Below are 56,984 nucleotides of genomic sequence, written 5' to 3'. Positions count from 1 at the left end.
GAGCAAGTGCTTACGGATGTCAAAGCTCTGGCCCTCGACGCGGCGCTGGGCACCACGGATGGAGCGCGACACAATCGGGTGGGTAATCACTTCGTCTTCGCCCACGCCAAAACGGGTCATGAGGTTCTTGACGCTATCGCCACCAAAAATACGCATCAGGTTGTCGTCCAGGCTCAAAAAGTACTGGCTGGAACCCGGGTCGCCCTGACGGCCCGAACGACCACGTAACTGGTTGTCAATACGGCGGGACTCGTGGCGCTCGGTGCCGAGCACGTGGAGGCCGCCCAGTTCCGTAACTCCCGGTCCAAGGGCAATGTCGGTACCACGACCGGCCATGTTCGTCGCGATCGTCACGCGGTCCTTGTGACCGGCATACTGAATAATCTCGGCTTCGCGACCATGGTTCTTCGCGTTCAAAACATCGTGCGGGATGCCTTCCTTTTCGAGGAGGGCGTGCAGGTGTTCGGACTTTTCGATGGAGGCCGTACCCACGAGGAGCGGCTGGCCCTTGCTGTGGCGATCCTTGATCTCGGCGACAATCGCCTTCCACTTGGCGCCTTCGGACTTGTACACCATGTCTTGCAAATCTTTGCGGATGCACGGCTTGTTGGTCGGGATCACCCAAGTGTTCATGTTGTAAATCTTGATGAATTCCGTCGCCTCGGTCTCGGCAGTACCGGTCATACCCGAGAGCTTCTTGTACATGCGGAAGTAGTTCTGGAACGTGATGGTCGCGAGCGTCTGGTTCTCGCGGCGGATCTGCACCTTTTCTTTGGCCTCGATGGCCTGGTGCATGCCGTTACTGTAGCGGCGGCCTTCCATGAGGCGGCCCGTGTTCTCGTCGACGATGATAATTTCGCCGTCGCGAACAATGTAGTCGACATCCTTCTCGTAGAGGTACCAGGCGCGCAGGGCCTGATCAAAGAAGTGCACCCAGTCGGCGTGTTCGCCGTAGAGGTTCTGGATGCCCATCAGTTCCTGGATGTGGTTCACACCCTTCTCGGTGAGCTGGATGTTCTTGTCCTTCTCGTCGACGCCAAAGTCCCTGTTCTTCACCAGTTTTTGGGCAATTTCGTTCGCCTTGGCGTACTTGTCGGTGGCGTCCTCGGCAGGGCCGCTAATGATGAGCGGCGTACGGGCTTCGTCTATCAAGATGGAGTCCACTTCGTCCACAATGCAGAAGTTGAGTTCGCGCTGCACCAGCTGGTTGGGCTCCACAGCCATGTTGTCGCGCAGGTAGTCAAAGCCAAATTCGTTGTTGGTACCGTAGGTCACGTCGCTGTTGTAGCTAATGCGACGCTGCTCGGGGTTCAAGCCATTCACAATGAGACCCACCGTGAGGCCCAGGAACTTGTAAACCAGGCCCATCTGCTTGGCGTCACGGCCGGCAAGGTAGTCGTTCACGGTCACCACGTGCACGCCGTGACCGCTAAGGCCGTTCAAATACACCGGGAGGGCAGCGGCGAGGGTCTTACCTTCACCCGTAGCCATTTCGGCGATGGCACCTTCGTGAAGCACGAGGCCGCCAATCATCTGCACATCGAAGGGCATCATGCGGAAGGGCTTCACCGACTCGGGGTACAGCTCGCGGACCTTCGCGTAGACGGCGGCGGGCATGTAGACTTCCCATTCGTTTTTGCCGGCGTCGAGTTCCGCCTTGGCGGCATCGGTATATACCTGGAGCTCGGGGCCGAGCTTGCTAAAGTCAAAGTTGTTCTCGGGCTTGAAGATGTTGAAAATACCCAGACGGCGGTCGCACGCCTCCTGGCAAACGGCAAAGGCCTCGACCTTAATGTCTTCGAGCGTGGCGCCGTTCTTGAGCTTTTCGCGGAATTCCGCGCTCTTGGCGGCAAGGGCGGCATCGTCCAGGGCTTCCAAAGCCTTGCGGGCTTCGTGAATCTGGGCAATGACCGGGCGGAGTTTCTTCACCTTACGTTCGTGCGGTGTACCGAAAATCTTGTGGAGTACTGTATCTACAATGCTCATGGCTTTCCTTTTTTAATTTTTACGGGCTTTAATTTAGCAAATAAAGCCCACGCCAGTGGGCGCGGCTCACCGTAAAAACGACGAATTGCAGCAATCGCAAACGAATTCGGCAATTTCCCGAATGCAGCCGATGCGGCTCCCCAAAAGCCCGTGCTCCGCAGGGAACTCGCGCAAGCGATGGATTGCCGTGGTCTCGCCCGCCTTGAGCCTCCCCCACAGAGGGTCAATCATGACCCCCCTCTTTGTAATGGAGTCGCGGGTCCCCACGAGGAACAGCACATTCCTGTTTTTAATTTGTTCGTATGTCGTTGCAAACCGGAGGGCGTCCCTGTGGCTCGAGATATCTTCAAAAATAGCCTCCACGCCATCACTCCGCATAATTTTACCTTGGGTGAGCAGGTTTTTTAGCACCTCGGCTTGGCCACTGTCCAAATAGACAGTGGGGTCGAACGGCGTAATCATCACGATGCCCGCAAGCCACGGCAGGTTTTTGCCCGCGTGGAGCGCCGTGCAGCCGCCCATGCTGTGCCCCGCCAAGAACACCTTGGTCGGATCCACGTTATAGCGCCCGCAAAAGTCGGGAGTGCGCGCGTACTCAGCGAGGTTTTTCGCGTCTTCGATGCAGTTCGAGAGGAGGTACTTGCCCTCGCTGCCCCAGGCGCCGCGATGGTGCGGGACCATCACAACGCAACCTATGCGGCAAAGAGCGTGGGAAATGTCGTCGTTCCTTGCCGAACCCGGGAAGCCGTGGGACAAAATGACGCAGGGGCGCGGGTCCTTGAACTCGCTATCGGGCCACATGATTTCGCCGTAAATGTGGCTCCCGTCGCTGACAAAGTCCAGCGTATCGTAATCGGCGAGCGCCCCCAACGCGGGCACTTCCTTGTCTTCGAACAAATATTCCAACTTCAGCATGTTCCCTACTTTTTTGGCAAGAAATATAGATTTATTTCGCCCCATTTTTTTTATAGATTTCCCACCATGAAGCACATTGCCATTTCATCAGCTTTCGCGACCATCGCGGTCGCCACTTTTTGCGCCGCAGGGCTTGGCACCGCCCCCCTTGCCCAAACCAACGACAGCCTGATGCTAGCCCACCACGAATGGACCGCCAGTGGGTACAGCGTTTACCCGGAACCCGGGCGCAACGGGAGCAACACCAAGCTCACCAAGGCGCCTGCCGGCTACAAGCCTTTTTACATCAGCCACTACGCTCGCCACGGGAGCCGTTTCCACTACAGCGCCGACGATTACCACTACCTCTACAACACACTCGCCAAGGCCGACTCGGCGGGCAAATTGACGCCCCTCGGCAAGTCGGCGCTCGAACGCACGCGGTTCTTGAGCGAGCACGCGGCTCCGCGCACAGGCGACCTCACGCAGGTGGGCGTGGGGCAGCACCAAGGAATCGCCAAGCGCATGGCAAAGAACTTCCCCGAAGTGTTCCGCGGCAACAGTGGCAAAGGCAAAAGCGCGCCGCACGTGGACGCCTTCGCCAGCACCTCGGGGCGCTGCATCGTGAGCATGGCCGCGTTCGTCAGTGAACTGCGCGCCAATGTGCCGAATGTGGACGTACGCCTGGAATCGGGCAAGAGCCTAATGCAGGGAATCAACACATTCGACTTCAAGTACACCAAGGACTACGCCGAGACCGAAGCCTATCACAAGGAGAGCGACAAGCTGTGGAAAAACATCAGCTTTGCGCCGACCCTCGCCCGCATCTTTAGCGACAGCAACTACGTAAAAAAGAACGTGAACGCCTCGGATTTTTACAACAAACTGTACGAAATCCACGGCAGCATGCAGGGGATGGACGCGCAGTTCTTCGAGGGCACGCAACCATTCAATTTCAACGACCTTTTTACGCCCGCCGAGGAACTCGCCCGCTGGAAGGCGCAAAACGCCTGGTGGTACAGCGTGCTGGGTTCGTGCCCGCTCACCGGCGAACAGGGCGTCACCTACGGCAAATCCATTTTGACGAACATTTTGGACGAAGCCGACAAGGCCGTCACAGGCGCTTCGGGTACCGCAGTTTCGGGTACCGCCGCGAACACCCCTGTGGCGACGCTCCGCTTTGGGCACGACACCGGAATCCTCCCCCTCGCAGGCCTCATGCAGCTCCCCGTGGCAAACGCCCGCGTGACCGACCTCTCCAAGTTGCACGAGCAATGGACCGACTTTAAAATCATCCCGATGGCGGCGAACCTGCAAATTGTATTTTACAAGGCGGGCGCCGGCAAAAACGCAAAGCCCGTCCTGGTGAAAGTCCTCTACAACGAGGTGGAGCAGGAGCTCCCCGTACCCTGCGGGTACGCGCAAGCACAAGGCGCAGGCGCCAAGGCAAACTGCCCCGCCGCCCCCTATTACCGCTGGGACGACTTCAGCGCCTTCTACCGCAACATCGCCAAATAGTATCATTCATATACAAATGAGCGCTACTAAAAAAATTTTTGCAAAAACATTTGCCTGGGCGACCTGCAACCTGCTGCACACCCTCGGTTGGAAGCGCCGTACTGTACAAACTAACCTCCTGTATACAAACAACATAGCGCCATTGCAAAAGACCGCCCCCATTTACAAGGCTACCCTCAAGAACCTCACGCGCCACGTGGGGGAATTGCTCTTTTGCTTTGGTACGTACAAAAGATTGCCCAGCGATACAGCCGCCTACCCTTGCCAAGTTGACGGCTGGGACTTTAAATTCGCTCCCGGCGCCGCCGAAGTTTTGAACAAAATGCGCGAGGGCGGCATCTTTCTCACCGCGCACTACGGCAACTACGAGGCGATTGGCCCGTGGCTATGCCGCCTGGGAATCCCGCTCGTCGCAAGCTACGCCCCCATAAAGCCCCGCTGGCTCAACCGCATCCTCGAAAAACGCATTCGCGCCGTGGACGGACGAAACTATTCCATTGACGCCCAAACCCCGCGCGAGTTTTTGCGACTCATCGACGAGCACCAGCTTTTTTGCCTGATTGCCGACCAAGACAGCCGAATCCCGAGCGCCCTCGAGGGAGAATTCCTCGGGCAAAAAGTACACAACAACCCGGTACCCGATTTTTTGCTCAAGCACCGCCCGCAAACGCCCGTATTTATTTGCTGGCTCGACGACCAGGGCCCCGCGCGTGTACTGCACGCCCGGCAGGTCACACCGCAAGGCGGCAGCGCCCTCGGCATTTTCAACAACTGGCTCGAAGGGCAAATAAAAAAAAATCCAGCCCTTTGGTACGGCTGGACCCATCGTCGCTTTTACAGCGTCAATCCCGGTATTTACAAGTAACCGGCCCCCGCATTAGCGGAAGGTGTAGGTCTTGAACGCCCTGATGATGAGGCCGTTCTTCATGGTCACAATGACTTCCACGTTCGTGGCCTTGCCACGCGACAGGCGCACCGTGCTGCTGTAGCCGATGCCCGCTTCAACAGGCACATACTTGGTTTCGTAAATCTTCCCGTCGACACGGACCTTCACCGACTCGATTTGCGAAGGATCGTCGCCCGGCACGTTCTTCACAGCAAACACCACTTCGGGGTAGGCGGCGGAACCCTGCGAAACCCTCTTGCGGATGTCCACCTTGGTACCGCCCTTGAAATCGACCACCACCTGCGTTGGCGGGAAGCAGCCAAAGCGGTTCCAGATGACGCCCACGGCGGGGTCGTCGTTCTGCGCCACCAACTTGTAGTTGTGCGCACCCGGGAAAAGCTTCATGACATACGAGCCATCCCTATCCGGGGTGAGTGTCTGTACAAGGCTGTCGTCCATAAAGAACTTGAGCGTTCCCTTGTTGTCTTCGAAACCGCGGAGGGTGTAGTTCACCTTGCAAGCGTGGTTATCGACGTCGCCAAACGCCACCGTGCGGTTCACCTTGTAGGTCGTGTTCAGGCGGCCGCATTCAAAGCTGGAGCCCTCGGCAGAGCACATCGCCACGAACTTCTTTTCGCCAAGGGCGCCCGGAGTCCATTCGGGATGGAAGCGGATGGGGCTTCCCTCGGACTTGATGGTTTCGGCGCCAATCGTGACGCTCAAGCCGGCAGAGCATGCGGCCCTGATGGTGACGGTATTCGTGTCGACCACTTCGGGGAGCTTGTCGAACTTGCATTTGTACTTTGAACGCAAATCCTCTTTCTTTTGTTCCATCTTTGTATCCAAGATCTTTGCCGTAGCTACAATATCGGCATCGGACTTGGTGGTATCATCGACCGCTTCGCCGATCTGCTTCACAAATTCCGGGTCGCCAGCATTCTTGGCCTCGCCCACAATCGGGTCCTTGCCCTTGCGGAACGCCACGAACTGCTGCGGCTTGACGCTCACTTTCTTGCCGTCCTGCTCCATGTCCATGGAACCGCTGTTCAGGGAACCGATGGCCTGGCCGCCCTTGGTCACGCCCACCGTACCGTCGGTACCGCGGATCGAACATGTTGCCGTCCCCGTCTTGATCTTGAACGAGCTGTTTTCGCCCTTCTGCTTTTGCACGTCAAAGCGGATCTGACCTTCCCTGACCTCGATGGCAGAAACCTGTTCGCCGTCCACCATCAAGAGCTGTGAAAATTCCACCTCGGAGAGTTCGGCAATCGAAACGATGCTGCCATCGGGAAGCGCGATGGAAACCGTGGACTCCTCGTAAGTCTTGATCTTGTCCTTTTCCTGGACCTTGCCGTTCACGCGGAGGTGGTTCCAGCTGCCAGCGCCCTTTTTTTGGAACTGCACGTCGCCAATGACCAGGCGGACCTTGCCGCTCTTGGGGGCGTCGGCATAAACCGACACGACGGCAAACGAAAGCATAACCGCCAATACTTTGAACTGCTTTAAAAGAGGCATATACGCTCCTTCATTTTTAAAACACCAAAACCCGTGCCGCAAGGCACGGTATTATACACTTTAAAGCTATAAAAACCTTTGCAAAAATGCAATTGTTACAAATCACACCGAAGTGCGTAAATGTCAAAACTAGAGCTCTGCTGCGGCGGCCTTTTCGATTTCGCGCTCGCGCAGCACCTGGTCCACCTTTTTGCGGAATTCCTCGTCCTTATAGGCCTCAAACAGCCTGTGCTCACCCTCGATGTAAATGGCGAACGCCTTCATGTAGGCGATGTAGCTCGCAAAACCGCAAATGGCGCCACACAAAATGGCGGTCAAAATGCCCAGCACAAGGCACACTTTCATCCAAAAAAGGGTGCGCTTTCCGCGTAAAGTATTTTCTTCCATACAATTTCTGCTTTTTTAAATTTGTTGATAAACTGTTGATAGATTAATTCGTCGCCCCTGGAGTTATTACCATGTTGCACAACCTATCCACATATGTACATTGATTGTTTCACGTGAAACACACTATTTAACGGCTTTTGTTGAAATGGTTCCAAACTTTTCAACCATTCTATCAACTATGGCAATAGGTAGGCTCTATGGATTGGCGTTTTTGTGAATTAGAAGTGTATAAATTTATCAACATTAAATGAAGCCGCAGGCTAGAATTTTACGACCCTCGGCTCCTTGTTGTAATCGAAAGTGTAGTACGAGGCCACGGCGTCCTTGAAATAGAGGACCTCAGTCCGGTCGTCGTCAGGCTTGAAGTAAGCCGAAAGGGAGGGGAATTTTGAAAGCAGGTCGGCCTTCGCCTCGTAACGTTCATCGCGAACAAGCGTACCGCTAACGCGCACCCACTCGTCGCCGACGGGGGAGATGGCACAAATCTCGACCTTGGGGTTTTTCTCGATCTGCTTGGAGACGTTCTTGAACTTGCCCGTCATGATGTAGAGCTTGCCCTCGAAGATGTTGACCGCAGCAAAGGGACGTACACGGGGCTGGTCGCCATCTATTGTCGCTATGAAAAAATAGCCGCAACTGAGAATAAATTTTTTCAGTTCTTCCATAATAGCCTCTCCTTCTTCCATTGAAATATAATAAACAAAAAGGGCCAATCGCGGCCCCTGTCAAAAAAAATGATATAATGCATTTACTAGAACTTGATGACCTTCGGGGCGGCCGTAAAACTGTAGATGGTGGCCGTGGCGTCCTTGAAGTAAAGGACTTCGGTGTTGTCGTCGTCGGGGGAGTACATCGACTTGAGTTCCGGGTAGTGCTCGAGCATGTTGACCTTCGGTTCGCGGCGGTCGTCGCGAACAAGCGTGCCGGCGACGCGAATCCAGGAATCGCCCGTCGGGGCGGTCGCGCTGATTTCGACATTGCCGTTCTTCTGGATCTGCTTGGAGACGTCCTTGGACTTGCCTGTCTGGATGTAGAGCTTGCCTTCGAAAATCTCAATGGTGCCGAATGGGCGCACGCGGGGCTTGTCGCCATCCATGGTCGCCAGGTAATAGACGCCGCACTTCTTGATGAATTCCTTTACTTCTTCCATTTGAAACCTCTTGGATAAATTTGACATAAATAAGATACAAAAAATCAAGCCAGAGTTTATTCCATTTTTCCTATATTATTATAGTGTAGGGCTCACCACAAAGGCTCATACCCCAAAGTGGCGAAGCCACGACCTCAAACCCCATAACTCTTATGATTATCCGAAAGGCAACCGAATCCGACTTTCCGCAGATGCTCCCGATTTTCCGTCAGGTGATTGAGGGGGGAGACACATACGACTTCGAGGAAACCGCCAGCGACCAGGACGCGTTCGACTACTGGTTCGGCAAGGGGGTCACGAGCTTTGTCGCCGAAGACGACGACGGTTCCGTTTCTGGAACCAGCGGGAAGGTCCTCGGGTTCTACAAGATTATCCCGAACCACCGCGGCCGAGGCAGCCACGTCGCCAACGCCAGTTTTATGGTCAACAAGAGCTTCCGCCACCCCAATGTTTCACGTGAAACACAACCGAGGTTTCCAAGCAAAAATGGGCTTGCACATTTTTATTTGGAAACCGAAGGGTGTAGGCCTATGGCGAAGCCAAAGGCCCAACATGGCGAGGCGTTTGAGACCAAACAAATGGAACACTCATGTTCTGATTTGGTTGGTCGAAAATCAGCCCAAAGCCTTAGTCCCAACATCAGAGGAAAGGGTATCGGTCGCAAGATGGGCGAGGACTGCATCCGCCAGGCAAGGGCGATGGGGTTCCGCGCCATCCAATTCAATTTCGTGATTTCCACAAACGAACCTGCCATGCACCTCTGGAAGAGCCTCGGGTTCAAGGAACTCTGCAGACTTCCCGGTGCCTTCCACCACAAGACCCTCGGGTACGTGGATGCGGTCATCTTCTTTATGGAACTCTAGACCGTCTCGCGGTAAATCTTCAACATTTCATCCCCAAAGCAACAGAAGATCACCTTCTTGACGTTCTTCGCGGGGAATTCGCGAACAGTCTTCACGGCGATTTCGGTCGCCTCCTTCCAAGGGTATCCATAAACCCCGCAGGATATGGCAGGGAAGGCGACCGTCTCGCACTCGCTTTCTTCGGCCAGGTCGAGGCAACTCCTGTAGCATGATTCCAAAAGTTCCGGCTCCCCATGTTGGCCATCCCGATAGACTGGCCCTGGGGTGTGAATAACAAACTTGGCCGGAAGCTTGAAACCGGGAGTTATTTTCGCCTGGCCCGTCTCGCAACCGTTCAAGGGGATGCACGCCCGCAAAAGTTCCGGACCAGCTGCCCGGTGGATTGCACCGTCGACTCCGCCGCCACCCAGCAGCGAACAGTTCGCCGCATTCACGATGGCATCCACCGCAATTCTGGTGATGTCGCCCTGGATAATTTCTATCTCGACCATATCCTACCTCCACTATAATATATATATATTTAACACAACCCGGCAAAGCAATTTGTTTCACGTGGAACACAGCCAAGGTCCCAACATTCTTTACTATATTTCCTAACATGAAAAAGGCTCTCTTCACCATTCTTTTCCTCACCATATATTCCCTTGCACTGGATTGCATCAATCTTGCAACCTATGGACCCATATACACTCTCCCAAATGCAAGACCAGATAGCACATTCAATATGAGCATGCAAAGTACTATTGACGCAAATGGAGATACCATAAAACAGCCTTATTATTATACATCCAAGACTATCTGGAATGGAGATGTCGCTGAAAAAAGAATTACTTACGAAGGCAGCAATCTCGACTCGCTAGAAGTTAAAACGACAAATACACTCGGAATAAGCGTTCAGCAAGATGGTGACGAAATCTTTTATTTAGAAAGTAGCGATGAACTCAAGACAGAAGAAAGAACATCCACCATCAAGGATTCTTCCTGGATTTCCAATTCTAGGAAAGGGTATGAAGCTGGCGAATATTATACATCCGCAAATAGCGTACATAGATTTATTCAAGAAGACACCCTCTTTATCCGAAAGACATACACGACCAGCACTAGCGGCACCTTTTCGCGTCGAACCTATTACTATTTTATCATCCACGATCCCGACAACAAGGATCAGTGCATTGAGAAAAGCTATTCCATAAATGATGACGGAACTATATCTGTGGACGATGAAATCCAAAGAATGTTTACTATTGAAGAAACTGCCGATGGTTTTGCGATAGCGACAAAAACACCCAACACCACACCTACCCAATATTTCTACGTTTACAACGAAAAAAAGACCACATCAATTCACCGCAAGATCCGCCCGACATTCGTCCCCGAAAAGGCAAGACACTTCGACCTCCTCGGCCGCCCCGCCAAGGGAAGGTACACCGTGGAATTTTTGAGGTAAGTTCACAGCATTTCAACATTTATCAAAAACTTATCCACGGATATTTTTAAAAAGTGAAAGGGCGCCGTTGTCGGCGTTCTCTTTTTTTTGTGAGATATACTAAATTGTTTGGACACTTCGTGTCCTACATGCTCATGCTCGGTCATGCCGGTGTGCAAGCACCCCGTCGCGACACTCGCTATCGCATGTTTCACGTGGAACCTAAATGAGTTATAGAGAAAACAAAAATCAGCAGAATCTCTTGAACCAGTTCTTGCAGGAACATGGTGTTCAGTTGTCCGAAGATGTTTTGGGCAAGCTCTATGACTTTGCCGACCTGGTGGTGGAGACCAAGCAGTTCGGCAACCTGATTTCGGCGAAGGACTCCGAAAAATTCCTGAGCCGGCACATCGCCGACTCACTCGTTCCCTATATATATATAGTGAAGGATGCGGGTCTGGATCCTTCGACTTCGCCTAACGGCGGAGTTTACCCTGAGCCTGCCGAACGGGCTCAGGATGACAAGTCCCGCTGGGCCGATATGGGTGCGGGTGCTGGTTGCCCGGTTTTTCCATTGGCCATCGTAATGCCCGAAATCCAGTTTTATGCAGTCGAACCGCGCCACATGCGCGTGGAGTTCATGAACTACACGAAGGAAAAATTGCAGCTTTCGAACCTGACCGTGGTGGGCAAGCGCTTCGAGACTTCGGGCCTTGCCGACCTGGACTTTATCAGTTGCCGCGCCCTTTCGACCTTCGAAAACGACTGGGAACGCGCCCAGCCAGGCCTCAAGGAGGGCGGCACCTTCATCACCCTCAAAAGTTTCAACAATATTGTTCACCTGGAAAACGACCCGGCAATACACATATATAAATATGTGTTGCCGAACGAAGAACAGAATTACGCCTTAGTCACTCGAGGTAATAAATGAGTAAAGTGATAGCAGTATGCAACCAGAAGGGCGGCGTGGGAAAGACCACGACGGCCGTGAACCTGGCTGCAAGTTTTGCCGCCCTCGAAAAGAGGACGCTCCTCATCGACATGGATCCGCAGGGAAACGCCTCCCAGGGTCTCGGATTCCTGGAATCCCAGGACACCGACATCCACGAGATTCTCGACCTCGCCGAGAACCCCGACAATGTCACCTACGAAAACATCCAGCCCGCCATCCTCGACACCTCCCTTGACTTTTTGAAAGTCATCACCTCGGGACCGGACCTCGCCGTCATGGAAATTGAACTGGTGAACGCCATGAGCCGCGAACGCCGACTCGAACGCGTGATGAACGTATTGAAGCATAACTTCGAGTTCATCATCATCGACGCACCTCCGAGCCTGAACCTCCTCACGCTCAACGTGCTGACCGCCGCCACCAGCGTACTCATCCCGGTGCAGTGCGAATACTATGCCCTGCAGGGTATGACCGAACTTTTCAAGACAATCCGCGAAGTTCAAAAGAACCTGAACGCGAACCTCAAAATCGAGGGCGCACTCCTCACCATGTACGACGCCCGCCTGAGTCTTTGCAAGCAGGTCGCCGAAGAAGTCCGCGAAAACCTGAGTAACACGGTTTTCCAGGCAATGATCCCCCGTAACGTGAAACTCTCCGAAGCCCCTTCACACGGAAAACCCGTCATTCTGTACGACGTGCAGAGCACGGGTTCACAGGCATACATGAAGTTGGCAGAAGAAATCTTGAACAAGGAGAAGTAATTTTATGGGTAAGCAAGCATTGGGCCGCGGTCTCTCCGCCATTTTCGGAGCTCACGGAGTTTCCAACAATCCTATCAACAACCAGGTCGCTAATTCCGGCGAACAGGTCGACAAAAGCAAACAGATTGTGGATATCAACCTGGACTTGGTTGACCCGAACCCGTACCAGCCGCGCAAGACGTTTGACGACGACAAACTCCAGGAACTCGCCGAGACCATCAAGAAGCACGGCCTCATCCAGCCGATTGCCGTCCGCAAGGTGGGCGGCCGCTACCAGATCATTAGCGGTGAACGCCGTACCCGTGCCAGCCGCCTCGCCAAATGCGCGACCATCAAGGCACAGATCTACGATAGCCTCGATGACAAGGAAATGAACGAATGGGCACTTATCGAGAATATCCAGCGCGAGGACCTGAACCCCATCGAAGTAGCCCAATCTTATCAACAATTGATTGATAATCACAGCTATACGCACGAAGATTTAGCCAAAACTGTTGGTAAGTCACGCTCCGCCATTACGAACGCGCTCCGTTTGCTCAAACTTCCCGCCCAGGTGCAGGCCTGGATCCAGGAAGGCAAGCTGTCCGGTGGCGCCGCACGCGCCCTCTGCAGCGTCGAAAATCCCGAAGCCCTCGCAAAGCGGGTCATCGAGGAAGGCCTCAACGTCCGCCAGATCGAAGCCATCAGCCGCGGTGAAAATATAGATCAGACGGGAAACGAAAGACGAGAGACGAATGAAGGCGAGGACCAAACCAAGCCCGAAGTCGAATCGAAACCCAAACGCGAACTGAGCGCCGACATGAAGAACTTCGAGAGCCGTCTCGAGACCTTCTTTGGCACCAAGGTTTCGCTCAACCCGAACGGCGCCGACCAGAGCAAGGGTACCATTGTCATCAACTACTACAGTATGGACGACCTGACCCGTATCCAGGAACTCATGGAAAACCGCTAACGGTAGCATTGTGAAAGGCAAGTACTACACTGTCCAGATTATTCCCGAAGACTCGCACGAAATCAAAAGGTTCAAGGTTTCGACGAAGTGGTTCGTCATTGCCAAAATAGCACTGGTGGTCTTTATCCTTGTAGCAGGCGTGTTCATCTACAACCTGGCAAAAATCAACAAGATTATCGCCACCTACGAAAAGATGCGCGTCACCAACGCACAGCTCATCAAAAAAGACAACAACTACGAGGAGATGTTCTCGCGTCTGGATTCCTTGTGGATTCTGGAGAACCGCATCCAGAACATTTTCGAAACCTTCATCGAGAACGATTCGGCGAAAATCAACAGCATCATCGACAGGAACCGTTTTGCCCATATTCCTGCTGAAAAAATAGATGTTGATTACGAGGGTGTCCATTCTTGGCAACCCCAAGAAGAAAAAATCAAGCTCGAGCGCATTCCTAGCATTGTCCCCGTGGTCGGCCTCAAGAGTAAAAAGTTCAACCCCGACGAGGGCCACTCGGGTGTAGACTTCTCTGCGGCGGCCGGGACTCCTGTTTTTGCGACAGGCAGCGGCGTGGTCACCTTTGCCGGTCCCAACGGAGACCTAGGCAACAACATTGTCATTGATCACCAGAATGGTTACCAATCCAGTTATTCACACCTGAAGGACATCAAGGTCAGAAAAGGCAGGAATGTGAACAAAGGTAATATCATAGGTACGGTCGGAAGCACCGGTAATACGAGCGGCGCCCACCTGCATTACGAAATTATCAAGGACGGCGCCCAAATAGACCCGGACACCTTCATAGACTATTAATCACAAGAACAAGGAGTAAACCATGGCTGTAAAAGGCGAACAGGAAATCACCCAGATTGGCAACACCGTCACCATCAAGGGCGACATTTCCGGCAAGAGCGATGTGCGCATCGCCGGTAACGTGAACGGTAGTGTCAACATCGAAGGCGAGCTCATTATCGAAAAGTCCGGCTATGTTGAAGGCGAAGTCAAGACGATTAACGCCGTTGTCGCCGGAAGGGTCAAGGGAAACATCGACGTGGCCGAAAAACTCGTTCTCGAAAGCTCCTCGCAGTACGTAGGCAACATCAAGACCAAGCAGCTCATTATCCAGGAAGGAGCTGTTTTCCAGGGTAACTGCCAAATGGGTTTGCCTCAGACTGCCGTCAAGGAAGCGCCTAAGGCTTAATCCACCACTATACTATTATTTATAATTATTTATATATAAAGATATAAGTAATAGTGTTGTTGATAGTGGATTGTGTTTTTTTGGTAAAGGGCTTAACTGTTTGGTATTCAAAAAGTTGGCTTTTTTACCAGAAAAACTTGAAATGTCAAAGTTTTTGAGTTAATTCACAAACTTTGACGTTGATAAATGTCAAAGTTGGATTCTTGACAATTGACAACAAAGTGTTAACGACCTCATATAGAAGATTTAGTACAAATTTAGACTGAATTGTTGATAAACGTCACAAACCACTAAAATTTATCAAATTTTTCAATTTTTCGCATTTGATATATCTATATTTAAACGAAACTGATGGCATCGAAAGTAATAAAAATAGGACAGATATCAGATCTCCATATTGGTGAAGATGAAAATCTTGTGCAAGGAATAGATGTACGCGCCAATTTTATGAAGGCGCTCAACGATTCCTCTATGCAGGATTTGGACCTTCTTGTACTTTCGGGTGACCTTGCCAACGAAGACGCAGAACCGGGTGCTTACAAGTACGTTGCCGATTCAATTAAGGTGTGCAAAACCCCTGTGTGCATTATCCCCGGAAACCATGACCGAATCGAAGTGATGCAAAAGTTCTTTGATTTGGAAGTGCACAACGGAAAATGCTATTACCGTTACGATATCGCTGGCCGTTCGATTTTCTTTATTGACAGTGCATGCGGTGAAGTTTCGCGTGACCAGTTGGATTGGCTGGAAACCGAAGTTCCAAAGGTCAAGGGCGAGGTGCTTTTGTTTATGCACCATCCGCCTGCATTCTGCAACCACAGGTTCATGGATTTGCGATTCCACTTGCGCAACATGCTCGAGGTTCGCGAAACCTTGGAAAAATTCGACAATTTGCACCATGTATTTTGCGGGCATTACCACAGTGAATTCGAGGTGACCACGAATACGGGTCTCAATATTCACGTGGCGCCGGCGACGCAAATGCAGATTGACCCTAATACACCGTACTTTAACCTGAAGAGCTCTGCTCCTGGCTGGGTAACCATCAACTGGGGCGAAGATTTTGTTGAAACTGAGGTGCAATTCTAACTTTTTTGAGTTGATACCTTGAAAAAAGTGCCTTTCGTTGCTATATTTGCCCACAATGGCGGTTTAGCTCAGCGGTAGAGCACTGGAATCATAATCCATTGGTCCGGGGTTCAAATCCCTGAACCGCTATTAAAAAAAAGAGGCGCATATGCTAAAACGGATCTTAACAGTTTCACTTTTGGCTATCGTCTCTTTTTTTGTTTCCTGTTCTCAAGAAGAACAAGTGACGCCCGATATCGTCGCAAACCAGTCTGCAGTTCCCAAGTCGGTTCCCATTGTTCAGGTTGACGCATTCACTGCGCCGTCCAGCCCCGTGGTGACTGCCGACCAGGCGAAGCGCTATGCCAAGGCGAGCGCCGCCCTCATTGAGCTTGGCGTGCGTTGGACCGACCGTATTGACAAGGCGCAGGATGCCGAGAAGGTGCAAATTCTGAATGCCTACAATGTGGCACGCGATCAGCTTTGCGCCCGCGTGGGTCTTGCCGGCATTGCCGAATACAACTGGATTACTTCCGTGGCGCTTCCGAACCCGCAAAATAAGGCTACATTCGAAGCCGTCGGCGTCCAGGTTCCCTAATCTCGATTTAGAATGTTGATGATACGCTCGCATTGTTGCGGGCGTTTATTTTTTTAAAAAACGGTTTGACACTTTTTGACATTTGTTCGATACTATATTTGAGATGATGAAGTTTTTCCATTTAGCAGATTTACATATTGGCAAGCGTGTTTGCGAACACAGCATGCTCGAAGACCAAAAGCACATTTTGGGCGAGATCGTATCTATGGTGCGAGACGAACGCCCCGATGCCGTGCTCATTGCGGGCGACGTTTACGACAAGTCGGTACCGAGTGCCGAGGCCGTTGGCGTTTTAGATGACTTTTTGGTGCAGCTCTCGGCAACGGGCACCCAGGTGTTCGTGATCAGCGGGAACCATGACTCCGCAGAGCGCATCGCGTTTGGCGGGCGTCTTATGGCGAGTCATGGAGTGCACATGTCGCCCACGTACAATGCCCAGTTTTTGCCGGTCACGCTCAAGGACGAACTAGGCGAAGTGGACGTGTGGATGCTCCCGTTTGTGAGGCCTGCCGAAGTGCGCTCCTTTGAAACCGCCGAGGGCGATGGGGATTCTTGCGTAGAAGGTGGTGCTGCGTCTGTCATCGCGAATTTCACCGATGCCATCCGCGTTGCCGTATCGCACATGCAATTTACGCCGGGTCGACGCAACGTGCTCGTGGCTCACCAGTTTGTGACGGGAGCTAAGGTCGACCAGGGCGGTAGTGAAGAGAACGTGGGCGGCCTTGACAATGCTGACGCGAGCGCGTTCAAGGGTTTTGATTACGTGGCGTTGGGGCACATCCATAGACCGCAAAATATTACGGGCGACACAGGCCAGGTCATTCGTTATTCTGGAACGCCGCTCAAGTATTCGCTTTCTGAGGCGACCCACCAAAAGTCGGTGACGGTGGTGGAGTTGGGAGCCCAGGGCGCAAGCGTTCGCGAGATTCCGCTGAAGCCGCTGCACGATGTTCGCGAGATTCGCGGGACGTTTGCAGAACTTGTCTCGCCGGAATTCCGTACGGCGCAGGTGGCGGCAGGCAATAAGCTTGACGACTACGTGTACGTGAAACTCACCGACGAGAATGACGTTCTGGACGCGGCGCAGAAACTGCGCGGAGTCTACCCGAACTTGATGATGCTCGATTACGACAACGAGCGCACGCGCAGCCAGCAGATTGCGGTGGGCGTGGAAGCGGTCGAGAAAAAATCGCCGATGGAATTATTCGTGGAATTCTTCTGCGAGATGAACCGTCGCGAAATAAACGGCGAAGAAAGTGAATTTGTACAAAGTATCATCGAAGGAATCTGGGGAGACGAAAGATGAGACCGACCAAGCTGATTATTTCTGCATTCGGACCATACGCGGAACGCACCGTCATTGACTTGGATAAGCTCGGCAAGAGCGGGCTCTACCTGATTTCGGGCGATACGGGCGCCGGCAAGACGACGATTTTCGATGCGATTACATTTGCGCTGTTCGGGCGCGCGAGTGGCGACAACCGCGACGACGCGAATCTGTTCCGCTGTACGAACGTGGCTCCCGAGACAAAGACCGAAGTGGACTTGACGTTCGAATATGCGGGCAAGGAATACCGCGTGGTGCGCAGCCTCAAGTATAAACGCCCCAAGGAGAAGGGCGAAGGGGACATGACCGAAGCGGCTTCGGTCACCTTCTACCGTCCCGAAGCCAGCGGCAGGCAGGGCCCCACGAGCTTCCCGGTAACCAAGGAAAAAGACGTTGCGGCAGAAGTGAAGAAGATTATCGGCATTGACCGCGACCAGTTTACGAAAATCGCGATGATTGCGCAGGGCGACTTTATGAAGCTCCTGCTTTCGACGACGGACGAGCGCAAGAAAATTTTCCGCAAGATCTTCAAGACGGACAAGTTCGGCTCCTTGCAGGACGAACTCAAGAGGCGCGCCTCGGAAATAGAAAGGCAGTGCGGCGATAGCGAAAATGCGGCATGCACGATGGTGGCGCAGTTGCAGTGCGGTGAAGGTTCGGCGCAAGTAGAGAATCTGGAAAAGGCGAAGAACCTTGCCGCAGCAAGGCAGGTGCCCGACTGGCAGGGTGTTTGCAACTTGGTGCAGGCGATTATTGACGAAGATTTTGCCGCGCAAGCCGGCATGAAGGAAGAGCTTGACCGGACTGACAAAAAATTGGGCGTGCTGAATACGGAAATCGGTCGCGCCGAGGGCGTGGAAAAAGCGCGCAAGGGGCTTGACGACGCGAAGGGAAAACTCGAGAAGCTCATGCCGCAAATGGAGCCGTTGAAAAAGGCCGTCGATGTAGCAGAAGCGACAGTCCCTGAATGCGAAAAGTTACAAGAAGCCATTACGACCCTGAACAACTTTCTCCCTGAATATGCCAGGCTCGAAAAAGTTCGTGCCGAAATAAGTAACAAGGAAATGGAGCTTGCCCGAAACAAGGATACGCTCAATAGGCACAAGGTAATTTTCAAGAAGCAGAGCGATGATTTCCTGAAACTGGAGGAGGAATTCAACGGGCTTTCGGATGCCGGGGAGAACAGGGCGAAATTTGAGGCGCAGAGAGAAAATCTCAAAATGCGCAAGGAACAGCTCTTGCGCGCGGGCGAGTTGGTAAAGGAACTTGACGATGCCGAAAAAGCCTTCCGCGATGCACAGGACGAATACCTCGATGCAGACAAGAAGTATAGACAAAGCAACGACGCTTATGAAACAAAGAATCGCGCATTCTTGAACGAGCAGGCGGGAATCCTTGCGGAGACTCTCGAAGAAGGGTACGCTTGCCCGGTATGCGGTTCCGTGGACCATCCGCACAAGGCGTGCAAATCGGCAGAGGCTCCGACGCAGGCGGAAATCGAGGAACTCAAGAATATGCGTGATGGCTTGCTTGACGGTCGCAATAAAAAGGCGGACGGTGCGGCCCGCACGAAGGCCTCGCGCGATGCCAAGCAAGTCGAACTCGAGAAAAAGTTGGCGGAACTCTTTGGCGACTGCCCTATCGATAGCGCCAAGGAAAGAATCCGTACGGAATTCGATGCGGTGAAGGAATCGCTGCGCGATACCGACAACAAGCTCAGTGACGAAATCAGGAGGGAAGAACGCAAGAAGAAACTGGATACGGACATTCCGGAATTCAGGAAACTTCTGGACAAGAGTCGCGAAGAAAACGATTCCCTCTCGAGCAAGATTTCTGCAGCGGATGCGGAACTCCAGACGCAAAAGAAGACTCTTGTGGAATCGCTCGGCAAACTTCCGTTCATAAGTAAGGCGGATGCCGACAAGGATATCCGCGAAAAATCTGTTGCGCTTTCGGAATTGCAGGTTGCTCGCAAGAACGCTGCCGATGAATTTGACAAGTGCAAGACGGAGATGACTGATTTGGAAGGCCAAATCAAATCACTCTCATTGCAGCTCGAGGGAGCCAAGGAATATGACCTTGTGGCCCTGAAGGCGGAACGCGATGGTGTTTCGGACGCTCGCAATGCCTTGAACGAAAAAATGAACCGGGTTGTTTCGCGCCTGTCGCAGAACAACAGTGCGCTTTTGCAAATCCGCAAGATAGTGGATTCTTTGGGAGAACTTATCCGCAGGCGCGGCTGGATAAGGAACCTTTCGGATACGGCGAACGGTACGCTTACGGGCATAAGCAAGGTGATGCTTGAGACTTACGTGCAGACGTCGTATTTTGACCGCATTGTGAGCCGCGCGAATACGCGCTTCCGTATTCTCACCAACGGGCAGTACGAACTGGTGCGTCGCATGGACGCTTCCAATAACAAGAGCCAGAGCGGGCTCGACTTGAACGTACTCGACCATGCGAGCGGCAGGCAGCGCGATGTGAAGACGCTCAGCGGTGGCGAAAGCTTCTTGGCTTCACTTTCGCTGGCGCTTGGCCTCGCCGACGAGGTGCAGAGTTCGGCAGGCGGCATCCAGCTTGATACGATGTTCGTGGACGAGGGATTCGGTTCGCTTGACGACGAGAGCTTACGGCTTGCCATCAACACGTTGCAGACGCTCGCGGGCGATAACCGCCTGGTGGGCATTATCAGCCACGTGGCGGAGCTAGAAAAGAAGATCCAGAAAACCGTGAAGGTCAAAAAAGACGAAGCCCACGGCAGCACCGTGAGCATCGAGGTCTAAGGTGGGCAGGCCCTGTGGCCGCCGCTTTTACTGTTCTTCAAAGCCGAGGCAATCCATTACCTCGTTGTAGTTCGACACGTTGTATTGTCCCCACTCCAGAATCAGGCTGTCCAATTTGCTTTCGACGCATTCCGCCTTGCCAATGTCCTTGCCTTCGTAATGGTAGCTGCAGGTTTTATCACCCTTGGCAATTTCGGCGTCCACTACAAAGATATAATTGAACTGGTTGGTGTATATCTTGGCGTTCAGACTTTTGAGCGTGGCGCCGTTGGAGGGCGTAATCTTTTCTTCGGCTTCGCTCATAACGCTTTCTTTATCGAGGACCATGGGGACGCGCCCATGGTCCAGTGAGAATAGAATGGCGAAGGCGAGTTCCGTGTTCATCAAATTGTAATTGGGGTTGTTTGCAAAGCGGCGGGTCAAGGTTTTGCCGTCAATAATCAACTCTTCCGAGAAGAATCCCATGGACTGGGTTTCGTCGCAGCGAACGCCGTCGTCGTTTAGCCAGCAGTGGGTATCGTACCAGTGGCCTTCCAGTTTGCCACCCTTGGGGCCGGTGAAAATGATGGCATTGCGTTCGTATTCGCCGGCGTCGCCCTTGCCAAAGTAAAAGAAAAGGGAGTCGTTACGAATAAAGTATTTATGTTCCATGCTGTAGCCGCGGGATTCATCTTCCCAAATCAGCATGTTGTTTTCTTCGTCCATTTCGCAATCGCCATAGGTGACCCGGTATGTGGTCCGCAAGATGCCGTCTTTGTTGGAGGTGATGTTGTACACCACGTCTTCCTTGGTGCTGTTGGTGGTTGAAGAGGTTTGGCTGCCGTTGTCGTCGCCGGAGTTCTCGGCGGGTTCGCTGCTACTGTCATCGCCACAGGCGGCGAGAGTAAAAGCCACCGCGCAGGCAATCGCCGTAAAGCGGATACATTTTTTGGAACGAGCGGAATAGTTCATCTTTGCTCCTTTGTAGTGCCTAACACCCGGATTTTATATGCTATAAAGATATATATAAAAAACGCAAGGGATGTCAAAACCAAAAGAGAAATGCACTGGCTTGCGGTTGTTTGCCGCGCGGGCTAGCGCTTTAGTTTGTTGTAAACGGCAATTTGGCGCTCGATGATGCCATCCCAGGTGAAGCAGTCGGCAATGCGCTTGCGGGCGCCGTCCAGGAGGGCGTTCACGAGGGATGGGTCCGCTTCAAGGCGCTTGAAGGCGTCGGCAAGCGCCTGCGGGTCTTTTTCGGGCACGAGGATTCCCGACTCCCCGTTGACGATCACGTCGGGAATGCCGCCGACGTCGCTGGCGACAACCGGGAGGCCGAGTTCCATCGCCTCGATGAGCACGACGCCGAGGCCTTCCGTGTCGCCCTTGCTATCGACGATGGCGGGCAGCACGAACACGTTTGCGTTGCGGTACTCGTTCTCGAGGTCGGCGGGGCTCAGCTTGCCGGTGAAGACCACCGGGGCGGGAGGCGTAGCGGGTTGCGTGCCTGCCTGCGTGTCGGAACCGGACTGCGCGGAGGCTTGCGCCTTGAGCTGATCGGTGAGATCGCCCACGCCTACGATGCGGATTTCGAATTTGTTTGTGGGCAAATACTTTGCCGCCTCGATAAGGTAGGTGATGCCCTTGCGTTCGATGTGGCGGCCTACAAAGAGGATTTTGAACTTGCCGTTGACCGGGTGGGCGGCGTTCGCGGCCTTGCCGAGCGTTGTGCCGTAGGGGCTCCATTCCACGTTCACGTTGCGGAGAGCCTGGATTTTGCTTGCGGTAAAGCTCGAGTTGGCGAACACGGCCTGGGCCTGGCCAATGGCGAACTTGAGCAGCGGGCGCACCCACTTTTTTTTGCGGATGAGGAGCAGTTCGGCGCCGTGGAAGTTCAGCACCAGCGGGATGCGGAACAGCTTGGCGGCGCCCAGCGCGATGTAAGCGTGCGGGAAGGGCCAGTGGGCGTGGATTACATCGGGCCGCCACCGGCGGCAAATGGCTAGGCACCTGAGGAACCCGCTGATGATGTAGGGGATGGCGAGTAACTGCAGCCACGGCTTTTTGGCCATTTTGCTGGGCGCCCCCTCCTCGTGGGTGAGCATCTCCCAGCCGGCGGGTGCGTATCTGAAGCGGTTTACCGGGACCTCGTCAATCACATGGTCGCGCAATCCTTTGTACGAAGGCGCTAACACTTGCACCTCGACCTCTGCCTTTTTGAGGTGGGCGATGGAAGTGCGGAGCCAGGGGACTTCGGCGTCTTCGGGGAATCTCGGGTAAACGGAACCGATGACGAGGACTTTCATTTTAGCTGGCGGCTTCGTTGGGTTGGATGCAGGCCGGGTAAACAATGGGCTTCACGGAATCGTTCAAAATCGACGAAACGGCGATAAAGCCGGCTTCCTTGGCGGTCTGCTCGATACGGCCTTTTACGCGGTTCCAGCCTTCGATCTTCGAGTCCAAAAGCAAGAGCCCCAGGCCGGATTCCTTTTCAAGGAAGCCCAGGATGTCGCTCCCGCGGTTGTTCTTGGAGAGCGATTCCAAAAAAACGTTCCAAAAAACAAGTGTGTTGGCTTCGCTCAGGAGGGCGCCGTTTATGGTCTCAAAGTCAAATTCAAGATAAACAAAAGAGCTCTTTTCTTCATCGCTGCGGATGATTTCTTCTTGACAACGCCTTTCGAATATTTCTTCTGTATAGATAGAAATATTGTAGTGGTGTTTTCTAATCAAATTGAAGAGGGTTTCCTTCATCATCGGCTCTAATTTAGTCTATTTTTATAGCATGCAGAGATTGTTGAAATTAAAAAAGGTGCTCAAGAATAGCTTTTTGGTCTCTTTGGCCGAGGGTTTCAAGGCGGCCAAGGCGACCGGTGGCAAGTTCCGCTCGCTCACTGCCGACGAGGTTGTTGCCCTCGAGAAGAACGGCAACCGTTGCGAGGACTGGAGTCACGTGCTGGTTGAGCCGAACTTTACGCCTGAGCGCGTCCACAATTCTGTGTTTATGGGCGATGTCCGCCTTCCCGCTTTTTACGGGACGCTCCTTTTGCCGGGTGACGTCTCGTTCCCGACCGGCATTTACGACAGCCTGGTCCACAACTGTTTTATTGAGAATGCGCTCGTCTACAAGGTCGCGATGCTCAGCAACGTTTTGGTGCGCAGCAGTGCCGTGGTGCAAAACGTGGGTTCCTTGGTGAGCAGTGGCAAAATCAACTACATGATCGGCACCGCCATGACCGTAGGCAACGAGATGGGCGGCCGTTCGGTCCGCGTGTTCCCCGACATCACCACCGATCTCGTGGACCTGCAGCTCTTCCATAAGCCTGAACCCGAGGTGGCCAATTCGTTTGACGAAATGCTCAAGCAGTTCTGCGAAGACGTGGCTTTACCCTTTGGCGTGGTTGGGAAAGGCGCTGTGGTAAGTAATACCAATATTGTCAGGAACAGCTGGATTGGCTCGCATGCCCGCATCGAGGGAGCCGCCAAGATCCGCAATAGTGTCATTTTGAGTTCGCTCGAAGACTCAACCCACATTTACGATTCCGTGATTCTCGAGAACTCCAATGTGCAGATGGGTGTGAAGGTCCATACTGGCGCCGAGGTCCAGGGATCGGTTTTAATGAGCCGTGCAAAAATCGGCAGCAAGGCCATAGTGAAGTCCTCGATCATTGCCCCGTGCTGCCACATCGAGGAGGGCGAGGTCAACAGTTCTTACATGGGTCCCTTGACCCAAATGCACCATCACTCGCTTTTGATTGCCGCCTTGTGGCCCGAGGGCTGCGGCAACTTGGGTTATGGCGCCAACGTGGGCAGCAACCACACGGGACGCATGCCCGACCAAGAGGTGATGCCAGGCCAGGGGATGTTTTTTGGGCTTGGCGTGAACATCAAGTTCCCGGCGAACTACCGCGAGTCCCCGTTTACGCTTATCGCGAGTGGCGTGACCACGCTCCCGCAGCGCCTCAAGTTCCCGTTCTCGCTGATCCGCCCGGGTGACCCGCAACTCATGGGTGTGCCTGCGCGTTTGAACGAGATTGTGCCCGGCTGGAACTATGCCCGCAATGCCTACGCGCTCGACCGCAACGCTTACAAGTATTCTTTGCGCGGCAAGGGTCTTGTGCCGTCGACGTTCTACAGCTTTTTCAATTCCGATACCGTACGCCAGGTTTTTGACGCCTATAACCGCCTGCAGGTGACGCAGGTGAGGGACGTTTATACCAAGGAGCACGTCGACGGCCTCGGCGAAAACTTTATGCGTGAGCGCGTGCGTCAAGATGCTCTGCATGCCTACAACGAATACCTGCAGCGTTTTGTGTTCGACCAGATTATCGCGCTGGTCGAGAACGATTCTTCGCTCGCTTCACAAACGCCGCGTGAACTCCGCAAGCTGCTTACGGGCGACATGATGCGAGAAATCACACGTGTGGTGACGATTCCCGAAACACTCGACGAGGTGGTGAAACAGTATCGCCAGCTCGAAAAGGCTTGGTTCGAAAAAGTGACCCACGGCTTGGATCGCGACAATGCTCGCGGTTGTGCCATATTTGACGATTATGAGGCTGCCCACCCTGTAGACAAGGGCTTTGTGGATTGGGAAAAGGCGCGATTCGAGGAATCGGCTAAGCGCCTGAACGCCGTGCTCAAGAACATTGGGTAGTTTTTGGGCCGCTTGAAAACCTTGAGTCGCTAAAATGGAATCGGTTTCTTTGCTCATAACATTACTTTGTGCGGAATTTTTGGGCCGCGTGTGGCTTGAAATTCGCGAAGTGCGGCTCACCATGAGCCGTGGCGGTGTGTTCGCTCTGCTCCGCGTCATCCCCCTGGTCAACGACATTGTGCCGCTCCCCGAAAATCGCCGTGAGCCAAGCGAAACGGAGTTCGTCAAAAAGCACGAGGAAGCGCACAAGGTCATGCACCACGGTATTTTGAGGAACATCGCCAAGCTGATTCTCGCCCTGATCGCTATCTGGTTCTTGGCGGCGCAGCTCATCCGTGTGGGCATGCCGCTGTGGCAGGGCATTTTATGGCTGCATGTGGTCGCCATCCCCTTCCGCGTGCTGTTCCACTTGTATTGCTGGAACCAGGAATACGAAGCCGACGCCTACGCTCACAAGGAACTGGGCAAGCAAAAGACCAAGGTCGCCATGAGGGAACTCGCCGAGTGCGAAATTCCGTATACCCACTTTTTTGCTTTGATGTACCGCGAACACCCTACCGCCGCCCTCAGGAGCAAGCGGCTGCTGAACAAGGTCATCAAAAAGTAAGTCGCCCTGAACATGGGCGAAGATCCAAAGGCTAGAAGGACCAGAGCGAGATTCCGGCAGAAACGGACCAGTTACCGCCATTGAAGTCAATGAGCATGTTGGTCACGCCAATCTGGAAGTCCATAGTGTCGGAGTACTTGTACGAAATCCCGAAATGGTTCGTGAAAAGAATCGGCATGTCAAAGCTGAACAGCATGTTCGTTTCGTTGATGGTGATGGACTTGTGCGGCCGGTAAACACTGCCGTTGTAGTTGAACGAAATGGAGCCCAAGAAGAGGCTCGCATAACCGCCCACACCTACGTGCAAAACGAGTTTGTCCTTTTTCTCTTTGTATTCAATGTCCATGAGGGGGTCGCCGTTTTCGTCCTTGCCCTCGGCGACCTTGTAGCCCAGGTAATCGTAGTTTTGGTAGGTGAACCTTTGGAACGAGGTGACGCCGAGTTCAAAATACTTGGTGTTGATGCCTAGGCTCGTACCGCTGTAAATGCCGTTGTAGATGCCGAAGCTGATCTGGTAAACGAAAATGTCGCTTTTCACGAACTTGTCGATGGAGCCGTAAATGGGGAGGTAAGAGAAACGGTAATCGGCGTCGACTTCCATGTCGTCCCAGTCGCCGTTGTTGTCGGGGTTAATGCTGACGCGCTTTGACGGACCGTAAAGCGCGCCGCCGCGCAGGCGAGAGCCAATGCTGTTTTTGGGAAGCTCCCTGTTGGCGCCCTCGACGTTTGGCGATGAATGTGCTTGGAAAGTCGCGTATTGCGTGTAATCCAGTTCCACTACGGCAAATGCGCTTGCCGCACCCAAAATAACTCCCATCCCTATTTTTTTGAGCACACTGAAATCCATGTGCAAAATATAGTGTTCTTGTTTACAAAGTGTGGACGGCGGCTTGTTGTACGGCACAATAATTTGGGGGCGCGGGTTCGCTACTTCCCTCGGGTACGGCCACAGGTGAGCAAAAGCGCGTTTACGGCGAAGGCCGCGATGAGGAGCGCGTCGCTTGTATGTGCCGGGAGCTGCACGCCTTCGCCAAGGGCGGGTAGCAGCTTGCCGGCGAGCGCGAGCAGCCCGCCTGCAATAATGGCTGCGCCCACGAACACGGGCTTGCTGCGCAAACCCGAAAGCCCCCACAATATGGGAACGGTAAAGGCGCCGGCATATACCGCTAGGCCGAGCAGGAGCATCCCGATGATGTCGGTGAACTGGAGCGCAATGAGGGTCGCCACAATGCCGTTGCAGAGGATAATCACGCGTGCCTTGGCGAGCGGACGTGCAGAAGGTTTGTTGCCGCTGCTGCGGTTGAATAGCCCGTACACGATGATGGAGCTGCTCAAAAGAGTGGTGTCGGCACTGCTGAGGACCACGCTCAAAAGCGCAAGCGCAATGAGCGGGAGCAGCGGTGCGGGCACCACGGCCTGCGCGATGGCGGTGATTCGGGCGCCCTGCACGTTTCCGAACCCGGTGCCGAATGCCGCCAAGAACCCGATGATGGCGGCGACGGGCACGAGCACGACGGCCGCGGTCAAGATCGCCGAGCGGGCGGTGCGGGCGTCGCGGGCGCAAAAGATGCGGCTGAACATGTCGGGCCCTGCCGTGAATGTGGTGCCGTACGTGAGCAGCAAGAGGAACAAGTCGAGCGGCGAGAATCCTGCATTGAACGGGAATGCGGGCGCTTCACCGCGGGCCAAGTTCTCGCCCACGGTCCCGCTCCCCAGGGCAAATCCCGCCACCGCCAAAAGCCCCGCTATAATCAGGATTGCCTGCAAAAAGTCAGTTCGCAAAATCGAGAGCTGCCCCCCGGCGACTGTGTACAAAATGAACACCGTCGCCGAGACCAGCGCCGCCATGGTATAGCTCATGGGGGTAAAGCTCTGCAGCAGTTTTGCCGCCGCAATGATCTGCGCTGCGACAATGCCTGTCCACGCCAAGGGGATCACGACGCTTGCCACCAGGCGCGGCCCCTTTCCGTACAGGTTCTCGATCAGGTCGGGCAAGGCGTATTTGCCCAGTGCATAGGCTTTGCGGGCAAACGGCAGCAGCGCCAGGAGTCCCATCGCGCCCACCAGCATGAACCACGTGGCGGCTCCGCCCATGCGGGGCCCTGCGTCAATGGCGCCGATAATGGCCGAGCCGCCAAGAATCGTCGCCACAAGGCTCCCCGCCACTGCACACGCGCTCGCGCCCTTGCGCGCCACAAAAAAATCCGGAATGCTGTTGACGGCTCGCGCGCTGCGAACCGCAATAATCAAAAGGGCTGCCAAGTACAAAATCAAAATAACAGACATCACCACTCCTTACCCATTTAAAAAACGTAGTTGACCATGCACATCACCGCATTCAAGTGCCATTCGGCGCCCACGCGCTTGAGCATAAGTTCCTCGTTTGATTCGTAACGGCGCTTGTTGAACTTGCGCTCACGCATAATGGGCGCCATCACCATGCCGTTCCAGTTTTCCATCATCTTGAACATCACCGTGGGCGTGACTCCCACCATCAAGAATTTCGGGTCGTACTCCCAGTAGATTTTGTCGAATTCGTACTCGTGCATAAACCTGCTCGCCTTTACCGTGACCATCGCCATGTACAGGCGCTCGAACGGCAAAATGTACATGAGCGTCCCCGAGAGTTCGCCGCGGTCGCCGTTCACGCGCGTGTCGGTGCCCGCCTTCCACGGCTCACCATCGCTTGCGCCGGTGTAGGTGGAAGTTTCGCGGCTCACGCCCACCTTCAAAATGATCTTGGTCCAGTCGCTCTTGGGCAAAAACATCATCAGCGGTATGCTGAGACCTGCCTTGTAGGTAATGCTGAACGCTGCCTCGGTCATAAAGATGTCCTGGTCAAAAGTGCGTTCTTCGGGGTCGTATACGCCCATGAATGTGCTGGTGCGGCCATAGTTCCATGCCGAGCTCACCGAGCCCTTGACTCCCGCCTCCAAGAGGTGGATCAATTGCAGGTCGGTCCCGAGGGTGGCGCCCACGTTCACCGGCGTGAGGCTTGCGTTCGCGTCGCCCGTCACCGTGAGGAGCTTGCTAAAATCCTTTTGCAGCTTGGTGGTCGAGCTCAGTGCCGGCGCTCCTATCGAAAAAAACGGCCAGTTGTGCAGGGTCTCGGAATTGCGGAGCCCGTGATGCGTAATCAGCACTCCCAAAAGCGTAAACACGTGGTTGTGCGTTATGTGGAACGAGGAGCCCGGCGCGATGGCGGCCTTGCTCGTGTCCGGCGGAGTTTCAACCTTGCTTGAATCCGGCGTGGTACCCGCCGCAAACGCGAACAGGGCGCTGGCGAGTACGGCTACCAAAATGGTCCGGAGACGATTCATACCTTTTCAAATATAGTTTTTTGTATATTAGCGTACCGAGAGGTCTATATGTCCTGCGAATTTTTTGATAAATCGGTTCTTGAAAAATCCAGGGCGGCACTAGTCGCAGCCCTATTTTCCGTTGTTTTTGCAGCCCCTGCCCTTGCTTTCGACATGTCGGTCAAGGCGCAGGTCGATAACGCCCAGGTTTTTGTGGGCGACATGTTCAACTATGAAATCGCCGTCACCGCCCCCGAGAATGCCGTCGTTGACTTGCCCAGTTTTGTGGGGAACCTCGGCAGCTTCGAGGTCAAGGAGATGAAGAACGAGAAGGTCACCGAGGGCATGCCCAAGGGAACCGCCAAGTTCACGTGGCTGGCGACACTCAACACTTTTGTGAGCGGTGACTTTTTGATTGCCCCGCAAGAGGTGAACGCCATTGTCGGGACCGATACCGTCAAGACGCACACTGACCCCGTGGCGGTGAAGGTCGCAACCCGCACCACCGGCGAGGAGACCGATATTTTAGATGTCGAAGCGCCGCTCGCCGACCCGCGCCTGCCGCAGTGGCTCTACGTTGTGTTTGGCGTTTTGGGCGTAGGCCTGTTGGTTTTGCTGGGATGGTTGTTGCACAAGAAGTTTGCCAAGGGTGGGCTCGCGCCTAGGCTTCCTCCCTACGAGGAGGCGGTACTGGCTCTCAAGGAACTTCGCAATAGGAACTACCTTGCCGAAGGGAACCAGGGCGATTACTTTATGTCACTCGGCTTTATTACGCGCCGCTACATCGAGCGTCGCTTTGAGACCGACATTTTGGATGCGACCGTCGCCGAGCTCAAGAAACGCATGGCGCATGTGGCGGGGCTCCCGCAGGCCTACAAGGAATCGGTCGTGACGCTCGCCGTCGAGACCGAGCCCGTGAAGTTCGCCAAGATGAAGCTCGAGGGCGAAAGGTGCAGGTTCTGGGACGAGTGGGCAGACCGTCTGCTCGAAGACACGAAACCGAAGCCGGAAGAAGAAGCTGCAAAGACCGCACCGGCTAAGGCTAAAAAGTAACGTGAAGTCTTAGCCGTTCACGGCTTTGACGAATTCGCGGCACACGGCCTCGGGGTCGCTCTTTCCGAAAATCGCGGAACCTACCACGAACACGTTCGCGCCCGCTTCCTTGCAGGCGAGGATGTTGTCGAGTTTCACGCCGCCGTCAATCTGGATGTCCAATTCGGGCTTCATTTGGCGCAGCTCGCGAATCTTGTCGAGGCAATACGGGATCAGGCTCTGGCCGCCAAAGCCTGGGTTCACCGACATCACGAGCACCATGTCCACGATGTCGAGCACGTACTTGATGCTTTCGAGCGGGGTTGCCGGGTTGATGGCCACTGCGGGCTTCACGTCGAGTTCCCTGATCTGGTGCACCAGGCGGTCGAGGTGGTTCGTGGTTTCGGCATGCACGCTAATGATGCTTGCGCCCGCCTTCGCGAATTCGCCCACGTACTTCTCGGGATTCTCGATCATCAGGTGACAATCGAGCGGGAGCTTGGTGCCCTTGCCCACGCATGCGGAAATCCCCGGGCCGAAACTGATGTTCGGCACGAAGTGCCCGTCCATGATGTCGAGGTGCACGAGGCCGGCGCCACCGTTTTCGATGGCCTTGAGGCCGTTACCGAGTTCGAGGAAGTTAGCGTTCAGCACGCTGGGGGCGATAATTTGTTTGAGCATATGCCAAAATTAGCAAAAAGCAAGGCCCGGCGCATCACCAAACCAGAAATACACATCACCAAACCACAAATACGCATCGTCAGCCCCCAAAACGCCTTCATTTTACATCTAGCCACGAAACTTATTTTTTACTAACTTTGAACCCGAACTTAACATTAGGAGATAAAATCATGGCTAAGACTACTGCAAACAAGGTCGCAAAGGCCCCTGCAAAGAAGGCCGCCGCCAAGCCGGCTGCCGAAAAGAAGGCTTGCGCTAAGGCTTGTGCAAAGCCCGCCGCCAAGAAGGCTGCCCCGAAGGCTGCTGCCAAGCCGGCCGCCGAAAAGAAGGCCGCTCCGAAGGCCGCCGCCGCGAAGAAGGTCACCGTCGAATTCGTCGCTGACTGCCCGCTCGCAACGACCGTTTCCGTCGCCGGTTCCTTCAACAACTGGGCTGTCGACAAGGACATGCTCAAGAAGGACAAGAAGACAGGTCTCTGGACTGCCAAGATCTCTCTCTCTGCTGGCGATTACGAATACAAGTTCGTATGTGACGGCAAGAACTGGGACGCAGGCGACAACAAGATCAAGCACGTCTAATCGCGCTTTTTTGTTCGTTTATCGGAAGGCTCCGGGTTACCGGGGCCTTTTTTTGCTAGATTGCAGAAAACTATTTTTGGAGAAAGGAGAGTTTTGCATGAAGAGATTGTTGTTGCTTTTGGTTCTATTTTGCATTTATGCATGTACGTCGGATAGTTCATCGTCAGCGAAACCGACTCCCGAGGGCTTTGCGGGATATTCTACGTTGTATGCGTATTTGGACCAGACTCCCGTGACCGAGACGCAAGATGGATATGAATGTCCCGATTGGCACACCGAAATTGATACTACGGTAGAAGTGCGTCTGCCCAGCCTGCAGTATAACCTTAAAATACATTTCTGGTGCCATACGGAACAATTTTATCCCGACTGCGGTTACGAGGACGTGCGCATCAAGGTCGATGGCAAGCCTGTCGAGAATGAATTCGCGTTCTTTTACGACAGGGATACGTCCTTGAAGATCATGGTGCCCGATATCGAAAACGAACATGTGATAGAATGGAGCCTTGACTCGGCGCAGTGCGGGAATTTTCATGCGAAGTACCGTTTGACTCCGTCGAAGGAACCGGGTGACTACGTGATTCTTGGAGAGTACCGGCAGGAAGAATCGAATGATGTCAAGGGACCGCGTACGTTCAAGAAGGGCAAGCTGTTCTTTGATATAGAGAGCCATTACAGGCATGCGACTTTTGACTGGGACTATGAATACGCTTATGTGGATTCCGCACAGTCGGATTGCATCATTGCGAAAGACGGCGATACTTTGCACTTACCACTTAAGGTTTTGGAGCGCGAAAGCGAACGCCTTCGTCCGGATATCCGTGTTGAAGCAGATAGCGCAAAACTGGTTGATTTTCTAGGAGCGGACACTGCAGCGGAAGTATCGTGTGCCATAGTGTACCAGTCGTGGATTGTGCCCAAGAAGGTGGATTCCCTCCAATATGATTTTAAAATAAACTTTATCTCTTTTGTTCCGGAGTATACGGACCGCTTGGAAGAAATTGATTGCGCTGCTGACGCACCTTGTTTTGAGGGGGAGTTTGCCCGCTGGATTTACACTGAACGGGTGTGGCGTTATAACACGAATACGTATGTACTTGCGAAAACGACAAAGGGTGACCTTATTTACAAGCGGAAAGGGCTGAGTTGGTGTTCCCCAGATAGTCTTTGTCGGTATATTTTCACGAGGAATGATTTGCCGGTTGATGCTAATGGGGACACGCTGGAATTGGAATACTTGCAGTTGATTGCTTTTCCGGGAGGCTTGGCGAGTAACTGGGATACTTGGCGGATAAAAAACGCCCTTGACAGTATTTATGGTTCGAATGTCGCCAGCGATTGGTATTCCGATAAAGAGAGTGCCGTAAAGGTGGATTCCATGATAAATATTCTTGTCGATAAAGACGGCAACCCGAAAGATGGCCTGTGGATAATGGCCAAGCGGCTGACATTTAAGCAGGAATAAAATCTTGGCATATTGCGCCGGGCCAATTACCCGGCATTTTTCATTTTGTGTAAAGTCTGTGGCGGAACCAACGCGGGGACTGCTGCCCGCCGCAAAGTAATACCTCGCGGGGCTCCCGCCTTTTACTATCTTTCCCCCCATGAATTATTCCATCCCCCAAGAAGTTTTTGTGAAGGCTGCCGAACAGTACGGCACCCCCCTCTGGCTCTATGACCGCGCCACCATCGAGAAGCGCGTGAAGGAAGTTCAGGTTTTCGACACGGTGCGTTTTGCCCAGAAGGCATGCCCGAACCTCTCCATCGTAGCGCTCGTACGCAAGCTCGGTGGCGTGGTGGATGCCGTTTCTGCAGGCGAAATCGTCCGCGCGTTGAAGGCGGGTTTCAAGGGTGGTCAGCAGAAGGGCAAGGCTCCCGAAATTGTCTACACCGCAGACATCTTCGACCGCGACGCGCTTGAACTCGTGAAGAAATACGACATCGCGGTGAACGTCGGTTCCCCCGACATGATCCAGCAGCTCGCCGATTTCGGCGTGAAGTCGGAACTTACGCTCCGCGTGAATCCGGGATTTGGTCACGGGCATTCGAGCAAGGTGAATACCGGTGGCCCGCTCAGCAAGCACGGCGTGTGGCACGAGCAGATCAAGGACTGCGTCAAGCTCGCGCAGGCAAACGGCATGTGGATTACCGGGCTCCACATGCACATCGGTTCCGGCTCCGACTTCGAGCACCTCTCGCAGGTTTGCGACGCGATGGTCGACGCTAGCCGCCGCCTGGGTAGCCATCTCCGCACCATCAGTGCAGGGGGCGGCCTCCCGATTCCGTACCATGAGGAAGACAAGGGCAACCGCATTGACATGCAGGCCTACTACGACCTGTGGGACAAGGCCCGCAAGAACATCCAGCAGAGCATCGGCCACGAGGTTCACCTGGAAGTCGAACCCGGTCGCTACCTGGTGGCCGAAAGCGGTTACCTGATGGCCGAAATCCGCGCCGTCAAAAAACAGGGCGACAATTTGTTCTACCTGCTCGACGCCGGCTTTACCGACCTCGTTCGCCCGAGCTTCTACGGCAGTTATCACGGCATTTCCATCATCGCCCGCGACGGTCGCGAGATGAACGAGATGGTCGACGCAGTGGTGGCTGGCCCGCTCTGCGAATCCGGTGACGTGTTCACGCAGGAAGAAGGCGGCTTCGTGGTGACGCGCAAGCTCCCGAAGGCGAAGGTCGGCGATCTTTTGATTCTCCATGACGCAGGTGCCTACGGTGCCGCCATGAGCAGCAACTACAACAGCCGCCGCTACGCCGCCGAGACCATGTACACGAACGGCGAACTGAAGGTCATCCGCGAAAGGCAGACGTTCGAGCAGCTTCTCCAGAACGACCGCATTATTGATTTATAAACTGCGCATTACGGCGTTTCCCCAAAGGGGATAACTCCCACTAAGAGGCTACGCCTCAAGTGTCGTATAGCTCGCTCCCTCACGTACGTTTTAGTACGCTACGGGAGCTCGCGCCTTGTCCTGCTTGTTTCTAAATCAATAACAATAATTCGAATCTTATTTAAGGCTTTCGCCAAATAAAGGCGAAAGTCTTTTTTTTGAAAAGTCGCCTATTGTAAGACGACCTTGAATTTGGGTCTTGAATTATTCTATATTTGCCCATACCAAATGGTTCAACCTCAACATCAAGGCTAAAATATGTCAGATCGTTTTATCGTAACTGGAAACTTTACCGATGATCCGTTTGCCATCGACATTGCGCAATACATCGGTCTCCGCGAAGACATCTCCGACGTGGTCTCTTTGAAGACTTTCGCCAACTCCGAGTTCTGCCCCCGCTACGGACTTGATGTGGATGACATGGACCATATCGGCAGGCGCTTGGAAGGCAAGATCGTTTTGATTTGCTCGGTTTCGAACCACGACCGTAGCCGCAACGACTACGCCATGCGTAACTGCATCCTCGCCCGCGCTGCCAAGGACAACGGTGCCGAGCAGGTGGTGCTTGTGGAACCCGACCTCTTTTACAGCGCCCAGGACCGCGGTCCGCACCGCGTAGGCGAACTCGAAAAGGACCGCCCGGTGACCGACCTCAAGAAGTTCGACGGCCAGGCTTTTACGAGCCTCCTTTACGCCCAGCTTTTGAAGACCGCCGGTGTTGATGCTGTGGTGACCTGTCACAACCACAGCATCAAGGTGCAGAACCTCTTCAGCGAAATTTTCGAGGGCAACTTCCACAACCTCATCCCGACGGATGTTTACGCCCACTACATCAAGAGCAGCAACTTCGTGCAGACCGGCAAGGACGGCAACAACCTTGTGATCGTCTCCCCCGATAAGGGCGCACGACCGTTCATGAACGCCGTTTACGAAGCCCTAGGCCTCCCGGAATGCAAGCGCGTGGTGATGGATAAGGTCCGTACGGGCGAACGCGAAATCAGCATGACCTTCAACCCGGAACTCTCCGACATCAGTATCGAAGAAATCGAGGGCAAGGACGTGATCGTGTTTGACGACATGGTGCGCACGGGTACGACGATCGTGCAGTGCTGCGAACACATCAAGAAGGGCCACCCCAACCGTGTGTGCTTCGGCGTGACGCACTTCCACACCAGTGCCGAAGCCCGCGAAAAGCTCAACAGCCCCGCCATTGACGAAATCCTTACTACGTCGACGCTCCCCGACATCATGAACCGTGACTGCCAGGGCCGCCTCCGCAAGAAGCTCACCGTGCTCAAGCTCGGCAAGTGGATTGCCCGCCACGTGATGCAGATGTACGGCCTCGACGACGGACGTTTCGAGAAGGACTTCTACAAGATTGACATGAGTTCCAAGAACCCGCGTTGGCCGCCTGTGTTTTTCTAGTAAATAAGAATATGTAAAACGCCTCGGCAAAAGCCGGGGCGTTTTTTGCATTTAGAATATATATTTCTTTGTGGAGAAATACCTATGCGCATTTGTTTTATAAAGAGCTTGGGCGCCGTTGCCCTTACGCTTGCCGCTGCGGCGACTGTCACCTTCGCCTTGGAGCCGCCCCAAGATATCATCGTCATGCCGCCCAAGGACGGCGGTTACACGCTGGTCAAGGCGATCGAGTCGCGCCATAGCGACCGCACGTTTGTGGATTCGGATTTTAGTTCGACGCAAGTCGCTGAAATTTTGTGGTGCGCCTCGGGCGAGAACCGCGAAAACGGCGGGCTCACCGTGCCCACTGCCCTTGGCAAAAAGGAAGTCTTTGTGTATGCCGTTACCAAGCAGGGTGTATACAAGTTTTTGCCCAACGAAAAAAAAGCCCTCTTTGTGAACAAAGGGGACTTTCGTAAGGACGCTGGCATGCAGGACTTTGTGGGCAAGGCTGCTGTGAACCTGGTGTATGTCATCGACAAGAACCTTTCGGGCGGCAAGACCGACGCCGACAAGGTGCGCATGGGTGCGTTCAGTGCCGGCGCGATGTCGCAAAACGTGGCGCTCTTTGCGGCGTCCAAGGGTTACGGCAATGTGGTACGAGGATCCTTTGACAAGGTAAAGCTAGGCAAGGCACTCAAGCTTTCCCCGTCCGAAGAAATCCTTATGACACAATCGGTGGGGCCTATTGCCCCAGCGAAGTGACGCGAGCTTTTTATGGCATCGGGGCGCAGCCTATGCATGCGCCGGTCTTCATGACCCACTCGCCGCTTTCGCAGACAGCGTAGCGTTCCGAGCCTCCGCTAGGAATGGAGAATGTCCATGTTTCGCGGTGAACTTCTTCGCCCTCGGAGCAACTTTCAGAGAGAGTCCATTGGTTGCTTTTGCATTGAATGACCATGTTGCCGTCAAGAACGAAAAGTGCTTCGTCATTTTTTGCATTGCATTCTTCAATGACTTGGTCAAGGTTGAGGTCGCCTTGATGGGTTATTACCCATTTGCCTTTAGAGTTGCATTTTGCGGTGGGTTTATCGTCGCCCGGATTGCCGCTAATGATGAAAAGGCTGTTAACGTTTTCACCTGTGAACGCACAATTCTCTGCGTATTCCCACTGTCTGTCCTTGCACTGTACGATTTCGGTGATGTCTTGGTCTATGACAATATAGACGTTGCCGTTTTTCTTGTCAGTGCATTCTTCTGGGATTTTTGAGAGGTCAATATGGAGGTTCGCTTCGGAAGACGAGCTCACGTCGGCGGAAGAGGAGCTTGCGACCACAGAAGACGAGCTCACGTCGGCGGAAGAGGAGCTTGCGACCACAGAAGACGAGCTCATGACTGCGGAAGAGGAACTCGCAACCACGGAAGACGAGCTCACGTCGGCGGAAGAGGGACTTGCGACGGACGAACTGGAGCTCTCAATCGTCGAAGAGGAACTCCCTTCGCCACCCTTTGTTTCGGACGATGAACTGGTTTCGTCGCTCTTTGATTCGGAAGAAACGCCATCAGTCGTTTCGGACGATGTCACGGTGGATTCTTCGTTCTGGTCAACGGGAGCATTGGTTGAACTGCTGTCATCGCCGCATGCCACAAAGGCGAGCGATGTGGCGAACATCAATGCAGCGTATGTCTTTTTATTCATCTTTGTTCTCCTTTTTTTTTACTTTATACTAATAACGCGTGTAATGTTTACGCCCTCACCCCGAATAAACAACATATAGCGACCACTTCGCGGAGCCATGAGGCGGAGGCTGTTGCCCTGCACGGTGCCGCGGTTGAGTGTTTGGCCCATGCTGTTCACGAGCGCAAATTTCTTTCCGTTAAAGCTTGCAAGCCCATCGACAGCAATAAGCTTGCCTTGGGTCGCAACACTGATGTTACTTGCATTGCTTGCGATGCGGTTCTGCTTCTTGATAGAAACCGGCGGCGTAACGGGGGTATAGTTCTTAACGCCCTTGACGCACGAAAGCCCGGTGACTTCGAGTTTGTTGTCAAAGGCTTCGTCACGGATGGCGAAGCGGAGCCCTGTAGTAGCTTCGAGGTTTATACCTTCGGGGAGGCCTGCCTGCCAGGCGTTACGACGCATCCAGCCTAGGTCCACGTAGACGGTGGTCCATTCAGGGCTGTAGGGCATTTCTACAAAGGCGTAGTCCCAGGAGCCCTCGCCGTAAACGGTCTCCGACAGATTCCATTCCTCGAATGCGGTGAACTGGTGGTTCGTGCCCTTGTACTTGTAGCTCACCATGTCGCAATATCCGAGCTCCGTAGGATATTGAGGACCGCAATCCACTTCTGGAGGGCAGGGTTCGTATGCGAGCTCCGGAAGTTCAAGGGTCACGTTCACGTAAGGCGCGTAGGCGTAGCCCGTGCCTGCGGTATCGAGCTTGATTCCGTTGAGGGAGAACTTGAACTCCGTAGCGCCAGCCGTGCCCGGTGCGCCGTTTCCGTCGTCAGCCTTTGCACCATAGAATTCCGCTCCGGAATGTCCGTATTTGCCGTCCCCGTCGGCGACAGTGGAGTCGGTTTCGTATTTCCAATTGCCAAGGAGCAGGTTCGCGGAGTTGTAATTGATGATTATCGGGAGGCTGTCCTTGATTTCCGTTTCCCAGTTGAAGTGCTTCTGGTAGGTGTGGAGTTTCGGCATCAAGGTATTGAGGGTGTACTGGTCTACGTCGCTGTCGGTGAGGAAGGGCTTTTCCACGTCCCACTTGGCGCTGGAAAGCTTGTTCTTGTTGCGCCAAGTGAGGAATTTTTCCAGCTGTTCCTTTTGGCTTGCGTTCGAGAAGATTTTGTCAATGCCGCCCCATTCGGTGATGAACACGGGGAGCCCTGCATCAATGGCCTTTTGCGAACTTGCGGTGTGCTCGTCGGTCTTGTGGATATCGGCATAGAAGTGGTAGGAGTAGGCGACATTCTTGTCTTGGATGGGATTCTTGATAGCATCGCCTGCCTGCGAAGACCATTGCGGAGTTCCCATGATGACGAGGTTGTTGGAATACCTGCGGATTTCCGTAATGACGGTGTCGGCGTAGGCCTTGAGGTCATCCCAGGATTCGGCGACGGGTTCGTTGTAGATTTCAAAAATCACGTGCGGGTACTTGCCGTAGCGTTCGGCCATTTTGCCAAAGAACTTGGCGGCGTCGGCTGCGGTAAAGCATTCCTTGTTGTCGTTGAACTTGAGCTTGGGCGTTTGACCGGGGTGGATGCAGTTGAAGTAACCACCTTCGGAATGCCAGTCAATGAGCACGTAGATGTCGTTACGGATAGCGGCCTGTACCACTGTATCCATTTGCGATTCAAAGTAGGCGGGGTTCTTCATGTAGCTGAAATGGCCCCAAGGCGGCACAACGCCCATGGCGGCGCGAACGAGCTCCACATGCCAAGCACCCACGAGGGTGTCGATGTAGGAGCCGCCGTAAAAGCTGCTGCCGTAGGGCCAGTACTGGCTCCAGGTGAGGCTCATGCCCTGAACGCTTACGGGGCTCCCATTCCAGCTGCCCAGAATGGCGCCCGGGGAAGGAAGCGGATCGCATACCTCAGTGCTGCTCCCGCAGCCGTCATTAATGATGTACCCTGCATGCAAGGCGCCGTATTCGCTTACGGGTCCCACGCGGGTGGGCTTGATGGTGGCGAAGGCCGATGTGGCAAGGCCCGCTACGAGCGCGCCTGCCATCGCGATGCTGAATAACCTTTTTTTCATATAACACTCCGTTGTTAATTATGCCCGAGCCCTTCCCACTCAAAGATGGAGAGCCCGTAAATCCTGATTTCGTCGAGCATGATATCTGCGTTCTCCTCGGCGACGAAACTGATGCTGTTCACCTCTTCCAGGTCAACTGACCCGTTTGCGGCGATAAAGTCGGCAGGCGTTATGCGGTATTCCTGGTACTTGTCTTGCAGTTCCACGGGGACACTGTAGAACGTCTTGCCCGATTCGCCCTTGCAAGTGAGCTGTAGCTTTATGGTCCCGGTACCCTTGGCGTAGAAGGCGATACTCTCCATGCTGCTCAAATCGTAGAACGCGGGAACATCGGCGGTTACGTCTTCGTAATCTGCGCCCAGGTTGAACCCGATGCCCGCGAACTTTTGCGCAAAGGAAGAATCCGCAAAGAGGCCCGTGTAAATCCCGGTTCCGCTGTAAGAGCCGTATGTCGGGAGGAACACGTGCTCGCTCCAGATGCTCGGTTGAATATAGCTGCCGCCGCCCATTGAGGAATCGCTGCTCTCGAACCAGGAGCCGCCTCCGTAGATTTGCCCGATGAGTGTCTTGCGATTCCCCCAGTTCTCAAAGTCTTCGACGCGGATGAACTGCTCCGTGGAAATCTGCTTAGAAACGTCGAAGGAGTTCGGGAATGCGCTTTCGGGGGATGCTTCAGCGGTTCCCTGCGGGGGATTGGTAATCCCGGGCTCTTGCGGTTCTTGGTCTGTGGTATCGACGGCTACAGTGCCGGCGGTCACCTGGTACATTCCGCTGCCGTAGGAATCGGCATCCACGTAGGCGAAGTGCACACCCTTCGGGAGCCCGGTGATAGTGTAGCTACCGGAGCGGGCGCTCGCTGTTTTCCCGAGAATGCGGACTTCTGCGTCGACACTCGCCATTCCGTCGACAATGCGGCCAAACACAACACCTGCCTTTGCAAGCGTGACGCTTTTGGGGAGGGCTCCGCCGTTTTCGAGGCGCGTCATTCCGGCGAGGCTGTCGCCTGCGTAGGCGGCAAGCATGCGGTAGGCGGGCTTCTGCAAAGCGGGCGCGTCGTGATTCGCTGCGGGACTCGCTTCGTATGTGATGACCCCAGTGGAATCCGCCACGAGGGTACGGACGAGCGTGGGCGCGCTTTCGTCGAGTTCCCAGATTTCGGCGGTGCCGTTCAGGAGGGCGTTGCCGTTTTCGTCCACGAGGGCGAGCGTGTCGATGCATGCAATTTCCGTTTTGCCGGCGTTAGACCCGGTGCCGTTCGCCACGCTTGGCGAGGAACCGTTGTCGCTGCAGGCTGCGAATAAAAGCGCGAATAAAACAAGCCATAGCTTTTTATTCATGGTCGCCTCCTTCGGCAATCTTGCGTGCACGCGGCACTAATTGGAATCCGGCGTGGCATACCATGGTGGGGTTCGTGTCTTCGCGGGCGATGGCTAAAATGCGTTCACGCATGTCGGCGATTTCCTTGCGGATTTTTTCAAAACTTTCCTTCGAGAGGCTGCACGTGACCGAAGTGATGCTGCGGTCGTCGCCACCGAGCAGGTCGTAGACTTCCTCGTTGATTTCCAGGTTCTTCTTGTGATATTTGCGAAGCACCGCGGAACGCACACGCGGTGGCGTCGCGACAATCGGCTCTGCCACCGTATAGCGACCATCGCCCTCTTTCAAAATAAAACCATTTTTTAAAAGGTAGTCGATGGCGTTCTGCACTTGCGATTCCTTGAGGGCGGGGACCATCATGCGGCCGATCTTCTTTGCGCTTGTGTTTGCAGGCAAAAGTGGCAGCAAGTCGCGGATTACAGGGATGTACCACTTGCCAAAAAAGTTCAGCCTGGAATCTTCAAGGGCGTATTCCGCGTTCTTGCCGCGGATGGCGATGAGCTGTTTCAAAAGAGCGTCGCGCTTATCCACGTCCTTTTCGTTGCCGAACTTCACGAGGAGCAAAAAGTATTCCGCCTCGGTATCGCCCATCTCGAGCGAGGCGGCGAGCGTCTTTGCATTTGCAAACGAGAGTGGGCGGGAACGGTCCAAAATGCGGCTGAAGAAAGCGGAACCCTTCATGCCGAGCGTCTCTTGCAGGCTACGCATGGAGCTGCCCGGGACGGCCAAAAACTCCTTGACGACCGCGTCCAGGTACTCGACGTAGTCGAAATACATAAAGACATTTATTTTGGAAACGCATTTCATATATGTAAATATAACACTTTTTTTTACAAAAAATGAAAAAATTTATAGAAATTCCATTTTTTTTGGAAACACTTGAAAATGAGAAAAAAATGCGTATTTTTGGGCAGTTTTCGCCAATTTTACCGCTTTACGCTTCTTCCAAGCAGGTCGAAAAAGCGCGCCTGGTAGGGAGCGCCTACGGAGCCGTTCACGCGTTCGCGCGTGCCGGTCCTGCGTTTGCCGATGCTGGTGGAGCCCTCGTCTGCGGGCCATTTCTCGAATTCGTCCATGGCGATGACGGGTGTCTGGCTCCCCAGAATCTTGATGTAGTCGAGGTCCAAAAATCCCCAGCCGCGGGTAATGTCGATCGTCGTTTCGCCTTCAACGCGGATGCTCGTAGAAGTCGTGCTCCACACGTGGCTGCTGCCTGCTGGGCCCGTACGCAAGAAGCGCACGGGGTTCAAGGTGATACCATTCACTGAGACGTTCTGTTCTTTGTAGGCGGTATCCTTGTCGCTCAAAAAGTTGTAGCCGAACATCAGGGTGTAGCGGCCACCGCCCCGTACGGTAAAGCGGAGGTTGCCGTTTTGCATGGCCACGTACTTTCCGCCCGAGGCGTTTTCGTCTGTGCCGATTTTTGCGGGATTTTCGGAATAGCCCTCGGCGAGTTCTGTGAGAGTCGCATCTTCGGCCTCGTATTCTTCGAAATGGGAGCTTGCCGACCACGGATAGGGTTCCGCGTTGGGGTACTCGCTTTTGTACGTAATGGGCTTGCCAGGGATGGTGAAAAGTTCCTTGCAGAGGTTGCGCACTTCGGCGACGTGGTCGATGAAGATGTTGTCGCCCATGCTGCAAACGTTGCCGTCGGTCTTGCTCTCGTCGCACCAGAACTTGTTCGACTTGTCGGCGGTGAGTTCTGCGGGCACGTTCCCGGTGTAGGTGCGGCTGTCTTCGTCAATGTAGCCCGTAAGCTTTGGATTGTTGGCGGTGTACATGTAGTTGCCTGCGACAACCGCGTGCGTGCCCTTCACTTCGATAAAGGAGTTGTCGCAGTCGCGGGGCTCCGGCTTGCTTTGCAGACCATCGGCGGACAGCATGTTCTGCGAGATGGTGGTGTAGCTTGCGCCTTCCTTGATGTCGACATTCTCGGCGGAAATGTCCTGGAACAGGTTGCACTTGATGGTGGTGCGGCTCACGCGCCAGTCGTAATAGGTGAAGCGGTTGTTGCTTTTGTCGGTCTTGGCCTGTTCGCCCCACAGGGAATCGGGCTCGCCGTCCACGCCCCATGCTGCATGGTCGGTGCCCACGTAGATGCCTTCGCCGTAGGTCCCCTTCACGTTCCCGGAATTGTGGATAAAGTTGCGGCGGATGTTTACGAAGGTGCTGCTGTCGCGCACGTGCACAAGTTCCTGCCGCGTGTTCGAGATGTCGCAGTCCTCGATAAGCACGTGGTGCGCGTTGTCGAGCACGATGCCTACGCCCGATTGGCTGAGCTTTAGGTTCTTGAGGATCACGTAATCGTTTTCGATATGCAGCACCTCGTTGCCCTCGCTCATGGTGCCGTGGATATCGGGCGGGTTCGCAGGGTCGCTGCCCGCAAGCACGATGGGTCTCTCGGGCGTGCCGTTGTTGCGACCGAGCCACAAAAGGCCCTTGCCCCAGCCCGCGTCGCGATTCCCCGGGTCATACGTCTTTTTGCCTGTCAGGTCGTACTCGCCCGCGGGCACCCAGATAGTGTCGCCCGCCTTGGCCTGTGCAGCCTGCAGCATAAGGTCGTTCGCGTTGCCTGCGGCAACGTATACCTGCGCGGCGTGCGCCTGCATGCCCGCCGCAGTAAAAAAAGCGACAACAAAAAACGATGGAATCAGCGAACTAGATACCGACATAAACAACTCCTTAACACAATTAATATATACTCTTTTCTCCAAAATAGGGAGAAACCCGATAAAGCAGCTTTTTTGAGGTTTAAAAGGGGCTTTTTTTTCGCGGATTTCAAAAAAAGATATTTATATTGTTTGTATATGTCGATACGAGTGACCAGCAGCGATAAAATCGAAGAAATGTTCCCGGACACCCCGGTGCGTAAAATCATAACCCCTGTCGAACGTTTGATGAAGGTGGAGACCACCGGAGGCATTGTCCTTATCATCATGACGCTCGCGGCGCTTTTGTGGGCAAACCTCTCCCCGTCCACCTACGAGCATTTTTGGCATTTGCCGTTCTCGCTCACCATTGGCAGCTGGATTGGCCATGGCAACTTGCACTGGTTTATTAACGACGCGTTGATGACGGTTTTCTTTTTTAACATCGGCCTCGAAGTCAAGGGCGAGATGACCTACGGTGAGTTGCACGACCCCAAGGCGGCGAGCCTCCCCATTATTGCGGCTGCCGGCGGTATGCTGTTCCCGGCTTTGATTTATTTGGCGCTTTGTCCGCATGGCGCGGACAGTGCCGCCCACGGTTGGGGGATACCTACGGCGACGGATATCGCGTTTGTGGTAGGCTGCATGGCTATCCTCGGCAAGCGGGTGCCGCATGCGCTCCGCGTGATGATTTTGACTTTGGCCATTGCCGACGACATTGGTGCGATTCTCGTAATCGCGATTGGATACCCGAGCGGTGACGGCATCAACTTTGTGGCGCTCGGCACGGCGTTCGCGCTGCTTGCCCTTATCAACGTGCTGTTCCGCATTGGGGTTCGTAACCTGCTGTTGCACGGCGTTATTGGCGTCGCCATTTGGGCGTTCTTTGTCAAGAGCGGCGTGCATCCGACCATCGCAGGTGTGCTCCTTGGGCTCTCGGTTCCCGCCAAGGCGGTCGTTTCGCAGGGCAAGCTCGCCAAGTTCGCGAACGGCGTGGGCAACGTGCTCTCGGGCGAGACCACGGTTTCGGGTGAAGAAAAGTATCGCGTGTTCAGCCTGCTCAAACGTGGCGCCCGCGAAAGCCTCTCGTTGCAAGAACGCCTGTACAAGCCTTTGGTCCCGTGGGTCAACTTTGCCATCATGCCCTTGTTTGCGCTTAGTAACGCGGGCGTCGAGATTAAGCTTAACGGCCTCGAACTCCCTGTGATGAGTGCAGTCGCCCTGGCTCTGGTCTTTGGAAAGCCCATCGGCATTTTCCTCTTCAGTTTGCTTTCTGTGAAGGTTGGCATAGCCAAGATGCCGAGCTACAGCTGGAAGGTGCTGTGGGGCGGTGGCATGCTCGCAGGTATCGGATTCACCATGGCGCTCTTTGTGGCAGGGCTCGCCTTTGATGTGGGCGCTCGTCAGGATTCCGCAAAGCTCGGCATTTTGCTCGGGAGCTTTACCGCGGCCATCCTTGGTACGATTTACATGAAGATCGTATCGAAACCGGAGAAGTGAACATCGTGAGCGTCCTCAAACCTCTATGCCCCATTTCGTTTACATGCTCCGCTGCAAGGGCGGGCGAATCTATACCGGTTACGCCGTAGACGTGGAGGCGCGTTTCGAACATCATAAAAGCGGCAAGGGTGCGAAGTTCACGAAGGCTTTCCCGCCGGAGTGCATTTTGCGCAAGTTCGAGTTGCCCTCGTACGAGCAGGCGCTAAGGCTCGAGGCGCGTATCAAGAAACTTGCCCGCGAGCAGAAGGAGCTGCTTGCCGGCGGTGACGATGCGATTGCGGCAGAACTGCTTGCGGGGTTGAACGAGACGCTCGAGGAAAAGTCCGCGCGGGAACGGAAAGAAAAACGCGCTAGGAAACAATCAGGTCAATAATCAGGTACACGGCCATCACAATGCTGCACACGCTGATGAAGTGCTGTATGAACTTGTTGCCTTTCTTTCGCTGTAAAAAGCTCCCGCAGTAACCGCCGAACCATGCACCCACGGCCATCACGATGGCGATGGGCCAGTCGATCTTGCCTGCGATGCCGAGCGCGGTGGTGCTCACGATGAGGAACACGTTGGTGAGCGCGTTCTTGAGTGCGTTCACGCGGATGGGGTCAAGCCCGGTGTAGCGCGTGAGCCCGAAAATCTGCACGAAACCCACGCCCACCTGCACGATGCAACCGTATATAGAAATCAATGCGAACCCGACGGCGCCTTTCCACGTGAGTTTTTCGGGCGGGGTTGCAGGCGGCTTGCCGAGGATATCCTTGCGCAGGTTGCTCATCACCACCACAAGGCAGATGACGACCGCGAGTATCGCCTGGAAGGCGCGGTCGCCGATGCGTACCAAAAAACAGATGCCGATGGCGGTACCGACGATGGTCGGGATAAGCAACTGCAAAAAAATCTTCTTGTTGAGGTAGCCGTGCTTCATCAGGTTGTAGGCGCTGCTGCAGTTCCCAATGATGAGCCCGATTCGGTTGGTGCCGTTCGCGACGGTCGCGGGCATCCCGAGGAAAATCATGATGGGGAGGCTCAGCGTGGAACCGCCACCCGCGATGCTGTTGATGAGGCTTACGACTGCACCCAGCAAAAAGAAAGCCGGGTACTGGGCGTATTGCCACCAGTCTGAATTGAGAACCGCGTCCATTACTTTTTAAGCTCGCTTTCGAGGAAGGCCTTGTTCTCCAGCACCTTCTCTTTTTGTTCAAAGTCCGGGTAGTTGGCGAGGCAGCGGTCCAAGGCGTCAATGGCCTTGAGCAGGTAGTTTGTCGACTGCTCGGGGTCCTTTTTAGAACGGGACTTTTTAAACAAGACCGAGGCTGTTTTGCGCTGTTCATTGCAAAACGCATCGCCAAGGACTTTGAGCATTTGAACGGCTGCGCCACGCTTGGGACTGGACTTTAATTTGTTCAAAAGATCGCGGGCGGTATCAAAGCGCTTTTCGGTAATCAAGGTGTCTGCGCGCGCCAGGGCCTCATCGGGGTCATGGGACTTCCAATAGGCGGCGGCTTCGCCATTGCTTTCTTTGGCGAGGTCACGAATTTCGTCAATCAGCTTTTGAAGCCCCAAATCGGCTTCAAAGTCGCGGTAACGCAACTGAAGCTGCACGGCATCCTCTTCGGCGGCCTTGAACTCGGCCTTTTCAAAAGCCTTTGCGCGAATGGCATCGCGCTCCTTTTGCGCCTTGGCGAGCGTGTTCTTGTAGGCGACTTGCTTTTGCGCGGTGGCCCAGTTGGTGAGCGAGTCGCCCGGCTCCAAAGCAATCAGGCTGTCGGCGGTACTTGCGACCATGCTGTACGCTGCCTGCGCGCGGTTCATATTCTGGATTTCTAGAACGAGTGGCTCGAACTTCTTTGCCTTTTCGGCGCGCTCCATGCCGAACTTGTTGAGCATGGAATCGGTGCGCATTTCCCAGGCGCCCCATAGCGGCTTGATGATGCGGAAGCGTTTGAGGTACATGGTCGCCGAGTCGGCGTAGCCCTGCTTGTAGAGTGAGTCGGCGTAAGCGAACACGGCCTCGGCGAGCGCCGGGAAGGCAGTGTAGGGGTCGATGGGCGCCTTGGAGGCGGTACCCGATGGGGCCTGCGCCTCGGAGGGCGTGGGGGCCGCGGGTTTAGAGTCGCCTTCGCTGAACTTGGTGCTGGGCGTGTTCAAACGGTAGCTGTCGAGGGTCGTTGAAACAAAGATGGCGGAATCCGCCTGCGGGTCCTGTGACAACGAGTCGGTTTTTGCCGAGGGCGTTTGCTCAACGGCGACATCCGTCGAAGGGGCAGGGGCGTTGCCCGCACACGCAGAGAGCGTGAACGCGACCGCGGCAAACCCAATCAAAGAAAAAATCTTGTTCATACTATTCTGCCTCTATAGGCACAAAGGAATTGCCGTCCAGGCCTTCGGGCAAATCCCAGTCGTCTTCCTTGGGCATGGCTGCTGGGGCGGCTTGCACGGGGGCTGCTTGGGCAGGGGCGCTTGCGGCGGGCATGGCGTTCTCGGCACTGGCGGGTGCGGTAGGCGCGGCATTGGAGGCCTCTGTTGCATTGGCGGCATCGGGTCCGGCCATTCCCTCGGTCGGGGCGCCCGGGGTTTCGGCGCCGGAGGCGGGCATGGGCATGCTGGTCAAGATGCCTATTTCGGCGACGCTCTCGGCGGCCTTCTCCTGCACTTGCGGCGGAGTGTAGCCCGGCACGTCTAGCCATGGGAGCGGGCGTCCGTCTTCGGGTCTTCCGCCGGCCACGGCGGCACCGGTCATGGGGTCCACAATCAGTTCGCCGCGTTCGTTCGAGAGCACCAGTGGCACCTCGCCGCTTGCAATCATCGAGATGTCGAGGAAGTCGATTTTTTGGGGAAGCCCGAGAATCGCGATTTCCTCCTTGGCGAAGGCGGCCCACTGCGGCAGGCCACCGCTTGCACCTGCAATGCGCGTGCGTCCGGACTTGAGCGGTTTGTTGTCGTCAAAGCCCACGTAGCTGCCAATGGCGACGACCGTGTCGAGCGCGACGCCGTTTTTCTCTTCGACGTATGTCGGGAGTGCGCCCATGAAGGCCACGTTCCTGTAGTCGTTTGTCGTACCCGTTTTGCCGAGGGCGGGGTAGCGCAGCTTGCTGGAGTTGTCGGGGCTGCTCACCGAGAGCGTCGCCACCTGGCTACGCGCCGTGCCGTTTGTGAACACCGAGCGGAGCATCGCTCCCATCTGCGTGGTGACGGTGTCGTCGAGTACGGTCTTGCTCTCCATCTCGTTTTTGAAGATGGTGCGGCCGTCGCGGTTCCTAATGGAGCTTATAAAGCAGGGTTCGGTCCAATCGCCGTCGAGGCACTTGAACACCTTGCCGGTGAGGATGGTCTGGTAGGCGGTGCTGATTTCGGCGAGCGTAATGTCGTTCACGCCGAGCGGCATGCTGAACACCTTCTGCAGTTTTTGGTGGATGCCGATTTCGTTTGCAAAGCGGGCGTAGTCGGCCATGGCGAGCGCCCTGCGGAAATCGGGCCAATAGCGGAGGTGGGCTGCGTCCAAGTAATCGCTCTCGGGGTCCACGGGCTCGATCATGATGCTCAGGCGCTTCATGTCGGCCATGCTGAAGCCGGGGAAGAGTTCCACGGCGTCGAGCGGCGGGAGCATTGCAGCCACGTCGGGATCCAGCTCCTGGGCTTCACGGGCGCGGAGTTTTTCGGAATAGTTCTTGTAGTTGTGGTTCAGGTACTTGATGAGTGTCGCATCCCTCTTTGCCTGCTTTACGCCCACGTCGGTGAACGTTCCGTAACGGAGCGCTTGCATGGCGCGAGCCTGTCCCATTTTGCCCTCGTTCCTGTATTTCTCGGCGAGGGCGTCGCGTGCACGGGTGAACTCGATTTCGCGTTTGATTTCATCCTTCATGATGAGGCCGAACTTGTCGCGCAGGCGTTCAAAGTAGGCCTTGCCCTCTTCGTCGGCACCGCGGGCCATGCCGTTTTGGGCGGCGACTTCCTCGAACTCGCTTTCGCTCAGCTTGTCGTGCAGGTGTTCCAAGAGCCAGATGCTCGAAATGTTCTCGGAGCGCGTGGCCGCCCAAGCGATGCTCACCACGTCTCCCTTGTTCTTGTGGTCGGGGCGCGGGAAGTAGAACTGGTTCACATACTGGAACACGTTGTACTCGTTCTCGAGTTCGTCCATGTAGTTCCAGTGGTACTGCAGGGCGAGTGCGTAGAGCAGCGGCTTCCAACTGGAGCCCAGCTGGCGGAGCGCTTTGAAGCTGCGGTCGAATCCGGTGTTGTGGAATCCGCCCTGCGTCGCGACGACCTTGCCGTTTTTGATGGCAAAAAGTGCGCCCTGCAAAACGGGTTCCGTTTCGATTTTGCACGGGGCGTAACCGTCAATCTGGTTCTCGTCAATGATGCTCACCAAAAGGATGGCGCCGGGCTTGAGCTGCGCCGCCAATATTTTGTTCACGTCGCCACCCACCTGCTTGCCGAATTCCTTCACGGCTTTCTCGGTCACAATGCCCTTGAGCTGGCCAAAGCTCAGCTTGAGGGACTTGAGTTTGCCCGTGTCGTCAAAAAACACGCTGTCGACGGCGCCGTACAGGTAGTCGCCTTTGCGGGCACTCTGGGCGCGGTTCGCGAATTCTGCCTTGGGGAGCACAAAGCCGCCCAGCTGCATTTGCAGGTTGCTGATGTTTGTTTGCAGGGCGCGCTTGGCGGCGTCCTGGCTCTTGGCGTCGAGCGTCGAGATGATGGTCAGCTGCGCCTTGCGCCAGTCCTCGATTCCCTCCTTTTCAAAAAGGTCGTGGAAAAAGTCGCTGTCGAGCTTTTCTTCGATGCGCTCGAGGATGGTGCTCATGGTGAAGCGGAAGTTGCCGTGGTTGAAGGCGAGTGGTTTTTCGAGCGCCTTGTCCATGTCCTTTTGCTCTATATAACCCTCCTCGACCATGCGGCCGAGCACGTACTTGAGGCGCTCGGCGCCGCGGGCAATAGCTTTTTCGCGGCGTTCCACGGTACGCTGGATAAACGGGTCGTAGTTCGAGGGCCCCTTGACCGAGCCTGCAATGAAGGCGCACTCGGCGAGCGTCAAGTCCTTGAGGTCTTTGTTAAAGAAGTACTGCGCGGCAATGGCAACGCCCTTGCCCGAACCCGAGACGTGGAACTGGTTCAGGTAGAACTCCAGGATGTCTTCTTTGGAAAAATGGCGCTCCATGCGCAATGCATTCAAGAGTTCCTTGCCCTTCTCCTTGATGCTTCGCTCTTCGCGGCCAAAAATGTTCTTGACGGTTTGCTGCGTGAGGGTCGAACCGCCCTGGCGCATGCTGCCGCTCTTGAGGTTCGAGGCCATGGCGCGGAAAAAACCGTGGAAGCTGAACCCGTTGTGCTGCCAGTAGCCGGCGTCCTCGGCGGCGATCAGGGCGTTCACGATGTTGATGGGGATGTCGCCGTAGGGAACGTAAATGCGGTGGTTGGCGTCAAAGAAGGCGCCCAAAAGTTCGGTGCTGTCGTTAAAATAGACGCGAGTCTCGCCGCTCAGTGCTTGCAAAATGGTGTCGCGGTTGAACTGGTTGTCGGGATCTTTGTCGGGAAGGACCTTGAATACAATGATATAGACTGGGATGCAACAGATAAGCGCGACTAGCAAAACCGCTGCGCACATTTTGAAGAGTTTTTTCAAAAGTCTCATATATTAAAGTTAGAATTTTTAAAAATCCGCCGCCTGGAGTGTAAAAAAAATGGGCGTTTTAAGGCAATTTTGGGGCTTTTTGGGGGCTACCCCTTGAAAAAAAGGCAAAAATTAAGTAAAATTAGTGTCCCAAGATTGGGAAGATGGCCGAGCTGGCCGAAGGCGCGTCCCTGCTAAGGACGTATAGGACTTAATCCTATCGCGAGTTCGAATCTCGCTCTTCCCGCTGAAAAGCCCCGAGCAGAAATGCCCGGGGTTTTTCTCTATAGTTTTCAAACTTTGGTTAATGGGGGAAAAAGGTAGCTGATTACGCGTTGAGCCATTTTGTGGCTTAGCTTTTCATCTTTTTCTTGTTCTGGTACATGGAGGCGTCTGCCCTCTTGAGTACCGAGAGGGCGTTTGGGTCTACCTCGGCGTCGAACACGGCGATGCCCGCGGCAAAGTCCTCCTTGGCGCCCGCCTCCATCAGCTGCCTCATCAAAATTTCGCGGTTGTCAAAGTCGTGGTTCTGCAAAAGGATCACGAACTCGTCGCCACCCACGCGGTACACGGGGCTGTGCTTGAAGAGTTCGCAGAACACCATGCAGCATTTTTTGATGAGTTCGTTGCCGGCTTCGTGACCCTGCGTGTCGTTGGTCGTCTTGAGGTTGTTCACGTCGCATTCGACAAAGGCGAAATCCATGCGCTGGCCCGCCTCGCGCCGCACGTCCAGGTCTTTGACCTTTGCGTTGAAGGCGGTCGTGTTGTTCACGCCGGTGAGGGCGTCTTTGTTGGCAAGGAGTTCCGTCGCCCTCAAATCTTTGCGAAGCCTGCGGTTCTCCTCGTCTTTGCGCATTTCGTCGTCGATGTTGCGGAACCCCACCACAAAACCACAGCTTTTGTGCGAGTCCTTGACGAACTTAATGGCGTAAATCTGCGGTTCCTTGTGCAATTGCACGCGGGCGTGTATGGTGTAGCTCGGTTTTGTGGTCAGAGCCTCAGTCACTTTCTCACGGTTCACGTCCCTTATAAATTGAGGAAAGTCGTCAGGATGGATCAAGTTCCTGAGCAGCACGTCAAAACGCTTGTTGCTGGGGAGCGACTTGTCGATATCGTTCTCGATTTCGGCGATGGCCTCGCTCATGATGTTGAAGTAGACCTTGTTCTTTTTGGCATTTATGTAGCAGACCAGGTCGTAGTCAGCGGAGAGCATAGAGATGATGGCCGTGCGTTGGGATACGGCGTTCCCCTTGCTTGTGCGCAGCATTTTTATGCAGAGCACGAGCGTGACCAAAAGACTAGCAACCAGCAAAAAATCACTGTTCATATCGAACATGTATGGAATATAACCAAAAAATATGCTTTTTGGCATGGCATTCGTCGCAAAAGTCGGCTTTTTTACCTTATTTTTACGCAATTTCGCCATTTTTTGGCAAATCCTACTTGACTTTTAACGGATGATTAACGATATTAGGTTATGAAATTTTCAAGGAGTTTTTATGAAGACTAGTAGTTTTTTGACCGGGGTCGTCTTGGGTGCCGTCGCCACCGTGGCTGTGGCCCAAAAGTTTTTTAATGGCAAAATCCCCTGCTGCTGCGCCAATGCCGAGCCCAAGGGGGATGCCGACGCCAACCCCGCCCTCCAGGAGGCCGAAGGTGCCGTGGAGACCCTGCGCAATTCGGTCGACAGCCTGCGCGCCGAACTCAACAAACGCATTGAGTCCGAGCAGACCTTTGCCGCCAAGTGCGAGGAGCTCAACGACCAGGTCGCCAAGCAGAATGCCGAGATCGACAACCTCAAGAACATTTGCGACGTGCAGAACGGCGCCAACAAGAAACTGGAAGAAGAACTCGCCCAGGCCAAGGCCGGTAAGTAGTACATACAAAGTAATTTCCCCTTTTTGAGGGCCGTTTTTTAGTGTAGGCAATGGATTGACCAGGGTCAATCCATTGTTTTTTTCTATATTTGCGAGCGTTTAAGGTAATGCCTTAAGAATCGTTTGACACAAGAAAAGGAACGCTATGCCAGCTTTTGATCCGAATGCGAAAAAGATGCTGATTTCGGGAAACGAGGCCATCTCGCTTTCCATGCGCCACTGCAACGTGCAGCTGGCCGTCGGTTACCCGGGAACCCCCTCTACCGAAATCCTCGAGGACTATTCTGAACTCGGCGGGTACGCCCAGTGGGCACCGAACGAGAAGGTCGCCGCCGAAGTGGCCCTGGGTGCAGCCTTTGGCCATGCCCGCAGCGTGGTCACCATGAAGATGGTGGGCCTCAACGTGGCAAGCGATACGCTCTACACCGCGACCTACACCGGCGTGGACGGCGGCATGGTTTGGATTGTCGCCGACGACCCGGGCCAGGGCAGTTCCCAGAACGAACAGGACACCCGCAACCACGCGAAGGCTTCTGTTTGCCCGATGTTTGAACCGTCCAACTCGCAGGAAGCCTACGACTTCTTCCGCATCGCCATGCAGACCAGCGAAAAGTTCAAGATTCCGGTCATTCTCCGCATGACGACCCGCGTGGACCATTCCAAGTCCATCGTGGTGCCGAAGGAAGAACTCCCGGCCATGGTGCCGAACTTCGAGCGCAATATCGCCCAGCACGTGATGGTGCCTGGCTTCTCCAAGCCTGCGGGCCGCAAGCTCCGCGCCAAGATGGACGAGATGGAAGCTTGGAACGTGGCCGAAGGCCCGAACAAGGTGGAAATGCGCAGCGCCGACATGGGTATCATCACGAGCGGCATCAGCTACCACCACGTGCGTGAAGCCGCCCCGGAAGCAAGCATCCTCAAGCTCGGCATGACGTACCCGCTGCCGATGCAGCTCATCAAGGATTTCGCGAAGAAGTTCGAAGGCAAGCGCCTGCTCGTTATTGAAGAAAACGACCCGTGGCTCGCCGAGAACATCCGTGCGGCAGGCATCCAGGTCGAAAGCAAGTTCGACCCGATTTTCCGTTTCGGCGAACTCGACGTGAACCGCGTGCGCCGCATTATCGCTGGCGACAGGAATCCGGACCCGGTTCCGGTCAAGGGCAAGCCGCCTATGCTCTGCCCGGGCTGCCCGCACCGCAGCTCTTTCGCAGTTCTCAAGGAACTCGACTGCATCGTTTCTGGCGACATCGGCTGCTACACGCTCGCCGCTCTCCCGCCGATTTCCGCGATGGACTACATGATTGATATGGGCGCCGCCATTGGCATGGGCGTCGGGCTCCGCAATGTGCTTCCGCGTGAACAGGCTAAGAAGGTCGTCTCCGTGATTGGCGACTCCACCTTCGTGCACAGCGGCATTACGGGCCTCGTGGAAGCGGGCTACAACCGCCCCGACACCGGCCACGTGGTTATCATTCTCGACAACAGCATCACCGCCATGACGGGCCAGCAGGAACACCCGGGTACGGGCCGCCATCTGGACCACAGCCCGGCCTACAAGCTGGACTACGGCGCCATCGCTAAGACCGCCGGTTTCGACAACGTCTACGAAGTGAACCAGGTCAAGGAACCCGAGGAATTCAAGCGCCTCGTCAAAGAAGCGCTCGAGAAGGACGAGCTCACGCTCATCGTGGCGAAGAGCCCCTGCATCCTCGCTCTCAAGAGCATCCTCGCCTGGGACAAGGCCAACAAGGAAAAGGCGGAAAAGGCTCTCGCCGAGTCCGAAGCCGCTGCTAAAAAGAACGGCAATTTTTAAGGAGAAGTTTTATGAGCGTAGTTAACGTGAAATTTGCCGGCCTCGGTGGCACAGGCGTTATCAAGGCGAGCGACGTGATGGCGGAACTCGTGTTCGAACAGGGTTACGATGTGAAGAAGGCCGAAGTGCACGGCATGAGCCAGCGCGGCGGTTCTATTGCTTCCGATGTCCGCTTCGCGAAGGACGAAGAGGTGCAGTCTCCGATGATCCCGACGGGCGAAGCCGACTACCTGGTGGTATTCGACGAGACGCAGGTCGTGGTGAACGAGGCCTTCCTCAAGCAGGGCGGCGTGCTCCTGACTCCGGCTGACATCGATGTCTCCAAGCTCGAGAACGTGAAGGCCCTGAACGTCGCGATGCTCGGCAAGCTTTCCAAGCACTTCGACTTCACCGTCGAACAGTGGGAAGTTGCCCTGAACAAGCTCTTCGCCGAAAAGTTCCACGAAGGGAACAAGAAGGCGTTCATGCTTGGCCGCGAAGGGTAACCTGAAACCGCGAAAGGGGAAATGAGAAACTTCTACTGGTTTTGGTTCGGTTTGACGCTCTGGAGTACCCGCCTGGTACTCCTTTGCGTATTGTACTTTACGGACGCGCCTACGGGCGGCCCGATTGTGGACCGCTGGTATAGATTTTTCCCCCATACGCTGGTAATTGAAGCCGGTGTCGCGATGACGCTTGCCTTTGCGGGCGGGCTCTTCTGCACGCTGCTGCGCGGGAAAGCGCGGAAAGTAGCGGGCATCGTTTTCCTCGCTCTCGGAATCGCCTACATGGTGGCTGCCGGGACCGACGACGAGATTATGCGCTGGATGGGCCAGCACCTTTCGCTTTCGTTCATCACCACATACGCGCTTGCCGCATCGGACATGGGCCTGGTGGGCCGTGTGTTTTTGGGCGGTGCATGGCACTTTCTGCTCACGATGTTCATCGTGATTGCGGGAATTGTCGGGACGGTGTTTCTTTATAGGAAGATGTTCGCGAAGTGGAGCGCGGAGACGGTTGTTGCGGTAAAGAACCGCGCATCGGTTTCGAACAGTTCCGGAGGTGTGAACCGCGCAGCGGTCAGGAACTGGATTTGCCTCGGGATAGCGCTTGCGCTTGCGATTACGGGACTCACGTCGAAGAACTGGTTCGCGCCGAGCAACATGCGCTGGAAGCGCATCGCGCCGGTCGCTTTCCGGCTGGTAGACGAAATCAAGTACAAGCTCACGGAAGCCGAAAAGCGCGGCGACTATGCCGAGGGCATAGAGTTGCTCGGCGGGCAACCCAATGCCGAATACCCATTCGTGAAATGTACGGCATCTGCAAGCAAATGCGAAGAATACCGACAGCACGATTTCGCGCAGTTCAAGGCCCGCGACCGCAAGCCCGACGTCATCTTCTTCGTCATCGAGACGTTCCGCGGCTGGACCGGCGACATCCGCGTCCCCGCGACATGCGAGAAGCTCCCGAACATCTGCAAGCTTGCCAAGAGCGGGCTTTACTTCCCGAACGCGCACAGCGTGGGCTACCCCTCCATCGAAGGTTTCCTCGGGATTCTCGCGGGCGTCTGGGCGCATCCGCAGACAACCTTCCTCTCGGACTACCCGAATACGCGCATGCGTGCCTTGCCCGAAATTCTGGGCGAAGCGGGTTACTACCGCATGGTACTCACCGCGACTGAACCGAGCTTCGACAATTTGCACCCGTGGTTTGCCAAGTGGTTCGACTACTCGGAATACAAGCCCGAAAACCAGCACGACGTGCCCATCGCGGACCGCTTCCGCGAACTTTATGCAAAGCGCCTTGCCGACCAACCGCTGTTCTTTGACTGGATGAGCACCACGAGTCACGTGCCGTTCTCGCTCCCCAAGGAATACGGTCCCACGCCGAGCGATCCGGAAGTCGCCTATGTGCGTTCGCTCGCCTACATGGATAGCGCCGTGGGCATCGTGATGGACGAGGTGGCCAAGGGCCCGAATGCCGACAATACCTTGTTTGTACTTGTGGGCGACCATGCGTTTGCGAACAACGCACAGCACCGCGTATCGAATTTTATTGGCGGTGTTCATGACGGTTACACCTGGGTTCCGCTCATTGTCGCGGGCCCGGGCATCGAGCAGAAAATTGTCACGACGCCTGTTTCGCAGGTGGATATTGCGCCGACGGTCCTGGATTACCTCTTCCTTTACGGGACATCCGAAAATTTTGTCGGGCAGAGCCTCCTTGAACTCGAGCCTCCTGATGGATTATGCGGCGGAGAATATACCATCGCTTTCCATGCCGCGCCGGAACATGCGCCGGTATTCGCTTTCCGCATGGGCGACATGACGATGATTACCGACTCGGTTACCTACATCGCGAACATTCAGGATTCTACGCTTGTGAGCGCCTTCGAGACGGTTCTCGAACCCACTTGGGACACGTCGCACCCCGCCGAAGGATTTGTGACGGGCAAGGTTATCGAGAACGCAGCCGCCAAATACGCCGAGACATTCCGTAAGATGCGCGCCGCGGGCCATGCCTGGGAATACACCGTCAACAAGAACAAGTTGCTGCCTCCTCCGCAGAGGTGACCATGTCGCACTTTTACTGGTTCTTCTTCGCGTTGATTGTGGTCGTTGCCCGCGTGGTGCAGCTCTGTGCGCTGTACCTGTGCAACGCCCCGACGGGCGGGCCGTTCGTGGCCGACTGGAACCGTTTTTTGTGGCACACGATGTTTGCCGATATCGGCATCATCATGGCGTCGGCATTCTGCTTGCAGGCGGTTTCGCTTGCTGTCAGGGGCCGCGGGCTGCGCATTGTAAAAATCGTTTCGGTCGTTCTTGCGGGCGTGTACCTTTTTGCCTGCGGTACCGATGACGAAATCATGCGCTGGATGAACCAGAGGCTCTCTTTCTCGTTCATCGGGACTTATATGGGTGCCGTATCCGGAATTTGTCCCTTTTTTAGTTGAAAATCCAGGTCTCCAACTGGTGTAAATCTAGGCTATTAGCGCTTCATTGTCAAGTAGTTTCATGCTCTTTTC

51 protein-coding genes and 2 tRNA genes (1 of these 53 running past the window's edge) are annotated in these 56,984 nt (G+C 54.8%); 30 read left to right on the top strand and 23 right to left on the bottom strand.

What is annotated here, in order from left to right; translation table 11 throughout:
• Together secA and BUB55_RS06755 are read right to left on the bottom strand one after the other, a co-directional pair.
• On the bottom strand, positions 1–1,986 hold the 5' portion of the coding sequence (gene secA, locus BUB55_RS06760) for a preprotein translocase subunit SecA (protein ID WP_073189363.1). 993 nt of this gene lie to the left of the window's left edge; the window shows 1,986 of its 2,979 coding nt (coding positions 1–1,986); the start codon lies at positions 1,984–1,986; its stop codon lies off the left edge, out of view.
• A 66-nt stretch (positions 1,987–2,052) separates the two neighbouring features.
• Positions 2,053–2,901: an alpha/beta hydrolase family protein gene (locus BUB55_RS06755; protein WP_073189361.1), complete on the bottom strand. Its 849-nt coding sequence runs from the start codon at positions 2,899–2,901 to the stop codon at positions 2,053–2,055.
• Positions 2,902–2,967: 66 nt separating this feature from the next.
• Between BUB55_RS06755 and BUB55_RS06750 the strand changes: the two genes are divergently transcribed.
• Positions 2,968–4,398 (top strand): histidine-type phosphatase, encoded by a 1,431-nt coding sequence (locus BUB55_RS06750; protein ID WP_073189359.1) that lies wholly within the window; start codon positions 2,968–2,970, stop codon positions 4,396–4,398.
• A gap of 16 nt (positions 4,399–4,414) precedes the next feature.
• Entirely contained in the window at positions 4,415–5,263 is an 849-nt protein-coding gene (locus BUB55_RS06745) for a lysophospholipid acyltransferase family protein (protein ID WP_073189357.1), read from the top strand.
• A gap of 12 nt (positions 5,264–5,275) precedes the next feature.
• On the opposite strand, the gene BUB55_RS06740 is transcribed toward BUB55_RS06745, so the two are convergent.
• The 4 genes from BUB55_RS06740 to BUB55_RS06725 all read right to left on the bottom strand — a co-directional run bounded on the left by BUB55_RS06740 (position 5,276) and on the right by BUB55_RS06725 (position 8,336).
• Positions 5,276–6,799: a FecR domain-containing protein gene (locus BUB55_RS06740; protein ID WP_073189355.1), complete on the bottom strand. Its 1,524-nt coding sequence runs from the start codon at positions 6,797–6,799 to the stop codon at positions 5,276–5,278.
• A 129-nt stretch (positions 6,800–6,928) separates the two neighbouring features.
• Entirely contained in the window at positions 6,929–7,144 is a 216-nt protein-coding gene (locus tag BUB55_RS06735; protein ID WP_143152950.1) for a hypothetical protein, read from the bottom strand.
• Between the two features lie 302 nt (positions 7,145–7,446).
• Positions 7,447–7,851, bottom strand: coding sequence for a pyridoxamine 5'-phosphate oxidase family protein (locus BUB55_RS06730; RefSeq protein WP_073189353.1), 405 nt, complete (start codon positions 7,849–7,851; stop codon positions 7,447–7,449).
• Between the two features lie 86 nt (positions 7,852–7,937).
• Entirely contained in the window at positions 7,938–8,336 is a 399-nt protein-coding gene (locus tag BUB55_RS06725) for a pyridoxamine 5'-phosphate oxidase family protein (RefSeq protein WP_073189351.1), read from the bottom strand.
• A 152-nt stretch (positions 8,337–8,488) separates the two neighbouring features.
• Here BUB55_RS06725 and BUB55_RS14470 point away from each other — a divergent pair, with 152 nt between their 5' ends.
• The gene (locus BUB55_RS14470) at positions 8,489–9,199 is read left to right on the top strand and encodes a GNAT family N-acetyltransferase (RefSeq protein WP_073189350.1); all 711 of its coding nucleotides are present in this window, start codon (positions 8,489–8,491) and stop codon (positions 9,197–9,199) included.
• Here BUB55_RS14470 and BUB55_RS06715 read toward each other — a convergent pair.
• Positions 9,196–9,690 carry an O-acetyl-ADP-ribose deacetylase gene (locus BUB55_RS06715; RefSeq protein ID WP_073189348.1) on the bottom strand — a complete coding sequence of 165 codons (495 nt, stop codon included), beginning with the start codon at positions 9,688–9,690 and terminating at the stop codon, positions 9,196–9,198. The genes BUB55_RS14470 and BUB55_RS06715 overlap by 4 nt on opposite strands.
• Positions 9,691–9,797: 107 nt before the next feature.
• Between BUB55_RS06715 and BUB55_RS06710 the strand changes: the two genes are divergently transcribed.
• The 11 genes from BUB55_RS06710 (at position 9,798) to BUB55_RS06660 (ending at position 20,265) form a co-directional block, all read left to right on the top strand.
• The gene (locus tag BUB55_RS06710; protein WP_073189346.1) at positions 9,798–10,646 is read left to right on the top strand and encodes a hypothetical protein; all 849 of its coding nucleotides are present in this window, start codon (positions 9,798–9,800) and stop codon (positions 10,644–10,646) included.
• 205 nt (positions 10,647–10,851) lie between these two features.
• On the top strand, positions 10,852–11,556 hold the full coding sequence (locus tag BUB55_RS06705) for a 16S rRNA (guanine(527)-N(7))-methyltransferase RsmG (RefSeq protein WP_083596918.1): 705 nt from the start codon (positions 10,852–10,854) through the stop codon (positions 11,554–11,556).
• On the top strand, positions 11,553–12,338 hold the full coding sequence (locus BUB55_RS06700) for a ParA family protein (protein ID WP_073189343.1): 786 nt from the start codon (positions 11,553–11,555) through the stop codon (positions 12,336–12,338). The genes BUB55_RS06705 and BUB55_RS06700 overlap by 4 nt, the downstream gene beginning before the upstream one ends.
• A gap of 4 nt (positions 12,339–12,342) precedes the next feature.
• Positions 12,343–13,290 carry a ParB/RepB/Spo0J family partition protein gene (locus BUB55_RS06695; RefSeq protein WP_073189341.1) on the top strand — a complete coding sequence of 316 codons (948 nt, stop codon included), beginning with the start codon at positions 12,343–12,345 and terminating at the stop codon, positions 13,288–13,290.
• Between the two features lie 10 nt (positions 13,291–13,300).
• Positions 13,301–14,101 (top strand): M23 family metallopeptidase, encoded by an 801-nt coding sequence (locus BUB55_RS06690; RefSeq protein ID WP_073189339.1) that lies wholly within the window; start codon positions 13,301–13,303, stop codon positions 14,099–14,101.
• A gap of 22 nt (positions 14,102–14,123) precedes the next feature.
• A complete protein-coding gene (locus tag BUB55_RS06685) occupies positions 14,124–14,489 on the top strand; it encodes a bactofilin family protein (protein ID WP_073189337.1) in 366 nt (121 codons plus the stop codon).
• Between the two features lie 351 nt (positions 14,490–14,840).
• Positions 14,841–15,578 (top strand): metallophosphoesterase family protein, encoded by a 738-nt coding sequence (locus BUB55_RS06680; protein ID WP_073189335.1) that lies wholly within the window; start codon positions 14,841–14,843, stop codon positions 15,576–15,578.
• A gap of 57 nt (positions 15,579–15,635) precedes the next feature.
• Positions 15,636–15,707, top strand: a tRNA-Met gene (locus BUB55_RS06675).
• Between the two features lie 19 nt (positions 15,708–15,726).
• Positions 15,727–16,155, top strand: coding sequence for a hypothetical protein (locus BUB55_RS06670; protein ID WP_073189333.1), 429 nt, complete (start codon positions 15,727–15,729; stop codon positions 16,153–16,155).
• A gap of 103 nt (positions 16,156–16,258) precedes the next feature.
• Positions 16,259–17,461, top strand: a complete 1,203-nt coding sequence (locus BUB55_RS06665; RefSeq protein ID WP_200778520.1) for an exonuclease SbcCD subunit D — start codon at positions 16,259–16,261, stop codon at positions 17,459–17,461.
• Positions 17,458–20,265, top strand: a complete 2,808-nt coding sequence (locus BUB55_RS06660; RefSeq protein ID WP_073189332.1) for an AAA family ATPase — start codon at positions 17,458–17,460, stop codon at positions 20,263–20,265. Before BUB55_RS06665 ends, BUB55_RS06660 begins: the two co-directional genes overlap by 4 nt.
• Positions 20,266–20,292: 27 nt before the next feature.
• On the opposite strand, the gene BUB55_RS06655 is transcribed toward BUB55_RS06660, so the two are convergent.
• From BUB55_RS06655 to BUB55_RS06645, 3 genes are all read right to left on the bottom strand, one after another.
• On the bottom strand, positions 20,293–21,216 hold the full coding sequence (locus BUB55_RS06655; RefSeq protein WP_073189330.1) for a hypothetical protein: 924 nt from the start codon (positions 21,214–21,216) through the stop codon (positions 20,293–20,295).
• Between the two features lie 122 nt (positions 21,217–21,338).
• A complete protein-coding gene (locus BUB55_RS06650; protein ID WP_073189329.1) occupies positions 21,339–22,550 on the bottom strand; it encodes a glycosyltransferase in 1,212 nt (403 codons plus the stop codon).
• 1 nt (position 22,551) lies between these two features.
• Complete coding sequence (locus BUB55_RS06645) at positions 22,552–22,998, bottom strand: hypothetical protein (RefSeq protein ID WP_073189327.1); 447 nt, start codon at positions 22,996–22,998, stop codon at positions 22,552–22,554.
• Positions 22,999–23,026: 28 nt separating this feature from the next.
• On the opposite strand from BUB55_RS06645, the gene BUB55_RS06640 reads away from it, so the two are divergent.
• Entirely contained in the window at positions 23,027–24,898 is a 1,872-nt protein-coding gene (locus BUB55_RS06640) for a DUF4954 family protein (protein ID WP_073189411.1), read from the top strand.
• Between the two features lie 34 nt (positions 24,899–24,932).
• Entirely contained in the window at positions 24,933–25,505 is a 573-nt protein-coding gene (locus tag BUB55_RS06635) for a M48 family metalloprotease (protein ID WP_143152949.1), read from the top strand.
• Between the two features lie 31 nt (positions 25,506–25,536).
• Here BUB55_RS06635 and BUB55_RS06630 read toward each other — a convergent pair whose 3' ends face one another.
• The 3 genes from BUB55_RS06630 to BUB55_RS06620 form a co-directional block, all read right to left on the bottom strand.
• A complete protein-coding gene (locus tag BUB55_RS06630; protein ID WP_073189323.1) occupies positions 25,537–26,352 on the bottom strand; it encodes a hypothetical protein in 816 nt (271 codons plus the stop codon).
• An 80-nt stretch (positions 26,353–26,432) separates the two neighbouring features.
• Entirely contained in the window at positions 26,433–27,791 is a 1,359-nt protein-coding gene (locus BUB55_RS06625) for a sodium:solute symporter family protein (protein WP_073189321.1), read from the bottom strand.
• 17 nt (positions 27,792–27,808) lie between these two features.
• Positions 27,809–28,825: a hypothetical protein gene (locus BUB55_RS06620; RefSeq protein ID WP_073189319.1), complete on the bottom strand. Its 1,017-nt coding sequence runs from the start codon at positions 28,823–28,825 to the stop codon at positions 27,809–27,811.
• Between the two features lie 48 nt (positions 28,826–28,873).
• Between BUB55_RS06620 and BUB55_RS06615 the strand changes: the two genes are divergently transcribed.
• A complete protein-coding gene (locus BUB55_RS06615) occupies positions 28,874–29,857 on the top strand; it encodes a hypothetical protein (protein WP_234971832.1) in 984 nt (327 codons plus the stop codon).
• 9 nt (positions 29,858–29,866) lie between these two features.
• Here the strand turns inward: BUB55_RS06615 and rpe are convergent, their stop codons facing one another.
• Positions 29,867–30,517 (bottom strand): ribulose-phosphate 3-epimerase, encoded by a 651-nt coding sequence (gene rpe / locus BUB55_RS06610; RefSeq protein WP_073189317.1) that lies wholly within the window; start codon positions 30,515–30,517, stop codon positions 29,867–29,869.
• 170 nt (positions 30,518–30,687) lie between these two features.
• Between rpe and BUB55_RS06605 the strand changes: the two genes are divergently transcribed.
• The 5 genes from BUB55_RS06605 to BUB55_RS06585 all read left to right on the top strand — a co-directional run bounded on the left by BUB55_RS06605 (position 30,688) and on the right by BUB55_RS06585 (position 36,167).
• Positions 30,688–31,095, top strand: coding sequence for a glycogen-binding domain-containing protein (locus tag BUB55_RS06605; RefSeq protein ID WP_073189316.1), 408 nt, complete (start codon positions 30,688–30,690; stop codon positions 31,093–31,095).
• Between the two features lie 97 nt (positions 31,096–31,192).
• Complete coding sequence (locus tag BUB55_RS06600) at positions 31,193–32,560, top strand: hypothetical protein (RefSeq protein ID WP_143152948.1); 1,368 nt, start codon at positions 31,193–31,195, stop codon at positions 32,558–32,560.
• Positions 32,561–32,699: 139 nt separating this feature from the next.
• Entirely contained in the window at positions 32,700–33,959 is a 1,260-nt protein-coding gene (lysA, locus tag BUB55_RS06595) for a diaminopimelate decarboxylase (protein WP_073189312.1), read from the top strand.
• 297 nt (positions 33,960–34,256) lie between these two features.
• Complete coding sequence (locus BUB55_RS06590; protein WP_073189310.1) at positions 34,257–35,423, top strand: ribose-phosphate diphosphokinase; 1,167 nt, start codon at positions 34,257–34,259, stop codon at positions 35,421–35,423.
• Positions 35,424–35,507: 84 nt separating this feature from the next.
• Positions 35,508–36,167, top strand: coding sequence for a nitroreductase family protein (locus tag BUB55_RS06585; protein ID WP_083596917.1), 660 nt, complete (start codon positions 35,508–35,510; stop codon positions 36,165–36,167).
• A 10-nt stretch (positions 36,168–36,177) separates the two neighbouring features.
• Here BUB55_RS06585 and BUB55_RS06580 read toward each other — a convergent pair whose 3' ends face one another.
• The 5 genes from BUB55_RS06580 to BUB55_RS06560 form a co-directional block, all read right to left on the bottom strand.
• Positions 36,178–37,101, bottom strand: coding sequence for a hypothetical protein (locus tag BUB55_RS06580; RefSeq protein ID WP_073189308.1), 924 nt, complete (start codon positions 37,099–37,101; stop codon positions 36,178–36,180).
• Between the two features lie 18 nt (positions 37,102–37,119).
• Positions 37,120–39,159 (bottom strand): glycoside hydrolase family 5 protein, encoded by a 2,040-nt coding sequence (locus tag BUB55_RS06575; protein ID WP_234971831.1) that lies wholly within the window; start codon positions 39,157–39,159, stop codon positions 37,120–37,122.
• 14 nt (positions 39,160–39,173) lie between these two features.
• A complete protein-coding gene (locus tag BUB55_RS06570; protein ID WP_073189305.1) occupies positions 39,174–40,496 on the bottom strand; it encodes a hypothetical protein in 1,323 nt (440 codons plus the stop codon).
• Positions 40,489–41,343: a TIGR02147 family protein gene (locus BUB55_RS06565; protein WP_073189303.1), complete on the bottom strand. Its 855-nt coding sequence runs from the start codon at positions 41,341–41,343 to the stop codon at positions 40,489–40,491. The genes BUB55_RS06570 and BUB55_RS06565 overlap by 8 nt, the downstream gene beginning before the upstream one ends.
• Before the next feature lie 119 nt (positions 41,344–41,462).
• Entirely contained in the window at positions 41,463–43,208 is a 1,746-nt protein-coding gene (locus BUB55_RS06560; protein ID WP_073189301.1) for a right-handed parallel beta-helix repeat-containing protein, read from the bottom strand.
• Positions 43,209–43,343: 135 nt separating this feature from the next.
• Between BUB55_RS06560 and nhaA the strand changes: the two genes are divergently transcribed.
• Together nhaA and BUB55_RS06550 are read left to right on the top strand one after the other, a co-directional pair.
• Complete coding sequence (nhaA, locus tag BUB55_RS06555; RefSeq protein WP_073189299.1) at positions 43,344–44,684, top strand: Na+/H+ antiporter NhaA; 1,341 nt, start codon at positions 43,344–43,346, stop codon at positions 44,682–44,684.
• A 25-nt stretch (positions 44,685–44,709) separates the two neighbouring features.
• The gene (locus BUB55_RS06550) at positions 44,710–45,057 is read left to right on the top strand and encodes a GIY-YIG nuclease family protein (RefSeq protein WP_073189297.1); all 348 of its coding nucleotides are present in this window, start codon (positions 44,710–44,712) and stop codon (positions 45,055–45,057) included.
• Here the strand turns inward: BUB55_RS06550 and BUB55_RS06545 are convergent.
• The 3 genes from BUB55_RS06545 to BUB55_RS06535 are packed head-to-tail and all read right to left on the bottom strand — an operon-like array spanning position 45,035 to position 50,311.
• Complete coding sequence (locus BUB55_RS06545) at positions 45,035–45,820, bottom strand: sulfite exporter TauE/SafE family protein (protein WP_073189296.1); 786 nt, start codon at positions 45,818–45,820, stop codon at positions 45,035–45,037. The genes BUB55_RS06550 and BUB55_RS06545 overlap by 23 nt on opposite strands.
• A complete protein-coding gene (locus BUB55_RS06540; RefSeq protein ID WP_073189294.1) occupies positions 45,820–47,019 on the bottom strand; it encodes a hypothetical protein in 1,200 nt (399 codons plus the stop codon). Before BUB55_RS06540 ends, BUB55_RS06545 begins: the two co-directional genes overlap by 1 nt.
• A gap of 1 nt (position 47,020) precedes the next feature.
• Positions 47,021–50,311, bottom strand: a complete 3,291-nt coding sequence (locus BUB55_RS06535) for a transglycosylase domain-containing protein (protein WP_234971830.1) — start codon at positions 50,309–50,311, stop codon at positions 47,021–47,023.
• 137 nt (positions 50,312–50,448) lie between these two features.
• Between BUB55_RS06535 and BUB55_RS06530 the strand changes: the two genes are divergently transcribed.
• Positions 50,449–50,537 (top strand) — tRNA-Ser (locus BUB55_RS06530).
• A gap of 105 nt (positions 50,538–50,642) precedes the next feature.
• Here BUB55_RS06530 and BUB55_RS06525 read toward each other — a convergent pair.
• A complete protein-coding gene (locus BUB55_RS06525; RefSeq protein WP_073189290.1) occupies positions 50,643–51,626 on the bottom strand; it encodes a GGDEF domain-containing protein in 984 nt (327 codons plus the stop codon).
• Positions 51,627–51,789: 163 nt separating this feature from the next.
• On the opposite strand from BUB55_RS06525, the gene BUB55_RS06520 reads away from it, so the two are divergent.
• The 5 genes from BUB55_RS06520 to BUB55_RS06500 all read left to right on the top strand — a co-directional run bounded on the left by BUB55_RS06520 (position 51,790) and on the right by BUB55_RS06500 (position 56,912).
• Positions 51,790–52,167 (top strand): hypothetical protein, encoded by a 378-nt coding sequence (locus tag BUB55_RS06520; RefSeq protein WP_073189288.1) that lies wholly within the window; start codon positions 51,790–51,792, stop codon positions 52,165–52,167.
• Positions 52,168–52,312: 145 nt separating this feature from the next.
• Positions 52,313–53,980, top strand: a complete 1,668-nt coding sequence (locus BUB55_RS06515; protein WP_073189286.1) for a thiamine pyrophosphate-dependent enzyme — start codon at positions 52,313–52,315, stop codon at positions 53,978–53,980.
• 11 nt (positions 53,981–53,991) lie between these two features.
• A complete protein-coding gene (locus BUB55_RS06510) occupies positions 53,992–54,465 on the top strand; it encodes a 2-oxoacid:acceptor oxidoreductase family protein (RefSeq protein WP_073189284.1) in 474 nt (157 codons plus the stop codon).
• Positions 54,466–54,486: 21 nt separating this feature from the next.
• Complete coding sequence (locus BUB55_RS06505) at positions 54,487–56,532, top strand: LTA synthase family protein (RefSeq protein WP_073189282.1); 2,046 nt, start codon at positions 54,487–54,489, stop codon at positions 56,530–56,532.
• A gap of 2 nt (positions 56,533–56,534) precedes the next feature.
• Complete coding sequence (locus BUB55_RS06500; RefSeq protein WP_073189280.1) at positions 56,535–56,912, top strand: hypothetical protein; 378 nt, start codon at positions 56,535–56,537, stop codon at positions 56,910–56,912.
• Positions 56,913–56,984 lie beyond the last annotated feature (72 nt).

The organism is Fibrobacter sp. UWP2, assembly GCF_900141705.1.
In the GTDB taxonomy this organism is placed as follows: Bacteria; Fibrobacterota; Fibrobacteria; order Fibrobacterales; family Fibrobacteraceae; genus Fibrobacter.
This window is presented reverse-complemented; position numbering and strand designations above follow the sequence as displayed.

What these genes read in the sequence shown, in the direction of transcription:
- BUB55_RS06505 (WP_073189282.1), top strand. Translation starts at nt 54,487, where the DNA reads ATGAGAAACTTCTACTGGTTTTGGTTCGGTTTGACGCTCTGGAGTACC.
- BUB55_RS06660 (WP_073189332.1), top strand. Translation starts at nt 17,458, where the DNA reads ATGAGACCGACCAAGCTGATTATTTCTGCATTCGGACCATACGCGGAA.
- BUB55_RS06590 (WP_073189310.1), top strand. Translation starts at nt 34,257, where the DNA reads ATGTCAGATCGTTTTATCGTAACTGGAAACTTTACCGATGATCCGTTT.
- BUB55_RS06540 (WP_073189294.1), bottom strand. Translation starts at nt 47,019, where the DNA reads ATGAACAAGATTTTTTCTTTGATTGGGTTTGCCGCGGTCGCGTTCACG.
- BUB55_RS06640 (WP_073189411.1), top strand. Translation starts at nt 23,027, where the DNA reads ATGCAGAGATTGTTGAAATTAAAAAAGGTGCTCAAGAATAGCTTTTTG.
- BUB55_RS06585 (WP_083596917.1), top strand. Translation starts at nt 35,508, where the DNA reads ATGCGCATTTGTTTTATAAAGAGCTTGGGCGCCGTTGCCCTTACGCTT.
- BUB55_RS06715 (WP_073189348.1), bottom strand. Translation starts at nt 9,690, where the DNA reads ATGGTCGAGATAGAAATTATCCAGGGCGACATCACCAGAATTGCGGTG.
- BUB55_RS06545 (WP_073189296.1), bottom strand. Translation starts at nt 45,820, where the DNA reads ATGGACGCGGTTCTCAATTCAGACTGGTGGCAATACGCCCAGTACCCG.
- rpe (WP_073189317.1), bottom strand. Translation starts at nt 30,517, where the DNA reads ATGCTCAAACAAATTATCGCCCCCAGCGTGCTGAACGCTAACTTCCTC.
- BUB55_RS06600 (WP_143152948.1), top strand. Translation starts at nt 31,193, where the DNA reads ATGAAGAGATTGTTGTTGCTTTTGGTTCTATTTTGCATTTATGCATGT.
- BUB55_RS06630 (WP_073189323.1), bottom strand. Translation starts at nt 26,352, where the DNA reads ATGGATTTCAGTGTGCTCAAAAAAATAGGGATGGGAGTTATTTTGGGT.
- BUB55_RS06700 (WP_073189343.1), top strand. Translation starts at nt 11,553, where the DNA reads ATGAGTAAAGTGATAGCAGTATGCAACCAGAAGGGCGGCGTGGGAAAG.
- BUB55_RS14470 (WP_073189350.1), top strand. Translation starts at nt 8,489, where the DNA reads ATGATTATCCGAAAGGCAACCGAATCCGACTTTCCGCAGATGCTCCCG.
- BUB55_RS06535 (WP_234971830.1), bottom strand. Translation starts at nt 50,311, where the DNA reads ATGAGACTTTTGAAAAAACTCTTCAAAATGTGCGCAGCGGTTTTGCTA.
- BUB55_RS06645 (WP_073189327.1), bottom strand. Translation starts at nt 22,998, where the DNA reads ATGATGAAGGAAACCCTCTTCAATTTGATTAGAAAACACCACTACAAT.
- BUB55_RS06710 (WP_073189346.1), top strand. Translation starts at nt 9,798, where the DNA reads ATGAAAAAGGCTCTCTTCACCATTCTTTTCCTCACCATATATTCCCTT.
- BUB55_RS06740 (WP_073189355.1), bottom strand. Translation starts at nt 6,799, where the DNA reads ATGCCTCTTTTAAAGCAGTTCAAAGTATTGGCGGTTATGCTTTCGTTT.
- BUB55_RS06515 (WP_073189286.1), top strand. Translation starts at nt 52,313, where the DNA reads ATGCCAGCTTTTGATCCGAATGCGAAAAAGATGCTGATTTCGGGAAAC.
- BUB55_RS06650 (WP_073189329.1), bottom strand. Translation starts at nt 22,550, where the DNA reads ATGAAAGTCCTCGTCATCGGTTCCGTTTACCCGAGATTCCCCGAAGAC.
- lysA (WP_073189312.1), top strand. Translation starts at nt 32,700, where the DNA reads ATGAATTATTCCATCCCCCAAGAAGTTTTTGTGAAGGCTGCCGAACAG.
- BUB55_RS06520 (WP_073189288.1), top strand. Translation starts at nt 51,790, where the DNA reads ATGAAGACTAGTAGTTTTTTGACCGGGGTCGTCTTGGGTGCCGTCGCC.
- BUB55_RS06755 (WP_073189361.1), bottom strand. Translation starts at nt 2,901, where the DNA reads ATGCTGAAGTTGGAATATTTGTTCGAAGACAAGGAAGTGCCCGCGTTG.
- nhaA (WP_073189299.1), top strand. Translation starts at nt 43,344, where the DNA reads ATGTCGATACGAGTGACCAGCAGCGATAAAATCGAAGAAATGTTCCCG.
- BUB55_RS06625 (WP_073189321.1), bottom strand. Translation starts at nt 27,791, where the DNA reads ATGTCTGTTATTTTGATTTTGTACTTGGCAGCCCTTTTGATTATTGCG.
- BUB55_RS06550 (WP_073189297.1), top strand. Translation starts at nt 44,710, where the DNA reads ATGCCCCATTTCGTTTACATGCTCCGCTGCAAGGGCGGGCGAATCTAT.
- BUB55_RS06580 (WP_073189308.1), bottom strand. Translation starts at nt 37,101, where the DNA reads ATGAATAAAAAGACATACGCTGCATTGATGTTCGCCACATCGCTCGCC.
- BUB55_RS06725 (WP_073189351.1), bottom strand. Translation starts at nt 8,336, where the DNA reads ATGGAAGAAGTAAAGGAATTCATCAAGAAGTGCGGCGTCTATTACCTG.
- BUB55_RS06665 (WP_200778520.1), top strand. Translation starts at nt 16,259, where the DNA reads ATGATGAAGTTTTTCCATTTAGCAGATTTACATATTGGCAAGCGTGTT.
- BUB55_RS06560 (WP_073189301.1), bottom strand. Translation starts at nt 43,208, where the DNA reads ATGTCGGTATCTAGTTCGCTGATTCCATCGTTTTTTGTTGTCGCTTTT.
- BUB55_RS06575 (WP_234971831.1), bottom strand. Translation starts at nt 39,159, where the DNA reads ATGAAAAAAAGGTTATTCAGCATCGCGATGGCAGGCGCGCTCGTAGCG.
- BUB55_RS06605 (WP_073189316.1), top strand. Translation starts at nt 30,688, where the DNA reads ATGGCTAAGACTACTGCAAACAAGGTCGCAAAGGCCCCTGCAAAGAAG.
- BUB55_RS06685 (WP_073189337.1), top strand. Translation starts at nt 14,124, where the DNA reads ATGGCTGTAAAAGGCGAACAGGAAATCACCCAGATTGGCAACACCGTC.
- BUB55_RS06670 (WP_073189333.1), top strand. Translation starts at nt 15,727, where the DNA reads ATGCTAAAACGGATCTTAACAGTTTCACTTTTGGCTATCGTCTCTTTT.
- BUB55_RS06510 (WP_073189284.1), top strand. Translation starts at nt 53,992, where the DNA reads ATGAGCGTAGTTAACGTGAAATTTGCCGGCCTCGGTGGCACAGGCGTT.
- BUB55_RS06745 (WP_073189357.1), top strand. Translation starts at nt 4,415, where the DNA reads ATGAGCGCTACTAAAAAAATTTTTGCAAAAACATTTGCCTGGGCGACC.
- BUB55_RS06695 (WP_073189341.1), top strand. Translation starts at nt 12,343, where the DNA reads ATGGGTAAGCAAGCATTGGGCCGCGGTCTCTCCGCCATTTTCGGAGCT.
- BUB55_RS06570 (WP_073189305.1), bottom strand. Translation starts at nt 40,496, where the DNA reads ATGAATAAAAAGCTATGGCTTGTTTTATTCGCGCTTTTATTCGCAGCC.
- BUB55_RS06680 (WP_073189335.1), top strand. Translation starts at nt 14,841, where the DNA reads ATGGCATCGAAAGTAATAAAAATAGGACAGATATCAGATCTCCATATT.
- BUB55_RS06565 (WP_073189303.1), bottom strand. Translation starts at nt 41,343, where the DNA reads ATGAAATGCGTTTCCAAAATAAATGTCTTTATGTATTTCGACTACGTC.
- BUB55_RS06620 (WP_073189319.1), bottom strand. Translation starts at nt 28,825, where the DNA reads ATGAATCGTCTCCGGACCATTTTGGTAGCCGTACTCGCCAGCGCCCTG.
- BUB55_RS06750 (WP_073189359.1), top strand. Translation starts at nt 2,968, where the DNA reads ATGAAGCACATTGCCATTTCATCAGCTTTCGCGACCATCGCGGTCGCC.
- BUB55_RS06500 (WP_073189280.1), top strand. Translation starts at nt 56,535, where the DNA reads ATGTCGCACTTTTACTGGTTCTTCTTCGCGTTGATTGTGGTCGTTGCC.
- BUB55_RS06615 (WP_234971832.1), top strand. Translation starts at nt 28,874, where the DNA reads ATGTCCTGCGAATTTTTTGATAAATCGGTTCTTGAAAAATCCAGGGCG.
- BUB55_RS06705 (WP_083596918.1), top strand. Translation starts at nt 10,852, where the DNA reads ATGAGTTATAGAGAAAACAAAAATCAGCAGAATCTCTTGAACCAGTTC.
- BUB55_RS06735 (WP_143152950.1), bottom strand. Translation starts at nt 7,144, where the DNA reads ATGAAAGTGTGCCTTGTGCTGGGCATTTTGACCGCCATTTTGTGTGGC.
- BUB55_RS06730 (WP_073189353.1), bottom strand. Translation starts at nt 7,851, where the DNA reads ATGGAAGAACTGAAAAAATTTATTCTCAGTTGCGGCTATTTTTTCATA.
- BUB55_RS06525 (WP_073189290.1), bottom strand. Translation starts at nt 51,626, where the DNA reads ATGTTCGATATGAACAGTGATTTTTTGCTGGTTGCTAGTCTTTTGGTC.
- BUB55_RS06655 (WP_073189330.1), bottom strand. Translation starts at nt 21,216, where the DNA reads ATGAACTATTCCGCTCGTTCCAAAAAATGTATCCGCTTTACGGCGATT.
- BUB55_RS06635 (WP_143152949.1), top strand. Translation starts at nt 24,933, where the DNA reads ATGGAATCGGTTTCTTTGCTCATAACATTACTTTGTGCGGAATTTTTG.